This is a genomic window from Pantoea sp. ARC270 (assembly GCF_003236725.1).
Lineage (GTDB): Bacteria > Pseudomonadota > Gammaproteobacteria > Enterobacterales > Enterobacteriaceae > Pantoea > Pantoea anthophila.
Genome location: NZ_PUGA01000026.1, coordinates 1 through 56,830 on the forward strand (window position 1 = coordinate 1; position 56,830 = coordinate 56,830).

Sequence of the window (56,830 nt, forward strand, 5' to 3'; positions counted from 1 at the left end):
GACAGGCAGCTTGCCGACGCTCTGGGTCGCATCCACATGAAACAGAATCTCACGTTCGCGGCAGAGTTCACCAAAAGCGGCGATATCCTGAACCACGCCGGTTTCATTATTGACGTGCATCAGGGTGACCAGAATGGTGTCGTCGCGCAGCGCCGCCCGCAGCTGGTCAGGGGAGATAATGCCGTCAGTGCCTGGCGTAAGCCAGGTGACCTCAAAGCCTTCACGTTCCAGCTGCTGACAGCTGTCGAGTACCGCTTTGTGTTCGGTCCGGCTGGTGATGATATGTTTGCCGCGCGCCTGATGGGCGTGGGCCGCACCTTTGATTGCGAGGTTGTCAGATTCGGTGGCGCCTGAGGTAAAGACGATTTCACGCGGATCGGCATTGACCAGTTCGGCGATCTGATTACGCGCAACATCGACCGCTTCTTCAGACTGCCAGCCAAAACGGTGCGATCGCGAGGCCGGGTTACCGAACGTGCCATCCAGCGTCAGAAACTGCATCATTTTGCTGGCCACACGCGGATCGGCCGGCGTGGTGGCGGCGTAATCCAGGTAAATCGGTAATTTCATTGCGCTACAGCTCCGTATAAAAAATCATACGTCTTTATAGCAGATTCGGCCCTGACCGCGTTAGCAGTAAGGGCCGCAACAGGGGGGATTACGAGGCGCGCTGATTGATGTTGATTTCCTGAGTACGCGGGCTCTGGAAGCGGCGATTATCAATCGCATTCTGCCGGTCGGCGACATCCAGGATCTCCTGATTGTTCACCAGCTCAGCCAGCGTGATGTTATTCAGGAAGTCACTGATGCGCACGCTCAGGTCGCGCCACAGTACGTGGGTCAGGCAACGTTCGCCACCCTGGCAGCCCTCTTTCCCCTGGCACTTCGTTGCATCAACAGACTCATCCACGGCGGTGATCACTTCACCGACAGAGATGGTATTGGACGCTTTGCCCAGCAGATAACCGCCGCCCGGTCCCCGGACGCTGGAGACCAGATCGTTTTTACGCAGCCGCGAGAATAACTGCTCCAGATAGGAGAGCGAAATGCCCTGACGCTCTGAAATATCAGCCAGCGGGACCGGGCCTTCATGGGAGTGAAGGGCAACGTCCAGCATTGCGGTAACGGCATAACGTCCTTTGGATGTCAGTCTCATAGCATACGACCTCAATAGCGTCCGGTTATCGGAGGATTAGCAACAGATGCTCTGAAGTCTGACATTCCCGAGTAAATTGGTCAACTATTTAACCTGGTAAAACACTCAACTATTTAACCTGGTAATTCAGTCAACTATTAACCTATTATTTTTTATCGCTTTTTGGCTTTTCAAAGGAGGAAAGCATGCCGCGCAGAATGTTGAGTTCATCGCGTTCCGGACGCGCGCGGGTATAAAGACGGCGCAGTTTGCTCATCACCTGACCAGGATTGGCTTCACGGATAAAGCCGCTGTTCAGCATCATCTGTTCCATATGCTGATAGAAGCGCTCCAAGTCGTCGACCAGCGGATAAGGCGATTCTTCATACTTCGGTGCCGGGCTGGCCTGCTCCTGCGACTGTAACCATGCCATGCGCACTTCATAGGCGATAATCTGCACCGCCATCGCCAGATTCAGCGAGCTGTACTCCGGATTAGCCTGAATCGCGACGTGATAATGACACTTCTGCAACTCTTCGTTGGTCAGGCCGACGCGCTCACGCCCAAAGACCAGCGCGACCGGTGCCTGCTGGCCCTCTTCCACACTTTTCACGCCGCACTCACGCGCATCCAGCATTGGCCATGGCAGTGAGCGGGAACGGGCGCTGGTGCCCACGACCAGGCTGCAGCCGGCGATCGCCTCATCCAGCGAGTCGACGATTTTCGCGTCGCCGATAACGTCGCTGGCACCCGCCGCGAGTGAGATGGCCTGTGAGTCGGGCTTGACCAGCGGATTCACCAGATAGAGGTTGGTTAAGCCCATGGTTTTCATGGCGCGCGCAACGGAGCCCATGTTACCGGTGTGAGAGGTCTCAACCAGAACGATACGAATATTTTGCAGCATGATTAGGGATACTCAGAAACGGGTCAGTAAAATCAGTGGGGAGAATCCTAACATAAAGCAGGACATTTACCGAACACACTGCTATACTCCGCGCCGTTTTCCCCGTTCTTTAACATCCAGCGAGAGATACCGATGCATCCAATGCTCAACATTGCCGTGCGCGCAGCGCGCAAGGCCGGAAATTTAATTGCCAAATATTATGAAACCCCGGACGCCGTCGAAGCCAGCCAGAAAGGCAGCAACGACTTCGTAACCAATGTTGACCGTGAAGCAGAACGCCTGATTATCGAAATCATTCGTAAATCTTACCCGAAACACACCATCATCACCGAAGAAAGCGGTGAGCTGGCGGGCGAAGATCAGGACGTTCAATGGGTTATCGATCCGCTGGATGGCACCTCAAACTTCATCAAACGTCTGCCCCATTTCGCTGTCTCTATCGCTGTGCGCATTAAAGGCCGCACTGAAGTCGCGGTCGTTTACGATCCGATGCGCAATGAGCTCTTCACCTCTTCACGCGGTCAGGGCGCCCAGCTGAACGGCTATCGTCTGCGCGGCAGCATTGCCCGCGATCTGGATGGCACCGTGCTGGCAACCGGCTTCCCGTTCAAGATGAAGCAGCATGCACCGGCTTACATGAACATCCTGACCAAACTCTTTACGCAGTGCGCCGATTTCCGCCGCACCGGTTCAGCTGCGCTGGATCTGGCCTACGTGGCCGCCGGTCGCGTGGACGGTTACTTTGAAATCGGCCTGAAGCCGTGGGACTTTGCGGCGGGTGAACTGCTGGTTCGTGAAGCGGGCGGTCTGGTGACAGACTTCACCGGTAACCATGGCTATATGCACTCCGGTAATATCGTTGCCGGTAATCCGCGCGTGGTGAAAGCGATGCTCTCCTCCATGCGTGATGAGCTGAGCGAAGCGTTAAAGCGCTAAGTCTCAGACAGAAAAAAGGCGGCTTCTCAGCCGCCTTTTTTATTGCCTGTTACAGGGGATTAGCGACGTTCGTGCGCCAGCACCTGACGAGGCTGAGTGCGACGACCCACCATACCCATCACACCCGCCAGCACGGCTTCGATGATCAGCAGAATCAGGGCATACCAGCTCGCTTTTGCAGTGGCGGCGGCCGCTTTTTCGCCGGCTTCACGCGCTTTCTGCTCAGCCTGCTGTTTCAGTTCCTGATACTTCTGAACGGCCTGCTGATAGCTCTGCTCGGTTTTGGCAACGATCTGATCCACTTCCTCATCGCTTTTACCGGTACGCGCCTTGATAATATTTTTCAGCGCATCACGGTCAGCGGCCTGCAGCGTATCGGAATGACGATCCATCACACCTTTTAACCAGTTAGCCAGATCGGTATCGGCCGTCTGCGGATGGTTTGCGGTATTGTTCGCCTGATTCTCTGCATTCTGCGCTTCGTTATTCGCATCCTGTTTTAAATTCTCTGGCTGTAATTCCGGCTTACCGGTCTGACGCAGCGTGGTTTCCAGTTCGCTCTGCAGGTTATCCAGATTAATATTATTTTCCTGCAGCTTCTCTTTTGCCATTTGCGTTACCGAAGGTGCCGCTGCGGAAATACCATTACCCAGCGCCTGGAAGCCGGAGCCTACAATATTCATCGCGCCGCCTAATACACTGGAAGCCAGCGTAACTGCCAGGTAAATAGTGAAAATTGTGCTAAGGCCAAACATCAGTAAACCGTGCATGGCGCCTTCGCGCTGCGCCAGACGTCCTGCCACATAGCTACCCGCCGCAATGGCAACCAGCATCTCAATCGCCGTCCAGACCAGTGCGCCCGTACCAAGGCCATCCAGAGGATTCTGTTCTTTCATCGGATCAATGGTGGTGGCACCGATCGCCGTTCCCAGCAGCGTCAGAATGATGTGAACGATAAGCGCGCAGATAACACCGGCAAATACGGCGCTCCAGGAAATACGCTTTAACGGTAATCCTGCGGGCCCGGTCGCCAGCGTTTCGGTATAACCATTATTAATACGGGTATCAGCCATGAAATATACTCCTCGCAAAAAAGAAAGCTGCTTTGATCTTTTATCATCCCGACGGCGACGTGCCGATTTGGTATTAACAGCGTAGACAGGAAATAGTCACTTCTCCACTAAAGCGGCGTGAGAAAATAATAAAGATGTGAATTTAAAGCGGATTAGCGAAGAGAAGAACGCAGCGGCTATTTTATTCCCGCTGCGTTTTTAATTCAGAAAGGGCGGATACCACCGCCCAGCGTCAGCTGGGCTGATTGCCACAGGGCGAGACCCGCGACGATTAAAATCAGACTGCCGGTCAGGGTCAGCAGCGGGATAAGCAGCCGCGCGCTGCCCGCCGTTTCGCGGGGCTGCGCCAGCCGTTGCGCCACCGAGCGCGCCTGCTGAACCAGCACGCCTATGGCGGAAATGGTGAGGGCCGTGCCGAGCGCCATCACCGCAGCCGAGAGCACGCCCCAGCCATAAACGCCGATCACTTTGGCAAACAGCAGCATCATGATCGCGCCGGAACAGGGGCGTAATCCCATCGACACCACGACCAGCAGCTGAGTTTTCAGGCTGACACTTCCCTGCATCTGCTGCGGTGTTGGCAGGTGCGCATGTCCGCATCCACACTGCGCATCATGCTGATGATGGGGCTGGAAGGCGCGAAACAGCGGCGCAGGCCGGGGACGCAAAGCCCGCCACAGGGCACGCAGCGCCCGATAGCCCATCAGCACACCCAGACCGATCACCAGCAGATAGCTGCCCTTCTCCAGCCAGAAACTGCTGAGGTGCAGCTGCCGCGACGAGGTTTGCAGTATGACCAGCATCACCGTCACCAGCCCGATAGCCACCGAGCCCTGCAACAGTGAGGCGAGCAGCGTCAGCCTGATACTAATTTTCACTCTGGCAGGATGGGTCGCCAGAAAGGTGGCGATCACCACTTTTCCGTGGCCCGGCCCCAGCGCATGCAGCACGCCATACAGCAGGCTGAAAATCACCAGCGACAGACCCGCCTGATGGGGTTGCTCAGCCACCTGCTGCAACAGTTGCGTCATCTGCCGGTGCAGATCTTTCTGCCACAACACGCTCTGCAGCAGAATCTGTGACCAGTAGATCCAGACCAGCAGTCCGCCGCTCAGCAGCAGCGCCGCCATCAGCCAGAGTGGCCAGAGCCGCGATCCCCGCCCCGGTGTGGACATTACTGACATGTCAGCCCCACCGTCTGAGCAAACTGGCGGCCCAGATCCATCTCCTCTGCGGGGGCATCGGCTTTATCCAGCGACAGCGCATACTGCTTCAGCGAATCATTGGGTTTCGGCGTCGTCAGGGTAAAGCGGCAGCGCCCCTGCAGTGCAGGCGGCAGCGTTAAGGCGCCGGGATTGTCATAGAACATATCGACGAAGTAAGTGGGATCGAAGGTCAGGATCTCAAAGTGCTGTCCGGTCAGCGTCGGCGGCTCCGCCAGCGGCAGAATAAATTCGAGCACCGCCTTGTGGCCATTGCGTGACAGATTATATTCCGTTGGCAGATTCAAAAACTTTACCCGCTGTTTGTTATGCCAGACTTCAGAAAAGTAGTGCTGGCCAAGAACGTTCGCCATCACGCCCGCCGCCAGCTTTTTCCACACCACGCTGCCCGGTCTGGCGTCGCCTGCATCATAAAGCAGATCGGCGGAGGTGATTTCATCCATGGTCCAGGTCATCTTTAAACCGGTAAAGGTGTCACCCTGTGCCACCAGCGCAGTTTTCATGTCGATGAAACTGTGAGGATGAGCCACAACAGCCGGACTTAGTGCCATCAGTAAGGTCAGAAGTGCGCGTTTCATAATGTTATAAAGTAACGTTCCCGATGAAAAGAATCTATAAGTAACAAAATTTTGTGACCCGCCTTAAACCTCCGGCAAATAAACTGCGCAAAGCGCACAGGCGCTGACGCGGTTGACTATTCTTAGCTCAAAATAGCCTGCTGGAAATCTGATTGATGAGTTCTGCTACCCCTTTGGCACCACTCTTCACCCGTTCACAGCGTCAGTGCCACCTTTTATTGCTGCTGTTTCTGCCATCATCCGCGCTCACACTTGAGAAAGTCTGCCAGCTTAATGGCGTCGATCCTGCCGTTGCCCGACAGGATATCGCGGATGTCGGTCATGAGATACAGCGATATCACCAGCTGGAATTGCACCAGATGGTGGACGGCAGTTTTCGTCTTCATGGCACAGAGCTGAATCGGCGACTCTGTCTGCTGCACAACCTGCGGCGCAGTCTGCGTCTGTCGCAGGAGTTTGTCTGCGCGCATTTTGCCGCCCCGCTGCGCCAGCGCCTGAAGGTGATGAAGATTGAGAAAGCGCTGTGGGATGAGACCAACCTGCAGGCACTGATCCAGCACTGCGGCCTGCGCCTGAAGCGGGATTTCAGCGAGCGCGACCGCCTTTTTCTGCAGATTTTTATGAAATATGGCTTATGCGAGCGCCAGCCGGTGCTGTTCAGTGAGGCGCAGCGTCACTGGCTGCTGCATAAGGCAGAGCGGCAGGCCGCCGAGGATGTGATCCACCACTGGCGCAAACGCTGCCACCTGGCCCCGCCGATCAGTGAAGCGGATTTCTGGACGCTGCTCTTCAGCCAGATCCATACGCCGCTGACCCATGCCATTCATCATCCTGCCGAGCAGCAGTTAATGACGGCGACGCAGCAGTTGATCAATGACTTCGAACAGTGCGCCGGTGTTACCTTTGCTGACCGCGACGGGTTGCTGAACCAGCTCTACCCGCATCTGGCCCAGGCGCTGGAGCGCACCCACTTCCAGATCGGTATCGACAACAGCGTCGCGCTGGATGTCAGCCGCCTCTATCCCCGTCTGCTGCGCACCACGCAGCAGGCCCTACAGCCGTTTGAACAGCACTACAGCGTCGCTTTTACGCCGGAAGAGGTGAGTTTAATGACCATTATCTTCGGTGCCTGGCTGATGCAGGAGAGTGCGTTGCAGGAGAAGCAGGTGCTGATTCTGACGGGGGATGATACGCAGCTGGAGCAGGATGTGGAGCAGCAGATCCGCGAGATCACGCTGCTGCCGATCAATATTACCTATCAGGATATCAGACAGTTTCAGCAGGAGGGCGCACCGCGTGATGTGGATATCATCATCTCGCCCTACCCTACTTCGCTGCCTCTCTTCTCGCCGCCGCTGGTGCACGCCGAACTGCCGCTGACGTTACACCATCAGCAGCGTATTCGTTATTTACTGGAGTCGTAGCCGGGACGAAGGAACAGGGCGGGCAGCGCCACCAGCGCCATGACCCAGAAAAGGTGGCCCTGCAGATGGGTAAATAGCACGCCACAGATCATGGTCATTACCGCAATCCCGCCGCCCATTGCCAGGGCGGAGTAGAGCGACTGCAGGCGGATCACTTCGGCTCCCTGCCGCGCCGCAATAAAGCGCATCGCCGCCAGATGACAGACGGTGAAGCTGCCACAGTGGAGGATCTGCGCCACTATCAGCAGCGGCAGTGCGGTAGTGGCTCCCATCAGGCTCCAGCGGATTAGCGCGCAGATGCCTGAAAGCAGCAGCAGATCCCGGGCGCTCCAGCGACGGAACAGGCGGTTGCTCAGGGCAAAGACCACGACTTCCGCCACCACGCCCAGCGACCAGAGATAGCCCACCGTCGAGGCGGAGTAGCCGCTCTCCTGCCACCAGATAGCACTGAAACCGTAATAGGCGGCGTGCGCCCCCTGCAGCAGCGTCACGCAGAGCATGAACCGCCAGACGGCATTCTCACGCAGCAGCGCCCGCCACGCCTGCCAGCCCCCACCTGCGGCACCCTGACGCTCATCGCCCTGTGGCTGCGTGACGGGGGTCAGCATCATACCGGCCAGCATACTGACCGCGCCCAGCGACAGCAGCAGCAGAATCGCCTGGGAGGTCCAGGCGCTGACCAGCACACCGGTTAACGCCGAGCTGAGCACAAAGGCCAGCGATCCCCACAGTCGCACCGGTCCATAAGCCAGACCAATCTGCCGTGTCCAGGTGGCGGCCAGCGCATCGCTGAGCGGCACCAGCGGGGAGAAAAAGAGGTTGAAGCCAATCATCACCGCCATCAGCCACATCCACTGCTCACCCACCCAGAATCCGATGATGAACAGGCAGGTCATCAGGGCCAGCAGCCGCAGCGCCGTAATCAGCCGGGCAGGATTTCTGACCTGAGACGCGATAAGCAGGCTGCCGACAAAGCGCGCCACCATGCCACAGCCCAGCAGCAGGCCGATTTTTTCTGCATCCAGGCCGGTGCCTTTCAGCCACACGCCCCAGAATGGCAGGTAGATGCCGTAACAGAAGAAGTAAGTGAAGTAGCCCAGTCCGAGCCATCTGGCGGAGCCGATTGCCATATTCCCTCCAGCAGGTTTGCTGCCTTGCAGCACAGGTGGGCGCTACTCTGGCAGAGCGCCACCGGACAGGCAATAAAAAAGGATGGCAGATGCCATCCTTTTTGTGGTGTCTTACAACAGGTTAGCGATTAAGCGTAGACCGGCAGACGACCGCAGATTTCCAGCACTTTCTGCTTAGTGCGCTCAATGGTCGCTTCGTCATTGACGTTGTCCAGCACGTCCGCGATCCAGCCAGCCAGTTCACGCACGTCTGCTTCTTTAAAGCCACGACGCGTGACGGCCGGGGTACCGATACGGATACCCGAGGTGACAAACGGGCTCTTCGGATCGTTTGGCACGCTGTTTTTGTTGACGGTGATGTTGGCACGGCCCAGTGCGGCATCCGCTTCTTTACCGGTCATGTTTTTGCTCACCAGATCGATCAGGAACAGATGGTTATGGGTTCCGCCAGAGACGATGTCGTAACCGCGCTCAATCAGCACCTCTACCATCGCTTTGGCGTTTTTTGCCACCTGCTGCTGGTAGGTTTTGAACTCCGGCTCCATCGCCTCTTTGAAGGCTACCGCTTTACCGGCGATAACGTGCATCAGAGGACCACCCTGACCGCCCGGGAAGACCGCAGAGTTCAGCTTTTTGTAGAAATCTTCGTCGCCGTTCTTCGCCAGAATGATGCCGCCACGCGGACCCGCCAGGGTTTTGTGGGTGGTGGAGGTGACGATGTGCGCATGCGGAACCGGGCTCGGATAGACCTCAGCCGCGACCAGACCGGCAACGTGCGCCATGTCGACGAACAGCCAGGCACCAACGCTGTCGGCGATTTCACGCATTTTTGCCCAGTCGCAGACGCCGGAGTAGGCAGAGAAGCCACCCACGATCATTTTTGGCTTGTGGGTCTGCGCCAGTTCAGCCAGCTCGTCATAGTCGATTTTACCGGTTTCATCGATACCGTAAGCAACCACGTTATAGAGTTTGCCGGAGAGGTTAACCGGTGAGCCGTGAGTCAGGTGTCCACCGTGCGCCAGGTTCATCCCAAGGATGGTGTCGCCCGGCTGCAGCAGCGCGGTGTAGACGGCGAAGTTTGCCTGTGAACCGGAGTGAGGCTGCACGTTAGCGTAGTCGGCACCAAACAGCGCTTTTGCGCGATCGATCGCCAGCTGCTCAACGATATCAACGTATTCACAACCGCCGTAGTAGCGTTTACCCGGATAGCCTTCAGCGTATTTGTTGGTGAGCTGAGAACCCTGCGCCTGCATAACACGCGGGCTGGTGTAGTTTTCAGAAGCAATCAGTTCAATGTGCTCTTCCTGACGCACTTTCTCCTGCTCCATCGCCTGCCACAACTCGGCATCATAATCGGCAATGTTCATATCACGCTTTAACATCCGGATCTCCTGACTCAGCTAACTTTCTGACGGTATTTGCCCCCTCTGGGAGCGAAGGCCAACAGTGTAAACCGTTTTAACAGGTGAAGGTAGGGTGAACCGCCTCTTTTTACGCAAACGATTGGCTGGCGGGTGGCACTGCTTTTTTACACCTTTTCTCCCCTCTCCGGCCCGCCGAATCCGCGTCTGATAACAGGCGCTTTTTTCCGGATGCACGGAAAAGTTGCCACCGGCAGCCGGTGAAAACTGACCGGCGGGTTTACAGCAGAAGCGAGACGGTATTAAGATGCATTTAAAATGCATCTTTAAAATGAGGTCACTGATATGCTTGATGCACAGACAATCGCCGCTGTTAAATCGACCCTCCCTGCCGTCGCCGCCTGCGGTCCGAAGCTGACCGCGCACTTTTACGAACGCATGCTGACCCGCCACCCGGAGCTGAAAAACGTTTTCAACATGAACAATCAGCGCAACGGTGCTCAGCGCGAAGCCCTGTTTAACGCCCTCTGCGCCTATGGCGCGAATCTGGAGAATCTGGCCGTACTGCTGCCCGCCGTAGAGAAGATTGCGCAGAAGCATACCAGCCTGAATATTCAGCCTGCGCAGTACGCTATCGTCGGGGAGAATCTGCTGGCAACGCTGCGCGAGCTGCTGAATCCGGGTGAAGAGGCGCTGGCCGCGTGGGGACGAGCCTATGGCGTGCTGGCGGATCTGTTCATCCAGCGTGAGGAGGAGATTTATCAGGCGACAGAGAACCAGCGCGGTGGCTGGCGCGGCACCCGTGCGTTTCGCATCAGCGTGATTGAACAGCAGAGTGAGGTGATCAAAAGCTTTACCCTGACGCCGGTTGGCGGGGGGCCGGTAGCGGCCTTTAAACCGGGTCAGTATCTGACCGTTCATCTGCAGCCCGCCTGTTTCGACCATCGTCAGATCCGTCAGTATTCGCTTACTCACCTCAGCAACGGCAGAGATTACCGTATCGCGGTGAAACGTGAAGCCGCGGGCAGCGTCTCCGGCTGGCTGCATCAGCATGCCTGCGAAGGTGATGTGCTGCAGCTGACTGCGCCGCACGGGGATTTCTTCCTTGAGGTCACCCCTGCTACGCCGGTGGCGCTGATCTCCGCGGGCGTGGGTCAGACGCCGATGCTGGCGATGCTGCATGCGCTGGCCGCCGGTCATCATCGCGCGCCGGTCAGCTGGCTGCACGCGGCAGAGAACGGCAGACAGCATGCGTTCCGCAATGAAGTGGCCGCGACAGGCGCACAGCTGGCCGATTTCACCCGCCGGGTCTGGTATCGCGAACCCGCAGCTGAGGATGCCGGGCGCTATGATGCTCAGGGCGTGATGGATATCACCGCCCTCTCTGCACGGCTGGCCTCACCCGCCACCCACTTCTATCTCTGTGGTCCGCTGGCTTTTATGGAGCACGTGGTGGCGCAGCTGCGGGATGCCGGCGTGGCAGACACACGCATTCATTACGAACTGTTTGGCCCGCATAAAGGCATGTAATGAGCGTAAAAAAGCCCGCAGCGCGGGCTTAATCTGTTGAACGATGCAGGGTAATGCTGGCAGCAGCGGATATACGCAAGGCGCAGGAGGGCATCAGATTGCCTCTTCATCCTCTTCGCCGGTACGGATTCGCACCACGCGCGCAACGTCAAAGACAAAGATTTTACCGTCACCGATTTTGCCGGTCTGCGCCGTGCGCATAATGGTCTCGACGCAGGTATCAACGATATCGTCGCCCACCACCATCTCGATCTTCACTTTCGGCAAAAAGTCGACCATATACTCTGCGCCGCGATACAGCTCGGTGTGCCCTTTCTGGCGACCAAAGCCTTTAACCTCACTCACGGTCATCCCGGTGATGCCCACTTCCGCTAAGGCTTCACGAACATCATCGAGCTTGAATGGTTTGATAATCGCATCAATCTTTTTCATGTCAGACCCTTTTTCACTCCCTCCATGGTCAGAGGGTTTATCAAGTATAAATGTTGCTGGCGCTGTCGGGCGCTAATATCCGGGATTCTTCAGGTTGCCGCAAGCGCTGTCAGCGCCGGGAGCATGCCCGGCCACGATCCGGGCCTCAGCAGGCAACCTGCCGCTCGCCCGTCTCAGCCTGCCCTACTCTTTGAAATCACTGGCATCCAGCTCATGACGGGAGAGCAGCTTATAGAACTCCGTACGGTTGCGTCCAGCCAGTCGCGCGGCATTGGTCACGTTGCCCTTCGTCATCTGCAGCAGCTTACGCAGATAGTTCAGCTCAAACTGATTGCGCGCCTCGGCAAAGGTGGGCAGCGCACTGTTTTCTCCGCTTAACGCCTGCTCCACCAGCGCATCGCTGATGACCGGCGATGAGCTCAGCGCCACGCACTGCTCAATCACGTTAACCAGCTGACGCACGTTGCCAGGCCAGCTGGCGGCCATCAGACGCTTCATCGCATCGACTGAAAAACTGCGCACCTGCGGTTTATGGCGTTCCGCAGCCTGACGCAGCAGATGATTAGCCAGCAGCGGAATATCTTCGGTGCGCTCATGTAGCGCCGGAATTTTCAGATTCACCACATTGAGACGATAGAAGAGATCCTCACGAAACTCCTTTTTCTCCATCGCCTTAGGCAGATCGCGGTGGGTGGCGGAGATAATGCGCACGTCGATCTCGCTGTCGTGATCGCTGCCCAGCGGCCTGACCTTACGCTCCTGCAACACCCGCAGCAGCTTGACCTGCAAGGGTTGCGGCATGTCTCCAATCTCATCCAGGAAAAGCGTGCCGCCGCCCGCGGTTTTGAACAGTCCTTCGCGGGCGCTGACCGCGCCGGTGAAGGCACCTTTGGCGTGACCGAACAGCTCTGACTCCAGCAGCTGCTCCGGCAGCGCGCCGCAGTTAATGGCGACAAACGGCTTGCCGTTGCGCGGGCTGGCGGCGTGGATCGCCTGCGCCAGCATCTCTTTACCGGTGCCGCTCTGCCCGTTGATCAGCACGCTGACGTCCGATTGCGCCACCATATGGGCCTGCTCCAGCAGCCTTAACATCAGCGGGCTGCGGGTCACAATCGCCTCCCGCCAGCGGTCATCACTGACCGGCGCCTGCTGGGCCAGCGCCTCATCAATCGCTTTATAGAGCGCATCGCGGTCGACCGGCTTGGTCAGGAAGCTGAACACCCCCTGCTGCGTAGCGGAAACCGCATCCGGGATCGACCCATGTGCGGTCAGGATAATCACCGGCAGACCGGTATGGCGTTTCTGAATCTCGCTAAACAGCGCCAGGCCATCCATTTCATCCATGCGCAGATCGCTGATCACCAGCTCAATCTTCTCTTTCTGCAGCAGGCGCAGCGCCTCTGGTCCACTGGCTGCGGTGGTGACCTGATAGCCTTCGCTGCTCAGACGCATGCCCAGCAGCTTCAGCAGACTGGGATCGTCATCCACCAGCAGCAGTTTTGCCGCTTGTCTGACCATTATTGCTCCTCATCCTGTGGCAGCGCGGTGCCGTGGCCGTTTTCAGAGACATCCGGGGCTTTGCGCGAGGAGAGCTGACGCTCAATGTCCGTCAGCCGCTCCAGCTTATGCTGGGTATCGCTGAGCTGCTGCTGCTGTTTAACCATCTGCTGGCGGAGCGTCTCCTGCTGGAGGTCGCTGCTCTGTTGCAGATGCGCATAGCGGGTGCGCGCTTCGCTCAGGTCAAGCTGCGCGGTCTGGTTACTGCGCCACAGCTGAATCAGCGGGCGCACGGACGGCGGAAAATCACTGTTGTAGCGATCCAGGGTTGCCACATAGTCACGGCGCTCTACGGGGGTCACGTTGCCATTGGCCATCAGCACGCCCTGCTTGAACGCGCGCGACCAGCTCTCTGCCGGCCAGCGGTGGGCTTCGGCTCTCGCTTCGGCGGGAGAGAGGCGTTCCGCGCAGTCAATCGCCCGCATCCAGTAGAGGGGATTGCTCAGCGCCGCGCTCTTCTCTATCGGCCACAGATCGTTACAGCGGGTCGCCAGGTAGTCAGCGACCGTCACCTCCGGCTCCGCCACCTGATGACCAGACGGCAGAGAGGAGGTGGCCGGTGCGGTGGTGCATCCGCTGAGCAGCAGCGTCGCCAGCGTGCTCAGCAGCAAAGCGGGTAAATATTTCATCAGTCAGACGTTCCCGGCTGTGGTGTTCAGTTCAATTCGAAAACAGACATCCGCCTGTTCGCAGGCAACCAGCGTCAGGTCGCCCTGCATCCGGCGCAGGCAATCTTTGGCAATGCTCAGACCCAGCCCGCTGCCCTTGACCGGCCCTTTACGCTGCTGGCTGCCCTGATAGAACGGCTCAAAAATCATGGCCTGCTCTTCCGGCGGGATCGGCGTGCCGCTGTTGGCGACATCAATCCAGATCCGATCCCCCTGCTGCTGACTGCGCAGCCAGATGGTACCGGATTCGCTGCCGTAGTTCACGGCGTTCGAGTAGAGGTTATCGATGACCCGCACCAGAAGCGTGGGTTCAGCAAGACAGTGGCTGACTTTAAGGTCGACCACCGTCTGCATCATTCTGGCATGGGCCGAGAGTGCATGCGCGTTCACCACCGACCCGACCGCATCCACCACGCTGACCGGCTCCAGCCGAATCGGGCCATCGGCCAGTTTGCGGTTGTAATCAAGCAGCTGTTCAATCAGGCGCTGCAGATGGCGACTGCTGCCGTCGAGGATAGCGACCACCTCTTTCTGATCGGCATTCAGCGAGCCAGCCACCTCATCCGCCAGCAGTTCAGTGCCTTCGCGCAGGCTGGCCAGCGGCGTTTTCAGTTCATGAGAGATATGGCGCAGAAATTCATGGCGCTGCGTTTCCAGCCAGGCCAGCCGTTCGCTCAGCCAGACGATGCGCTGTCCCAGCGACCGCAGCTCACGCGGGCCACGAAACTTCACGCTGTTCCCCAGCTCCCGCCCTTCTCCCAGCCGGTTGATCATCCGCTCGATACGCTTGACCGGTCCGATAATCATGCCGGTGAACAGCGTCATCAGCGCGAGGCTGATGATAAACAGAATCAGCGCCTGCCAGCCGAAAAACTGGCCGCGATCGGCAATTTCGCGCTGCAGCTGTAAGCCGCGCGCAAACACCACTTCACGCGTGTCCTGTACCATCTGCGCGTTGGTGGCTGAAAAGCGATCCAGCGCCTCTGCGGCAACCGGCACCGGATTGCCATTATCACATTTCAGTGGCGTCAGCAGCGGCAGGGTGGCCTGCAGCGTCTGAAAGACGGGCAGTTCCGGCAGGCTGGCGCTGTGCGAACTCAGCATCTGACTGTAGCGGGTGTGCTGGGTCTGATAGAGGCGGGCCAGTGAGGCATCGTCCAGCACGCAATACTGACGATAACTTCGCTCCAGCTCCACCGCCGTGCGCGCCATCGCCTCACTGCGGCGAACATCGGTAAACGTATTGCGGTTGGTGTCAGCGGCCTGCTCGCTTAGCGCAGAGAGACTTTCCCACGCCTGCCAGGCCAGCACCAGTAAAGGCAGCAACACCAGCACGAAAGCCATCAGCACCAGCTGACGCAGAGAACGGGGAAATAAACGCCATTTTTTCACGCGGCCGCTTCCTTAAAAGAGTGCTGACAGGATGCTAGCGGACTCTGCTGACGGAAGAAAGAGGAAGAAAAGAAAACGGCAGGCTCAGTGGCCTGCCGTGGACACGACGCGCAATGCCTCGTGTAAGAATGGGTGGAGCCTTACTCAACGTTACGTCCGGTGTTTGATAACGCAAGCGATTATCGGTCAGTTGGACGGCAGGCTCCGTTTGGTGCGTCATTCGGGCTTTATGAGCTCTTTTCCGCCAGGCGGGGCAATCATAAACAGGTGAATGAGCAGCTGCAGGATTATAGCAAGTTCCGTGCCAGAAAATAAATGATTATATTTTTCAGCATATTGCCTGCCCTGGCCCGCCTCCCCGTGCGAAAAGTCTGATGATGACAGGGGCGGAGTGTCGTCCGAAAGCGACACAAAATCACATCTGTTAAGCAATCTAATAAAATCAGCAAGATAGATGTCGCCAGAAGGCGACATTGTCCTTACCGCTCTGTCGCCTTTTGCCAACAGAGGGCAAAAAAAGAGGAGGCCCGGAGGCCTCCTCTTTATTGCAGCGGATAAGATTAACCCAGCTGTCTGCGCGCGTTGCGGAAAATACGCATCCACGGGCTGTCTTCGCCCCACTCTGCCGGATGCCAGGAGTTGCTGACGGTACGGAATACGCGCTCCGGATGCGGCATCATGATGGTGACGCGACCACTTTCATTCGTCACGGCCGTGATGCCGTTTGGCGAGCCGTTCGGGTTAGCCGGATAGGTTTCGGTCACCTTGCCGAAGTTATCCACGAAGCGCAGCGCCACCAGACCTTTCGATTCCAGCGCGGCCAGATGCGCCGCATCACGCACCTCAACGAAGCCTTCACCGTGGGAAACCGCGATAGGCATGTGCGAGCCGGCCATGCCGTCCAGCAGCAGTGACGGACTGGCGGCCACTTCGACCAGGCTGAAGCGGGCTTCGAAGCGCTCAGACTGGTTACGCACAAAGCGCGGCCAGAGATCGCTGCCCGGGATCAGCTCACGCAGATTCGACATCATCTGGCATCCGTTACAGACGCCCAGCGCCAGGGTCTGCGGACGGTGGAAGAAGGTTTCGAACTCATCACGCACGCGCGGGTTGAACAGAATCGATTTCGCCCAGCCCTCGCCCGCGCCCAGCACGTCACCGTAGGAGAAGCCACCACAGGCAACCAGCGCCTGGAACTCTTCCAGACCGCGACGACCGGCCAGCAGGTCGCTCATGTGCACATCAATGGCGGTGAATCCGGCCCGGTCGAAAGCCGCAGCCATTTCCACATGGGAGTTGACCCCCTGCTCACGCAGCACGGCGACCCGTGGACGCGCACCCGTGGCGATCATCGGTGCCGCCACATCTTCCTGCGGATCGAAGGTCAGATTAACGTTCAGGCCTGGGTCGCTGTCGTTTTTCTTCGCCTCATGCTCCTGATCGGCACACGCCGGGTTGTCACGCAGGCGCTGCATCTGCCAGGTGGTCTCTGCCCACCAGGTCCGCAGCGTGGTCCGGCTTTCGCTGTAGACGGCACTCTCACCGGCACGGATCACGAAGCGATCGCCCGGTTGCGCGCTGCCCAGCAGATGCGTTGAGGCGGCAAGGCCGTGATCGGCAAGGATCTGCTCCACCGCAGCACGATCGGCGGCGTTAATCTGGATCACGGCGCCCAGCTCTTCGGTAAACAGTGCGGCCAGCGCATCGTTACCCAGCGCGGCGATGTCAACGTCGATGCCGCAGTGACCGGCAAAGGCCATCTCGGCCAGGGTCACCAGCAGGCCCCCGTCTGAGCGGTCGTGGTAGGCCAGCAGTTTCTGCTCAGCCACCAGCGCCTGAATGGCGTTAAAGAAGCCTGCCAGCTGTGAGGCATCGCGCACGTCCGCAGGCTTGTCGCCAAGCTGACGATAGACCTGAGACAGCGCGGTTGCGCCGAGGGTATTTGCCCCATTGCCAAGATCGATCAGCAGCAGCAGGTTATCCCGGTCGGCCTGCAACTGCGGCGTAACGGTGCGGCGCACATCTTCGACCCGGGCAAACGCGGTAATTACCAGCGACAGCGGAGAGGTCATCTCACGCTGTTCGGTGCCTTCCTGCCAGCGGGTTTTCATCGACATCGAATCTTTACCGACCGGGATAGTGATCCCCAGTGCCGGACAGAGCTCTTCGCCGACCGCTTTCACCGCCGCATATAAACCGGCATCTTCACCCGGATGACCGGCTGCAGACATCCAGTTTGCGGAAAGCTTCACGCGCTTCAGCGAGCCAATCTGGGTTGCCGCCAGGTTGGTCAGCGCTTCACCCACGGCCAGGCGGCCCGAGGCGGCGAAGTCGAGCAGTGCAACCGGCGAACGTTCGCCGAGGGCAAAGGCTTCACCGTGATAGCTGTCGAGGCTGGCGGTGGTCACGGCACAGTTGGCGACCGGGATTTGCCACGGGCCGACCATCTGATCGCGCGCCACCATGCCGGTCACGCTGCGGTCACCGATGGTGATCAGGAAGGTTTTTTCCGCCACGGCTGGCAGATGCAGGACACGGTTGACCGCATCAACCAGGGTAATGCCGTCACGCTGCAGCGCGTTGCCCTGCGCCTGCTGCGTTACCACATCCCGCGTCATCTTCGGCGTTTTACCGAGCAGAACGTCAAGCGGCATGTCGATCGGCTTATTATTGAAATGCGAATCTTCCAGGCTCAGGTGCAGCTCTTCGGTCGCTTCACCAATCACCGCAAACGGGGCGCGTTCGCGCTGGCAGATCGCTTCAAACTGCGCCAGCTGATCCGGAGCCACGGCCATCACATAACGTTCCTGTGATTCGTTGCACCACACTTCCAGCGGGCTCATGCCCGGCTCATCGCTCAGGATGTCACGCAGATTAAAGCGGCCGCCGCGTCCGCCGTCGCTGACCAGCTCTGGCATCGCATTGGAGAGGCCACCCGCGCCCACGTCGTGGATAAACAGAATCGGGTTCTCATCGCCCAGCTGCCAGCAGCGGTCGATCACTTCCTGGCAACGGCGCTCCATCTCCGGGTTATCGCGCTGAACGGAGGCGAAGTCGAGGTCTGCATCAGACTGGCCCGAGGCCATTGATGACGCGGCACCGCCGCCCAGACCGATGTTCATGGCCGGGCCGCCCAGCACCACCAGTTTGGCACCAACGCTGATTTCGCCTTTCTGCACATGGTCGGCACGGATATTACCGATGCCGCCTGCCAGCATAATCGGCTTGTGATAGCCGCGCAGTTCGGTGCCGTTGTGGCTGGTGACCTGCTCTTCGTAGGTACGGAAGTAGCCATTCAGAGCCGGACGACCAAATTCGTTGTTAAACGCCGCCCCGCCCAGAGGGCCGTCGGTCATGATCTCCAGCGCGCTGACGATGCGAGCCGGTTTACCGAAGTCCTCTTCCCACGGCTGCTCAAAGCCCGGGATGCGCAGGTTAGAAACGGAGAAGCCGACCAGGCCCGCCTTCGGCTTGGAGCCGCGTCCGGTTGCGCCTTCATCACGGATTTCGCCACCGGAACCGGTCGCGGCGCCTGGCCACGGTGAGATGGCCGTCGGGTGGTTGTGTGTTTCCACCTTCATCAGGATGTGTGCCGCTTCCTGATGCCAGCGATATTCGCTCTCTCCGGCGTCAGCGAAGAAGCGGCCCACTTCGGAACCTTCCATTACGGCGGCGTTATCTTTATACGCAGAGAGCACGTAGTCCGGCGTCTGCTCCATCGTGTTTTTGATCATCTTAAACAGCGACTTTGGCTGTTTTTCGCCGTCGATAATCCAGTCGGCGTTGAAGATCTTGTGACGGCAGTGCTCAGAGTTCGCCTGAGCAAACATATAGAGTTCGATATCGTTGGGGTTGCGCCCCAGCGCGGTAAAGGCCGTCACCAGGTAGTCGATTTCATCATCCGCCAGCGCCAGACCCAGCGTGGTGTTCGCCTGAACCAGCGCCTGACGGCCCTCACCCAGCAGATCGACACTCTTCACCGGCTGCGGCGTATGGTGCGCGAATAATTGCTCAGCCTGCGCCAGATCGCTGAAGACCGTTTCCATCATCCGGTCATGCAGCAGTGTGCTCAGCGCCTGCCACTGCGTTTCGGTCAGCTGCGGGGCCTGCACATAAAAGGCCAGGCCGCGTTCGAGGCGGCGAACCTGAGGCAGGCCGCAGTTGTGGGCGATGTCGGTGGCTTTGGATGACCAGGGCGAAATCGTACCGGGACGCGGGGTCACCAGCAGCAGACGGCCCTGCGGGGCATGTTCAGCAAGAGAGGGACCATATTTCAGCAGGCGCTGCAGACGGCTCTGTTCGTCTGCGCTTAACGGCGTGCTGACATCAGCAAAATGGATGTACTCGGCGTAAATATCACTCACCGGCAGATGAGCGTCCTGAAAGCGGGTCAGCAGTTTGTTTACACGAAATGCCGACAGGGCGGGCGAACCACGCAGAATTTCCATTACATAAGTCTCTCGTCAGGGCGCCGGGCGACGCTTGATTGGGCGCAACAGGGAAAACGGGGCGTATTATAGAGAAAGCGCCTTCGCGACGAAACCGTTTGCGCACAATTTTTGGCGACACGGATTTGCCTGAAATTTGCGCAAAAGCTGCTATAAAAGTTGCTCAGCGTCATTTTGTTGCGCAAAATGCCCCTCGCTCTGGGAGTTCAAAGAAGACAAATACTGCCTTTAAAAGACAGAGGCCTTAGAGCCAGCGAGAGATAACTATTTGAAACGCCTAAAATTTAATTATCTGTTTATCGGTCTGGTTGCCGTGCTGTTAGCGTTAGCGCTGTGGCCATCCATTCCCTGGTATGGGGGTGGGCAGGATGCGATTTCACAGATTAAATCACGGGGAGTGCTGCGCGTCAGCACCATCAATTCCCCCCTGACTTACTACACCGTCAATCAATCTCCGGCCGGTATGGATTATGAGCTGGCAAAACGTTTTGCTGATTATCTGGGCGTAAAGCTCAAGGTCACGGTGCGCCCTAACCTGAGCGATCTGTTCGATGACCTGGATGATGGCAAAGCTGATTTGCTGGCCGCTGGCCTGAATTACAATAGCGAACGCCTGACCCGTTATCAGACCGGGCCGGGTTACTACAACGTATCGCAGCAGCTGGTCTACCGCGTGGATAAGCCTCGCCCCAAAAACCTCGGTGACTTAAAGGGGCGGTTAACGGTCGCGTCCGGATCGGCTTACCTCTCCACGCTGAAGAGTGCCCGTTCCAATCAGTTCCCCGATCTGGACTGGGCCATCTCCACCGACCAGAGCCCGAAAGCCCTGCTGGAAGCGGTGGCAGACGGCAAGCTCGACTACACCATTGGTGACTCCGTCACCATCGCCCTGCTGCAGCGTATCTATCCGCAGCTGGCGGTGGCGTTCGACGTGACTGATGAGGAGCCGGTCACCTGGTATGTGCGGCACAGCGACGATGACAGCCTGAATGCCGCGATGCTCGACTTCTTTAATGGCATGGGTGAAGAAGGCGCGATGGCGCGACTGGAGGAGAAGTATCTCGGCCACGTCGGCACCTTCGATTATGTCGATACCCGCACCTTCCTGCGCGCGATCGACAACACGCTGCCCGACATTAAGCCGCTGTTTGAGAAGTACGCCACCAGCATTGACTGGCGGCTGCTGGCGGCGATCTCCTATCAGGAGTCACACTGGAATCCTCAGGCCACCTCCCCTACCGGCGTGCGCGGCATGATGATGCTGACGCGCAATACCGCAGAGAGCCTGGATGTGGGCGACCGCACCGACCCTGAACAGAGCATTCGCGGTGGCAGTCAGTATCTGCAGGATATGATGTCGAAAGTGCCACAGACCATCCCGGAAGATGAGCGCATCTGGTTTGCGCTGGCCGCCTACAACATGGGCTACGCTCATATGCTGGATGTGCGGAAACTCACGGCCCGCCAGGGTGGCAATCCGGACAGCTGGGCGGATGTGAAGCTGAGGTTACCGATGCTGAGCCAGAAACGCTACTACACCCAGACGACTTACGGCTATGCGCGCGGGCATGAGGCCTATAACTATGTGGAGAACATCCGCAAGTATCAGATCAGTCTGGTGGGCTATCTGCAGGAGCAGGAGAAGCGCCTGGCACGCCAGGCGGCGGAGGCAGCAGCCGAGGCCGAACTGGCCAAAGGCTATCCGGCGGTGGAGCCGAAGATCGCCATGAACTAACTCTGGCGTTGCGCCTGACGCAACGCTTTTTTCTCTTCGCGACGCATACGAAAGAAGTCGCTCAGCATCGCAGCACACTCCTCCGCCAGCACGCCGCTCGCTAACTCAACCTGATGGTTCATGCCGGGGTGCCCCAGCACATCCAGCAGCGAACCCGCCGCCCCGCTTTTCAGATCGTGCGCGCCATAGACCAGACGGGTGATCCGGCTGTGCACCATCGCCCCGGCGCACATGACGCAGGGTTCCAGCGTCACATAGAGGGTGGTTTCCAGCAGACGGTAATTTTCCAGCACCTTGCCGCCCTGACGCAGAGCCATGATCTCCGCATGAGCGGTGGGATCGTGCTGGCCGATGGGCCGGTTCCAGCCTTCGCCGATCACCCGGTCATTCTGCACCAGCACCGCCCCCACCGGCACTTCGCCCTGCTCCCAGGCCCGGCGTGCCAGGCTGAGCGCATGGCGCATCCAGTATTCATCTTGTTGTTTCATGCAGACCACTCCGGGCGACAGAAAAGCGGCGCATTATAACGGGTGCCAAAACTTATTCCAGCTGTTGCAGCTCACCTGCCGGTGTCACGCGCCAGCGATGCTGGCAGAAAAACAGCAGCGGGTTATCCTGTTTGCTGTCGCTGTAGCCGCTGTAGAGCTGTAACGGCGTGCCGATTTTCTCTTCGAGCTGGGCGACTTTTTCATGGCCGAGGCAGCGCATGGCCAGCACCCGTCCCCCCCATCCGCGCCGCATCTGACTGGCAATCAGCTTCACGCGCGGCAGAAAGGCGGAGTCATAGTAGACCTGCTCCACCAGCGACTGAGGCGATCCGGTGATCAGCCAGACATCGGCGTCATCACTGCCGAGGTAGTCGGTCAGGCGCTGCTGCACCACCGGAAAGGCGGTAACCCGCTGGCGAAACCACCGGGCAAACTCCGCCTCAAGACGCAGCAATGTCTGCTCTGAACGGCCAAAGGTAATCGACCAGAGCAGCAGGCTCATGGGCCAGCGGGCCGCCCGGCCTTTAAACAGCAGGCCGATCCCCACCACCGGCAGGAGGGGCACCACCAGCACCAGATTAAGCGGTCGCCGGCGCAGCAGATAGCGCATAAAGGTGCCGAACATGTCCTGCTGGTGCAAAGTGCCATCCAGGTCGAAAAATACGATGCGACGTTGTGTTCCCCTGGTCAAACAACTCTCCTTCGGGTCTGGTTCCGGAATAATAAAGAGTAGTGTAGCCATCATCAGGCGTAACGGCGATGAGTGTCATTTTTAATTCCGATGACTACAATGCCTGATGAATAGTTTATTCTTCTCCGATTATCCCCTGAATGATGAGGATTGGGCATGAGTTCACTGCTGCGCATTCGCCAGCTTTATCCACGTCTGGCACTGAACGAGCGCCGGCTGGCCGATTTTTTACTGTCGCAACCTGACAGGGCACGTCATCTCAGCTCGCAGAAGCTGGCAGAGGAGTCCGGCGTCAGCCAGTCGAGCGTGGTGAAGTTTGCGCAGAAGCTGGGATACAAAGGATTTCCGGCGCTGAAGCTGGCGCTGAGTGAGTCGCTGGCGGACAAGGATGCCATCACGGTGCATAACCATATTCTCAGCGACGACCCGCTCAAAATGGTGGGTGAAAAACTGCTGACCGAAAAGCTGTCGGCGATCCGCGCTACGCTGGATATCAACAGCGAAGAGAAGCTCAACGATGTGCTGCAGCTGCTGAAGAATGCCCGGCGTATTCTGCTGGTGGGGATTGGGGCGTCAGGTCTGGTGGCAAAAGACTTCTCCTGGAAGCTGATGAAGATCGGGATCAATGCCGTGGCGGAGCAGGATATGCACGCCCTGCTGGCCAGCGTCCAGGCGATGGGGCCGGGCGATGTGCTGCTCGCCATCTCCTATACCGGTGAACGGCGCGAGATCAATCTGGCCGCGCAGGAGGCCGCTGAGGTGGGTGCGGATGTGGTCGCCTTTACCGGCTTTACCCCGAATACGCTGCAGCAGAGCGCCAGTTACTGCCTCTATACGGTGGCGGAAGAGCAGAGTACCCGCAGCGCGGCGATCTCCTCGACGACGGCTCAGCTGGCCCTGACCGATCTGCTGTTTATGGCGCTGGTGCAAAACGATCCGGAGCGCGCCTCCAGCCACATTCGCCACAGCGAGGCGCTGGTGAAAAAGCTGGTCTGATCAGCGGGAGCGCGTATAATACCCGCGCTTTTTCTGTTGTTATCAGGTGGGAAACATGGCGTTATTGATTACGTCCAGATGCATTAACTGCGATATGTGCGAACCGGAGTGCCCGAATCAGGCGATCTCACTGGGCGAGGCGATCTATGAGATAGATGTCAGCCGCTGCACCGAATGTGTCGGCCATTATGAGGCGCCAACCTGTCAGCAGGTCTGCCCTATCGATAACACCATCATCGTTAACCCACAGCACACCGAATCACGCGATGCGCTGTGGGAAAAGTTTGTGCTGCTGCACGGCTAGTTTTCGATAATCACCGTGGCGCAGGCGTAGTGCCGTTCATCTGCCAGCGTCACGTGTACCCGGCTGACGCCCAGCTGCTGTGCCACTTCCGCCGCGTGCTGGAAGAAGCGTAATCCCGGTTTTCCCAGCGCATCGTTGTAAACTTCAAACTGATTAAACGCCAGGCCACCGCGAATGCCGGTACCAAAGGCCTTGGCCGCCGCCTCTTTCACCGCAAATCGCTTGGCGAGAAAACGCACCGGCTGCTGATGGGCCTGATACTGCTGCCATTCGGCTTCGCTCAGCACCCGACGCGCCAGACGATCGCCGGAGCGCTCAATCACCCCGGCAATGCGTTCAATCTCAACGATGTCCGTGCCCAGTCCCAGAATAGCCATCAGCGACGGGCTTCACGCAGCAGCTGCTTCATCTCTCTGACCGCTTCCGGCAGGCCACTCATCACCGCACGACCGATAATGGCATGGCCGATATTCAGCTCATGCATCTCCGGCAGTGCCGCAATGGGCAGGACGTTGTGGTAGGTCAGGCCGTGACCGGCATTCACCTTCAGCCCCAGGCTGGCGGCAAAGGTCGCGGCGTGGCGGATGCGGGCCAGTTCCGCCTCGCGCGCCAGCCCTTCCGGTGCTTCGGCGTAGGCACCGGTGTGAATTTCGATATAGGGCGCACCGCTGGCAACGGCGGCTTCGATCTGACGGTGGTCGGCATCAATAAACAGCGACACCAGAATGCCCGCATCACTCAGCAGTCGCACCGCTGCAGTGATCTTCTCCTGCTGCCCTGCCACATCCAGGCCGCCTTCAGTGGTGACCTCCTGACGCTTTTCCGGCACCAGGCAGCAGAAATGGGGCTGAATATCGCAGGCGATACCGATCATCTCATCGGTCACCGCCATCTCCAGATTCATACGGGTCTGGATGGTGTCGCGCAGAATACGCACGTCGCGGTCAGTGATGTGGCGGCGATCTTCCCGCAGATGCACCGTGATGCCATCTGCGCCCGCCTGCTCAGCAATAAACGCCGCCTGCACCGGATCGGGATAATTTGTCCCACGGGCGTTTCGCACCGTGGCAATGTGATCGATATTGACGCCTAACAGCAACTCAGCCATGACTATCCTCACTTCTTTTCCATCGGGGTGTTGAGTGTACCGCGCCCATGTCAGCAGGCGGTACGACCAGCGCTATTCATCTGTCTGTTCGGGCTTCTTCTTCGGGATAAACTGGCGAAACAGCTCCTGACTCTTCAGCGGCTTGCCGCCCAGATAGGGCTTCAGGGCGATGCGGGTAAAACGCTTCGCGGCGCGCAGGCTCTCCGCATCGGGAAAGTCGCGTTCATAGAGGGCACGCAGTTCGCGGCCGGTAAAGCTGCGCTGATTGAGCACCAGGCTGGCGATAAAGCCGCGCTCTTCGCGGTAGCTGTAGGTCATGTTATCCGTGATCGGCTCGCCGCTGCCCGCGCAATGCAGGAAATCGACGCCATAGCCCAGGTGACCGAGCAGCGCCAGCTCAAAACGGCGCAGGGCCGGTTCGGGCTGGCCGTGCGTTGAGGCTAGCGCCTGCAGACAGTGAAGGTAGTCGAAGAAGAGTTCCTGGAAAGGCGATTCCTGCTGCAGCACGCGAGAGACCAGCTCATTCACATAGAGACCGCAGTAGAGGGTGATGCCGCTGAGCGGCAGTGCCAGCGACACCGCTTCGGCGTTGCGCAGGGTTTTGACTTCACCCCGCCCGCTCCAGCGAACCAGCAGGGGGGTAAAAGGCTGTAACGCGCCCTTCAGCTGTGAGCGCCGGGAACGTGCGCCCTTGGCCAGAACCCGCACCCGCCCTTCATTTTCACTGAACAGGTCGAGCAGCAGGCTGGTTTCGCTGAAGGGGCGACTATGCAGCACAAAAGCGCGTTGCCAGCCTTCCATCAGATCAGAGATCGTCTGTATAACCCAGGCTGCGCAGAGCACGTTCGTCATCTGCCCAGCCGGATTTCACTTTCACCCACAGTTCGAGATGCACTTTCGCTTCGAACATCTCTTCCATGTCCCTGCGCGCTTCGGTGCCGATGGTTTTGATTTTGGCCCCTTTGTTGCCAATCACCATCTTCTTCTGCCCTTCGCGCTCGACCAGAATCAGACCGTTAATGTCGTAACCGCCCCGCTCGTTGCTCACGAAGCGTTCAATCTCCACCGTGACGGAATAAGGCAGTTCAGCGCCCAGGAAGCGCATCAGTTTTTCACGGATGATTTCAGATGCCATAAAGCGCTGTGAGCGGTCAGTGATGTAATCTTCCGGGAAGTGGTGATCGGCCTGCGGCAGATGCTTGCGGGTGATCGCCGCAATGGTATCGACGTTTTTGCCGCTTTCGGCAGAGATTGGCACGATGTCGAGGAAGTTCATCTGCTGGCTCAGGAACTGCAGATGCGGCAGCAGCACGCTCTTGTCCTGGATATTGTCAACCTTGTTGATCGCCAGGACGACCGGCACTTTGCCGTCACGCAGCTTGCCTAACACCATCTCATCGTCAGGCGTCCAGCGGGTGCCTTCCACCACGAAGATCACCAGCTCCACGTCGCCAATAGAGCTGCTGGCGGCGCGGTTCATCAGGCGGTTAATCGCGCGCTTCTCTTCCATGTGCAGACCTGGGGTATCGACGTAGATCGCCTGATATTCGCCCTCGGTGTGAATGCCCATGATGCGGTGGCGCGTGGTTTGCGGCTTACGCGAGGTGATCGACACCTTCTGCCCCAGCAGCTGGTTCAGTAAGGTGGATTTACCGACGTTAGGTCGGCCAACAATCGCGACAAAGCCGCAATAGGTAACGTTTTCGCTCATTCGAATCCTGAGTTATTCAGCGCCTGTTGTGGCGCCGAAAGAGTGCAATGTGTCTTAGCGCATCCGGCGTCCGCAGACGCCGGTATGCCGGAGTGCTATTCGAGGCCCAGCTTGATCAGCGCCTGCTCAGCGGCAGCCTGCTCAGCTTTACGACGGCTGGAGCCGACGCCGACAACCGGCTCGGCCATGCCACTCACCTGACAGTGAATGGTGAATTCCTGGTCGTGGGCTTCGCCACGCACCTGCACCACCAGATAGCTGGGCAGCGGCAGGTGTCGTCCCTGCAGATACTCCTGCAGGCGGGTTTTGGGATCTTTCTGTTTATCGCCCGGACTGATCTCATCAAGGCGTGTCCGGTACCAGTCGAGGATCAGCTGCTCTACCCGTTCGATACTGCTGTCGAGGAAGATGCCGCCAATCAGCGCTTCGACCGTATCGGCCAGAATCGATTCGCGGCGGAAGCCGCCGCTTTTCAGCTCGCCCGGCCCTAAGCGCAGGCATTCACCGAGGTCAAATTCGCGCGCCATTTCAGCCAGCGTATTGCCGCGCACCAGCGTGGCGCGCATGCGGCTCATGTCACCTTCATCAACCCGCGGGAAGCGATGATAAAGGGCATTCGCAATCACATAGCTAAGAATAGAATCGCCAAGAAATTCCAGGCGTTCGTTGTGCTTACTGCTGGCGCTGCGGTGTGTCAGGGCCTGCTGTAACAGTTCCGAATGAGTAAAAGTGTAGCCCAGTTTGCGCTGAAGCTTATTAATCAGGATGGGGTTCATGCGATTCCAGTTCTTTGTTGCGTCTGTGACTCTGCATACCAAACGGGGCTGGCTTTCCAGCACGTTCCGTTTGGTGTGCAGTGGCCTCCCAAAGGAGGCCACCCGTTTTGCCTGTTAATCAGACAATTTTATCAGTGAATACCGCCGATACGACTGAATCGTACGCCGGTTGGCCACTGGCCTTCCTGTTTCTCAAAGCTCATCCAGATAGCGACCGCTTTACCGACCAGGTTACGCTCCGGGACAAAGCCCCAGTAGCGGCTGTCGGCGCTGTTATCACGGTTGTCGCCCATCATGAAGTATTGCCCTTTCGGCACCACCCAGGTCGCCTGCGGCTGGCCCGGCTGCTGATAATACATGCCTGCCTGACTCTGCGCTTCGTTTACCAGCAGAATGTCATGCGTTACGCTTCCGATGGTCTCTTTACGGGTGCCCAGGCGCAGTCCGCCGCGCAGGGTATCGCCCTGCGGCACCTGATAAAAACCGTTACCGGTTTCGTTGCCATCAAAGCCGCTGAAGGTCTGGATAAACTTGCTTGGCTCAACGCTGGTGTAGGTCACCGGCAGCGCAGAGTCACAGGCTTTGCCCTCATCGCAGGCCGGTTTCACCGTCAGCGTCTTACTGTAAGGATCATAGATGACTTTATCGCCCGGCAGGCCAATCACGCGCTTAATGTAGTCCAGGCTCGGATCTTTCGGGTATTTAAAGACCGCGATATCGCCGCGCTTCGGCTGACCGGTTGGGATCAGCGTGGTCTGGGTGATCGGGTCTTTAATCCCGTAGGCAAACTTCTCCACCAGGATAAAGTCACCGATCAGCAGGGTTGGCATCATCGAGCCAGACGGGATCTGGAACGGTTCGTAGATAAACGAACGCACGATGAACACCACGGCCAGCACCGGGAAAACAGAGGCGGTGGTCTCCACCCAGCCAGGCTGTGAAGAGACCTTCGCCAGCGTTTTGCTGTCGAGTGCATTGCCGGTCTGCGCCTGCGCCGCGGCCTGCTTTGCACGGCGCTCCGGCGCCCATTTGAAACGATCAATTACCCAGACGATGCCAGTAATCAGCGTCGCTATCGCCAGAACCAGGGCGAACATATTAGCCATTGGAAATCCTTATTTGCTGTCCTTACCGACATGCAGAATGGCGAGGAACGCTTCCTGTGGCAGCTCAACGTTGCCAACCTGCTTCATTCGCTTCTTACCATCTTTCTGCTTCTGCAACAGTTTCTTCTTACGGCTGACGTCACCGCCATAACATTTGGCGAGCACGTTTTTACGCAGCTGTTTAACCGTTGAACGTGCGATGATGTGGTTACCAATGGCGGCCTGAATAGCAATATCAAACTGCTGACGCGGGATGAGATCTTTCATCTTCTCAACCAGTTCACGGCCGCGATAAGGGGCGTTGTCGCGGTGCGTGATCAGCGCCAGCGCATCCACGCGCTCTGAGTTGATCAGAACGTCAACGCGCACCATGTCAGAGGCCTGGAAACGCTTGAAGTTGTAATCCAGCGAGGCATAACCGCGTGAGGTCGACTTCAGACGGTCGAAGAAGTCGAGCACCACTTCTGCCATCGGAATTTCGTAGGTCAGCGCGACCTGGTTGCCGTGGTAAACCATGTTGGTCTGCACGCCACGCTTCTCAATACAGAGCGTAATGACGTTGCCCAGATACTCCTGCGGCAGCAGCATGTGACATTCCGCAATCGGTTCACGCAGCTCTTCAATGTTGTTCAGTGGCGGCAGCTTAGAGGGGCTGTCGACATAGACCGTATCACCGCTTGTGGTCACGACTTCATACACAACCGTCGGCGCGGTGGTGATCAGGTCGAGATCGTATTCACGCTCCAGACGCTCCTGAATGATCTCCATGTGCAGCAGACCCAGGAAGCCACAGCGGAAACCAAAGCCCAGCGCCGTTGAGCTTTCTGGCTCATAGAACAGCGAGGCGTCGTTCAGGCTGAGCTTGCCGAGCGCGTCACGGAAGGCTTCATAGTCATCGGAGCTGATCGGGAACAGACCGGCGTAAACCTGCGGCTTCACTTTTTTGAAGCCAGGCAGCGCTTTGTCAGCCGGGTTGCGGGCGGTGGTCAGGGTATCGCCCACCGGCGCGCCGAGGATATCTTTGATGGCGCAGACCAGCCAGCCCACTTCACCGCAGTTCAGTTCGGTACGGTCGACCTGTTTCGGGGTAAAGATGCCCAGACGATCCGCATTGTAGGTCTGGCCGGTGCTCAGGACTTTAATCTTGTCGCCTTTGCGCATGGTGCCGTTTTTCACACGCACCAGTGAGACCACGCCCAGGTAGTTATCAAACCAGGAGTCGATAATCAGTGCCTGCAGTGGCGCTTCCGGATCGCCTTCCGGCGGCGGAATATCGCGCACTAAACGTTCCAGCACGTCAGGCACGCCAACGCCGGTTTTGGCAGAACAGCGCACCGCATCGGCGGCATCAATGCCGACGATATCTTCAATCTCCTGCGCCGCGCGCTCAGGGTCGGCAGCCGGCAGGTCGATTTTGTTCAGAACCGGCACTACTTCCAGATCCATCTCAATCGCGGTGTAGCAGTTCGCCAGTGTCTGCGCTTCAACACCCTGACCGGCATCCACCACCAGCAGTGCCCCTTCACAGGCAGCCAGTGAGCGGGACACTTCATAGGAGAAGTCTACGTGGCCCGGGGTATCGATGAAATTGAGCTGGTAAGTTTCGCCGTCTTTCGCATGGTAGTCGAGTGTGACGCTCTGTGCTTTGATGGTGATGCCACGCTCACGCTCCAGATCCATAGAGTCAAGAACCTGCGCAGCCATTTCGCGGTCTGTGAGGCCACCGCAGATCTGAATAAGGCGGTCAGAGAGCGTGGATTTACCATGGTCGATATGAGCGATGATGGAGAAATTTCTTATGTGCTTCATTTATAGGGATATCTTCGCTTAAAATTCAGTTGAAAACCTGAGCACAGACACATTCAGGAAGATCGCTCTTTACCCACAATCCTGTCAGCCTCATTAATGACGACGCATATTACACTGTTAACGCCGCGCATAAAAGAATGGAACGAGGTGGAAGCGAAACAGATATCTGCGCAGGGCAGAACGGACAAAGGCCGCGGAGTGCGCGGCCTGGACGTGCATTACGCTTCGCTTTCGACACGCAGCGCATCGGGAGGTAAAGCGATGTTGAGGATCACCGGCTGAAAGGCTTCGCGATCGCCAAATTTCAGTGAAACGCCTTTGGCGATAATAAAGCCGCCAACGCCGCCCAGCAGCGCACCGCAGGCCGCCGCCAGATCGCTGCTGAACAGCGACTGAAACAGACCCGACACCAGAAAGAGGCCCAGCAGCGGCGTCATGTAGACCAGCAGCGCCGAACCGAGCAGGCTGCTCTCTCTGATGCCCAGTTCGATCCGCTGCCCCGGCTGCAGTGGCTCGCTGCTGGCGATCTGCATCACGTGAGCATTTTTCGGGCCGAGTTTATTCAGCATATGACTGCCACAGCCTTTGCGCGCCTGGCAGCTGTTGCAGGAGGTTTTTGCTTCAGTGTGCAGCGTGGCGATGCCATCCTGCCATGCCACCACGGTGGCCCATTCTCTCATCATTTCTGTGATCCCAGGTCGATGCTGTCCGCAATACGTTTAGCGGTTGAAGGCGGTATCTCGCCAATCACCGCAATCTCGTAATTATTGCGCACAACAGTCTGAACCGTACGACGCCCAGTGCGCAATGTCTGGGTAAGGCTGGTTTTATCCGCCGGCGTCACGTTGATCGCAAAACTGAACAGGCCGTCGCTGTAGAGCTTCGATTCCATATTTTTGTTCAGCGCCGGCAGCGAACGGCGATTCTGCGACACCAGTGACATCCCGGCAGGGATCCAGCCTGGCTGCCAGGTGAGCGTGACCGCATCCCCTTTCGGCACCGACAGCGACGGCGGCAGATTGGCTTTCTCCAGCCCCTGCATCAGGTTACGCACCCCCTCATCCACCGCAAAACTGATCACGCGGAACTGCTCCAGCGTTTCACCATCACGGTCAAGCAGGTCAATGCGCAGCGGCAGTTTGGTGTCGACATCCAGCCAGACCACATAGCTGTAGCGGGTCCCATCCCGTGAAACGATACGCAGTACATCACACATCTGATCGGCAATGCGCGAGCGTCCCACGGTAATAAAATCGTAGGCGCTGGCCAGCTTGCTGAAGTCAGCAAAAATCACAGACGGCAGTGCGTCAATGATGTGATTGCCGGGAAGCGAAAAGGGATCGAGGCCAGGTTCGAAGTAACTGATATCGTTGCCGCGCTGGATCACTTCCCGACGCGGCCCGTCCATCTGCAGCAGCTGAGCGAATATCCGGTTATCAATCACAGCATGACGATAGCGCAGCGATTCGATGCCGATGCGGGAGACGTTGATATAGGCGAATTCGTAGTTGAGGTTCTGGCTTGCCTGTTCCATCTGCTGCAATAGCGCCCCGGACGCCGAAGTTTGCGCCGGGGAGACAGATGACCACAACAGGCTGCCTGCCAGCAGGCTAACAGCATACCAATGCGGCTTCATTACTGCTGCTGCTGTCCTAAAGATTGGTTTCCGGGAACATCCACCTGTGCCTGTTTAGGGGCATCGGTTTCGAATTGCAGCTGATCAGCGTGCAGACGACGCTGCAGTTCATAATCCTGCAGCATCGCATTGACGCGACGACGTTGATCCTGAACCTGCTGATTAGAACTGTTGGTGTCAAACGCATCAGACGGCACGCCCAGGCTGACCGGCGACGCTTTACCCATCATCGGCAGCGTATTGAACACCGGCGAGTCAGAGGTCTGAGTCGCGCTGCCCTCAGGCTGATTGTAGTGCTGAACACCCACGATGACGGCCAGTGACACACAGGCTGCCACACCCACCTGCGTCAGCTGAGCTGCCCACGGACGCGCTTTTTTCCAGAACGGCATTTTTTCCCAGCGGGAAGGTTCTGGCTGAGCTTCAGGAATCAGCGTTGTGACAGAACGCAGCGGTTCTTTTTCGATAGCAGCAGCGACGCGCGCAGAGATATCGAAATGCAGGTGCTCACTCACGTCACCGCGCATGGTATCGCGGATGAGGTGATAGCTTGCCCAGCTTTTCTGCAGTTCTGCGTCCTTCGATAAGGCGGAAAACAGCTCGTTATCTAAGGTCTCACCATCCATTAAAGCGGAAAGTTTTTCTTTCTGCATGCCTATGTACCCTTCCAGTAGCCGTTATCACTGACGTTGGATAAGCGGTTGAACTTTGTTATCAATAGCCTCTCGCGCACGAAAGATACGTGATCGAACAGTGCCTACCGGGCAATCCATAATGACGGCGATCTCTTCATAGCTCAGGCCGTCCAGTTCCCTGAGGGTGATTGCCATACGCAAGTCCTCGGGTAGCGCCTCGATGGTACGAAAGACAATTTGTTTCAATTCGTCAGACAACATTAAGTTCTCAGGGTTCGAAATTTCTTTTAATGCACCCGCACTTTCGAAATTTTCTGCGTCAATCGCATCCACGTCGCTGGATGGCGGACGACGCCCCTGAGCAACCAGGTAATTTTTCGCTGTATTGACCGCAATGCGGTACAGCCAGGTATAAAAGGCGCTATCGCCACGGAATGAATCCAGTGCGCGATACGCTTTGATAAATGATTCCTGTACGACATCAGGCACATCGCCTGAAGGTACATAGCGTGAAACCAGGCTCGCCACTTTGTGCTGGTAACGAATCACCAGTAAGTTGAAAGCTTTTTGATCTCCCTTCTGAACCCGCTCGACAAGAACCTGATCCGTTAACTGCTCGCTCATCCGAGGTAATGTCTCCCCAAACTTTTCTTACGCATAAAGTAACTGCCAGCACATCTCATTGGTTCTGAGCAAGCATGCGCTTAGAGTTGTGATGTGGTGCGAAGTTCACTTCCCGACCTGATATTTGCCGCTCCGGAATTGATTACACAGGTTGTTCGTTTTCGTTCAGTGTAAGGAGCGCAAATCGCAGGCAGAGTAACCTATGACAACAGCTTTTTCATCATTAAATCCTCCGCCGATAATAAGTTTGGTATAGAAAACAGAGCTCAAATTGTACTGTTTATAACTTAATGATTATCGGTGATTTTTCTGAATTCACACCGTGGATCTGCGAACTTTTGTTTAAAATACTTCACAGTGACCGGCTCAGGGCTTATGCTCAGGGCAATCTTTGTTTAGTAAATTAAACATCATGACAAATGCGAATCCGGATTATCAGTGTGATGTATTGATTGTGGGCAGCGGTGCGGCGGGCCTCTCTTTAGCGCTGCGCCTGGCGAAACAGTATCAGGTCACGGTGCTCAGCAAAGCGCAGGTCAATGAAGGCTCTACGCTTTATGCTCAGGGCGGCATTGCGGCGGTGTTCGATGAGACCGACAGTATTGAAGCGCATATAGAAGATACGCTGATTGCCGGCGCCGGACTGTGCGACCGGGAGGCGGTCTCGTTTATCGCCAGCAATGCGCGGCACTGTGTGCAGTGGCTGATCGACAATGGCGTTGCCTTTGATCTCGATCCGCAGGCCTCAGGCGAGATGCGCTATCACCTGACGCGCGAAGGCGGACACAGCCATCGCCGCATTCTGCACAGTGCCGATGCCACCGGTCATGCGGTTGAAACCACGCTGGTAAGCCAGGCGCTCAGCCACCCGAACATCCGCATTCTGGAGCGCACCAACGCGGTCGATCTGATTCTCTCCGATAAAATCGGCCAGCCTGGCCCGCGCCGGGTGGTGGGTGCCTGGATCTGGAACCGTAACCGCGAGCAGGTGGAAACCTGTCAGGCGCGGGCGGTGGTGCTGGCGACCGGCGGCGCCGCCAAAGTGTATCAGTACACCACGAATCCTGACGTCGCCTCCGGTGACGGGATTGCGATGGCCTGGCGTGCGGGCTGCCGGGTCGCCAATCTCGAATTTAATCAGTTTCATCCCACCTGCCTGTTTCATCCCCAGGCGCAGAACTTCCTGCTGACTGAAGCCCTGCGCGGAGAAGGCGCCTGGCTGGTGCGTCCCGATGGCAGTCGTTTCATGCCCGATTTTGATGAGCGCGCCGAGCTGGCTCCGCGCGATATCGTCGCACGCGCCATCGATCATGAGATGAAGCGGCTGGGCGTGGACTGCATGTATCTGGATATCAGCCACCAGCCGGAAGAGTTTGTGCGCGCCCACTTCCCGATGATTTATGAAAAGCTGCTGACCTTTGGCTTCGACCTGACCCGGGAACCGATCCCGATCGTGCCTGCCGCCCACTATACCTGTGGCGGCGTGATGGTGGATCAGCATGGGCAGAGTGACGTCAGCGGCCTGTATGCCATCGGCGAGGTGAGCTACACCGGCCTGCATGGTGCGAACCGCATGGCCTCTAACTCGCTGCTGGAGTGCCTGGTCTATGGCTGGTCAGCCGCCGAAGCGCTGATCCAGAGCCTGCCAGACATAGAGGCTGTGACCACCCTGCCCGCCTGGGATGAGAGCCAGGTCGATGATGCCGATGAGCGCGTCGTCATCCAGCACAACTGGCATGAGCTGCGGCTCTTCATGTGGGATTATGTCGGCATTGTGCGTACGACGCGGCGACTGGAGCGGGCTTTGCGCCGCATCACCCTGCTTCAGCAGGAGATCGATGAGTATTACCGTCACTTCCGCCTCTCCAATCATCTCCTGGAGCTGCGGAATCTGGTTCAGGTGGCGGATCTGATGGTGCGCTGTGCGCTGGAGCGAAAAGAGAGTCGCGGACTGCACTATATTCGCGACTACCCGAACCTGCTGCCTGAGGCGCGACCGACAATTCTGACGCCGCCCGGCTACATAAAGAGATAGAACGCCCGCGTCAGGCTGCACCACTCATCCGAATAGTGGGTGTCTGCTGCGCGGATAGCGAGCCGCTCCAGCAGGGTTTCGCCTGGCTGCGGCGAAAAGCCCAGCACTACCCGGTGCGGCGGACGATGGGCATACTCCGCCACATCCAGGCGCGAACGCAGATGCCAGCCATCCGCCTCTGCCAGCGCGATAAAATCCTGGCCGATGGCGGCAGGCAGCACCACGCAGAACATCCCCTCCTCCTCAATCAGTAACGCCGCGCTGCGCAGTAACGTCTGATGGTCGAGCGAGGCTGTGGCGCGGGCGCTGTCCCGCGCTGGCGTAGAACAGGCCACGCCAGGCGCAAAGTAAGGGGGATTGCTGACGATGAGGGAGTAACGCGCGGTGGACTCCTCTGCCCAGCGGGCGATGTCGTGCTGATGCACCCGGATTCGTTCAGGCCACGGCGACTGCTGCACATTCTCCTGCGCCTGCTGCGCGGCCTCAGGCTCTAATTCAACCGCATCGATCAGCACCTGCGACGGTGTACGCTGCGCCAGCATCAGGGCAATCAGCCCGCTGCCGCTGCCGATATCCAGAATGCGCCTGACCCCGGCCACCGGTGCCCAGGCCCCGAGCAGAATGGCATCGGTTCCCACTTTCATCGCACAGCGATCGTGCGCGACAAAAAATTGTTTAAAGGTAAAACCGTTCTTGTTTAACTGTGGCCGTTCACGCGGCTTATCCTGCATCATTGTTCACTACCATCGTTTTTTCCTGCCGTCCGGCAGCGCATGAGTGTAACGTGGCAACAGAGGGAATTCACGCGGCAGACAACCCCAGGCGCAGCGGAAACGGATTAACAGATGAAGATTCAGTCTGATCTGTCTATAATCAGCGCCCCAAACTGAGGTAGACCATGACAGTAACCACATTTTCCGAACTCGAACTCGACGAAAGCCTGCTACAAGCGTTGCAGGAAAAAGGCTTCACGCGTCCAACAGTGATTCAGGCTGCTGCAATTCCGCCCGCGCTGGAGGGCCGCGACGTTCTGGGTTCGGCACCTACCGGGACCGGGAAAACCGCCGCCTATCTGTTACCGGCGCTGCAGCACCTGCTTGATTTTCCGCGCAAGAAATCTGGCCCGCCACGCATCCTGATTGTGACCCCGACCCGCGAACTGGCGATGCAGGTCGCCGAACACGCGCGTGAACTGGCGAAACATACCCATCTGGATATCGCGACCATCACGGGCGGCGTGGCCTACATGAACCACGCCGAAGTGTTCAGCGAAAACCAGGATATCGTGGTCGCGACCACCGGTCGCCTGCTGCAGTATATTAAAGAAGAGAACTTCGACTGCCGCGCTGTGGAAACGCTGGTGCTGGATGAAGCGGACCGTATGCTGGATATGGGCTTCGCCCAGGATATCGAAACCATCGCGGCTGAAACGCGCTGGCGCAAACAGACCCTGCTCTTCTCCGCCACGCTGGAAGGCGACAACATCCGCGATTTCGCCGAACGTCTGCTGAACGATCCGGTTGAGCTGGAAGCGGATCCGAGCCGTCGCGAGCGCAAAAAGATCCAGCAGTGGTACTACCGCGCTGACGATCTTGAGCACAAAACCAAACTACTGATCCATCTACTGAAGCAGCCGGAAGTGACACGCAGCATCGTGTTCGTGCGCAAGCGTGAGCGTCTGCATGAGCTGGTGAGCTGGCTGCACGAAGCGGGGATTCGCACCAGCTATCTGGAAGGCGAAATGGTGCAGGCGAAGCGTAACGAAGCGATCAAACGTCTGAGTGAAGGACGGGTGAACGTGCTGGTTGCCACCGACGTTGCGGCGCGCGGCATCGACGTTGAAGATGTCAGCCACGTCTTCAACTATGACATGACGCGCACCGCCGATACCTATCTGCACCGTATTGGCCGTACCGGTCGCGCCGGTCGTAAAGGCATCGCCATCTCGCTGGTCGAAGCGCACGATTACGTCCTGCTGGGTAAAATCACCCGCTACGTTAATGAGCCGATTAAAGCGCGCGTCATTGACGAACTGCGTCCGGTGACCCGCGCTCCAAGTGCGAAAACCACCGGCAAACCGTCGAAAAAGGTGCTGGCTAAGCGCGCAGAGAAGAAAGCGAGCGAAACTGAAAAACCCCGCGTGAAAAAACGCCATCGTGACGCCAAAAATATCGGCAAACGCCGTAAGGCAAGCGGCACCGCGTCCGCTAACGAGAATGCGGAATAAAACAGCGCTTAAACAAAAAAATCGCCTCTGATGAGGCGATTTTTTTTAGCTGACAGCTGTTAACAGCCTTTTCACACCATTTTACCTGCCTGATCGCGTTGCTGGCGATACTCACTGACCGGCTCGCTGTACATGACTCTCTATCTTGCTGATGATGCTGATAAAATATGCTGTGTGCGCTTTGCGTTTATTTTCAGCGTCCAATCACTCAGGCCACTTAAAGACTTTCGGTAAAAGTACGGGCAATCACGTCACGCTGCTGTTCAGGAGTCAGTGAGTTGAAGCGCACGGCATAGCCCGACACGCGGATGGTCAGCTGCGGGTAGTTTTCCGGGTGCTTCACCGCATCTTCCAGCGTTTCACGACGCAGCACGTTGACGTTCAGATGCTGACCGCCTTCAACACGCACCTGCGGTTTGATTTCTACCGGAACTTCACGATAAGCAAATTCGCCCAGCTCGCTGATAGCCACAACCTGGTCTTCTTCATAACCCCCGGCGGCACACAGGCAACGCGCCTGGGCTTTCTCTTCGTCCAGCAGCCAGAAGGAGTTCAGCAGGTTGGCATGGTTGGATTGAGTGATCTGGATTCCTGTGATCATCTTTGCATCTCCCGAATAATAGGTGAATAAATCAAATTTAAGGCTCCGGTATACCACCCATCCTTTCGACCGGCCTTGACCTGCATCAATCTTCACCCGGCGCTCCGTGGCCATTCAGGCTAACCCGTTGATCTGAAAATGCATTGCTTCTTAACTTTATTTGTATTTTTCAAATTTATTTTACCTTCAGCTGGGCGGCAGGAACGGCTAAGCTTACGGCACTAACGGAAAGGGAGTTGAACATGGCTGAAAAGCTGACCTGGCACGACGTGCTGGCTGAAGAGAAACAGAAACCCTATTTTGTCGAGACGCTGAAGCTGGTCGCCGATGAACGCGCTGCGGGGGTCACCGTCTATCCGCCGCAGAAAGATGTCTTTAATGCCTTTCGCCTGACGGAACTGGGCGACGTCAATGTCGTCATCCTCGGTCAGGACCCCTATCATGGCCCTCACCAGGCACACGGCCTGGCCTTCTCTGTGCTGCCAGGTGTTCAGGTGCCGCCATCCCTGCAAAATATCTATAAAGAGTTGCAGCAGGATATTCCGGGCTTTGAGAAACCCAGTCACGGCTTCCTGGAGAGCTGGGCGAAACAGGGTGTGATGCTGCTGAACACCGTTTTAACGGTCGAGGCGGGCAAAGCGCACTCCCATGCGCGATTCGGCTGGGAGACGTTTACCGATAATGTGATTGCAGCGATCAATCAGCATCGTGAAGGGGTGATTTTTCTGCTGTGGGGATCGCATGCCCAGAAGAAAGGCAGCATCATCGATCGCCAGCGCCATCATGTATTGCAGGCGCCGCACCCTTCGCCGCTCTCTGCGCATCGCGGCTTTTTCGGCAGCCACCATTTCTCAAAAACCAACGAACTGCTCAGCGCGGCCGGCAAAAAACCGGTGGACTGGACGCCGGTATTACCGGACTGACGCCAGAATGCACACGGCCGCGTCAGTGCGCGGCCGTGTAGCGGGATTCCGGTGCTGAATCAGCCTTTGGCTTTGGCAACGGCAACCATCGCCGGACGCAGCAGGCGACCATTCAGCGTATAACCACGCTGCATCACCAGCATGACATGGTTAGGCTCGAACTCTTCCGACTCCATCATCGACATCGCCTGATGCACTTCCGGGTTAAACGGCACGCCGGTTTCGCCGACCACTTCAACACCGAATTTACGCACGGCACCCAGCAGACCTTTCAGAGTCAGTTCAACCCCTTCGATCATAGGTGCCAGCTGTGAATCTTCTTTGTTCGCCACTTCCAGCGCGCGCTCAAGGCTGTCGATAACCGGCAGCAGTTCGTTGGCAAATTTCTCCAGCGCAAATTTGTGCGCCTTCTCAACGTCCATTTCCGCACGACGACGAATGTTTTCGACTTCAGCCTGCGCACGCAGCTGAGCATCACGCACGCCGGTCTGAGACTGCGCTAATTCAGCTTCGAGCTGAGCGATACGCTCATCACGCGGATCCACCTCTGCCGCTGTCTCCGCTTCCTGAGGTTGCTGCTGATCCTGCTGAATTTCGTCTGAGACTTGCTCGTTTGGGGTGTTCTGTTCTTTACTACTCATGAATTTCTCCGCGTTTTGCACATTCATTTCGCTGGTTGGCTTATTATGGGGATTGAAATAGCGGTTTCAAGGGAACCTGTCACATTGCCTTGCCGTTTTGGCTTATAAGGAACACCGACCAGATGAACAAACACTTTAACTGCATTGGTATTGTGGGTCATCCACGCCATCCCACCGCGCTAACCACGCATGAGATGCTCTGGCGCTGGCTGACAGCCAAAGGTTATCAAGTGATCGTCGAGCAACAGATTGCGCAGGAGCTGTCGCTTCACGATGTGCAGACCGGCACGCTGGCGGAGATTGGTCAGCAGGCCGATTTAGCGGTGGTGGTAGGCGGTGATGGCAACATGCTGGGGGCTGCACGGGTGCTGGCCCGTTACGACATCAAGGTGATTGGCATTAACCGCGGTAACCTGGGCTTTCTTACCGACCTCGACCCCGACAATGCGCAGCAGCAGCTGGATGAGGTGCTGCAGGGCAACTATTTTGTCGAGAGCCGCTTTCTGCTGGAAGCGCAGGTGTGCAAATCGGCCTGTTCGCCGCGCATCGGCACCGCCATCAACGAGGTGGTACTCCATCCCGGCAAAGTCGCGCACATGATCGAATTTGAGGTTTACATCGATGAGGTGTTCGCCTTTTCGCAGCGCTCTGACGGACTGATTATCTCCACCCCTACCGGCTCGACCGCCTACTCGCTCTCTGCGGGGGGCCCGATTCTGACACCGTCGCTGGAAGCGATCGTGCTGGTGCCAATGTTCCCGCATACGCTCTCGGCGCGGCCGCTGGTCATCAACAGCAGCAGCACCATCCGACTGCGCTTTTCGTCCCGCCGCAGCGACCTGGAAATCAGCTGCGACAGTCAGATCGCCCTGCCGATTCAGGAAGGCGAGGATGTTCTGATCCGGCGCAGCAATCATCACCTCAACCTGATTCACCCTAAAAACTACAGCTATTTCAATACGCTGAGCTCTAAGCTGGGCTGGTCAAAAAAATTGTTCTGAAAAGGGGTGCAGCCTCTTTACTGGATAAAAAACCAGTTTATACTGTATGAAAAACCATATGTGTTTATTCGTACAGGTGAACCTATGCTGGCCCAACTGACCATCAGTAATTTCGCTATCGTTCGTGAGCTCGACATTGATTTCCACCGCGGCATGACAGCCATCACGGGTGAAACCGGTGCCGGTAAGTCCATCGCGATTGATGCGCTGGGATTATGTCTTGGCGGTCGTGCTGACGCCGACATGGTGCGTCAGGGAGCCAGCCGGGCTGACCTGTGTGCCCGTTTCCAGCTTAAGGCCTCCCCTTCAGCCCAGCGCTGGCTGCTGGATAATCAGCTGGATGATGGCAACGAGTGTCTGCTGCGCCGGGTAATCAGCGCCGATGGCCGTTCGCGCGGCTTTATCAACGGCACTGCGGTCCCGCTCTCTCAGCTGCGCGACCTTGGTCAGCTGCTGATTCAGATCCACGGTCAGCATGCCCATCAGCTTCTGCTTAAACCCGATCACCAGAAACATCTGCTGGATGCCTATGTCGGTCATGATGATCTGCTGCAGCGCATGCGTGCCAGCTATCAGACCTGGCATCAGAGCTGCCGCACCCTGGCGCTGCATCAGCAGCAGGCGCAGGAGCGCGAAGCGCGCCGTGAACTGTTGCAGTATCAGCTTAAAGAGCTGAACGACTTTGCCCCGCAGCCGGGTGAATATGAGCAGATCGACGAAGAGTACAAGCGTCTGGCGAACAGCGGCCAGCTGCTGTCAACCAGCCAGCAGGCGCTGCAGATGCTCTCCGACAGTGATGACACCAATCTCAACAGCCTGCTCTACAGCGCCCGTGAGCTGATTTCTGAGCTGACCTCGCTGGATGAGAAGCTGAACGGCGTGCATAACCTGCTGGAAGAGGCGGCTATCCATATGAGCGAAGCGAGCGATGAGCTGCGTCACTACTGTGACAGCCTCGATCTGGACCCTAATCGCCTGTACGAACTGGAAAAACGAATTTCACGCCAAATTGCCCTGGCGCGTAAGCATCACGTCACGCCAGAAGCGCTGCCTGAACTGCATCGGCAGCTGCTGGATGAAGCGGAGCTGCTGTCACAGCACGAAAGCGATCAGGAGAGCCTGCAATCGCTGGTCGGTGAACACTATCAGGCGGCCCTTAAGAGCGCCGAAGAGCTTCATCAGCAGCGCAGCCACTTTGCAGATGAGCTGCAGCAGCTGATTACCCAGAGTATGCATCTGCTCTCAATGCCGCACGGCCAGTTTAAAATCGCCCTGACCTTTAACCCGGATCAGCTGACGGCTGATGGCGCAAGCCGCGTCGACTTCCAGGTCACCACTAACCCTGGTCAGCCGCTCCAGCCGCTGGGTAAAGTGGCCTCAGGCGGTGAGTTGTCACGTATCGCGCTGGCGATTCAGGTGATCACCGCGAAGAAAATGGAAACGCCGGCAATGATTTTCGATGAGGTTGATGTCGGCATCAGCGGCCCGACCGCCGCTGTCGTAGGTAAACTGCTGCGTCAGCTGGGTGAATCGACGCAGGTTATGTGTGTCACGCACCTGCCGCAGGTGGCCGGTTGCGGTCATCAGCACTTCTTTGTGAGCAAAGAGACCGACGGCGCAATGACTGAAACCCACATGCAGCCGCTGGACAAGCGGGCGCGCCTGCAGGAACTGGCACGACTGCTGGGCGGCAGCGAGGTCACCCGCAACACCCTGGCGAATGCAAAAGAACTTTTAGCCGCATAGCAGCGCACTTTTTTAACCTGACGGGGTCATATGCTTGCTCTGCAGAGGTTTCCAACAGCGAAAAGGTTTATTATCATCGGCACTTATGTCGCCAGAGTAATAAAGCCTGCCGCAGGCAGAGTTCAGATTTTGATGGCAATAAAATCGCCTGTTGAGGCGTTTGGCCCCGGAAAAGGAATGTATAGATGCGCTGTAAAACGCTGACTGCCGCGGCAGTGGTAATGTTGATGATGACCGCCGGATGTTCCACTTTAGAGCGCGTGGTCTACCGTCCTGATATCAACCAGGGCAACTATCTGGTTGCCAACGATGTGGCCAAGATCCATACCGGTATGACACAGCAGCAGGTGGCTTACACACTCGGCACGCCGATGATGAAAGACCCGTTTGGCAGCAACGTCTGGTATTACATCTTCCGTCAGGAACCCGGCCATGAGCGCGTCAAACAGCAGACGCTGACCCTGACCTTTGATGGCAACGGTGTGCTGACCAACATCGACAATAAGCCGAATCTCTCTCAGAACAGCGATTAATCACACGGCAGAGAGTCTGAAAAACAGGCAGCAAAAAGGCGCACCGAGCGCCTTTTTTTATGTCCGTTATCTGTAAAGCCAGACAGAACTTATTTTTTGCTCACCGCAGCCCGCTCTGCACGCTGGCGACGAAGCTCTTTAGGATCGGCAATCAGCGGACGATAAACCTCGATACGATCGCCCTCATTCACCTCGTCATCCAGCTTCACCGGCCGACTGTAGACGCCGACCTTGTTGCTGGCGAGGTCAATTTCGCGACGCAGCTCCAGTAACCCTGATTTTACGATGGCCTGTTCTACCGTGCTGCCCTGCTCCACTTTGACATAGAGCTGATACTGCTTTTCAGGCAACGCATAGACCACCTCAACGGTGATGTCAGGCACTGTAGACCTCTTTGGCGCGCTGGGTGAAAGCCTGCACCATGCTGTTGGCAAGCTCTTTGAAGATGCGTCCAAAGGCCATCTCTACCAGCATATTGGTGAATTCAAACTCCAGGCTTAATTCGACTTTGCAGGCGTCATCGCCCAGCGAGACGAACTTCCATCCGCCGGTCAGCTTACGGAACGGGCCGTCAACCAGCTGCATATGGATGCTCTGGTTATCCGTCAGGGTGTTACGGGTGGTAAAGGTTTTGCTGATACCCGCTTTCGAGACATCCACAGACGCCGTCATCTGATTCTCTGACGCATCCAGCACGCGGCTTCCGGTGCAACCCGGCAGGAATTGCGGATAGGCATCCACATCATTTACAAGTTTGTACATCTGCCCGGCACTAAACGGGACCAGTGCCGAACGACTAATCTGAGCCATAATGGTTCCTGTTCATCAAGAAACCGCTGAATAATAGCATTTTCAGCGATCAAACAAAAATGTCCCTGGTAAAGGGTGTGCTAGAATATCCCGTTTCCTGCTGCCCCGCTGGACTGGGGATGCGATAACCGACTAAGTGATGTAAAATACGCCTCATTATGACAAAGAAAAAAGCACACAAACCCGGTTCGGCCACTGTTGCCATGAACAAACGCGCCCGCCACGAATACTTCATCGAAGAGGAGTATGAAGCGGGATTATCGTTACAGGGATGGGAAGTTAAATCACTTCGTGCCGGTAAAGCCAACATCAGCGACAGCTATATTCTGCTGCGCGATGGCGAAGCGTTCCTGTTCGGTTCAACCTTTCAACCCTTAGCGGTTGCGTCCAGCCATGTGGTCTGTGACCCGACCCGTAACCGTAAGCTCCTGCTGAAGCAACGCGAACTCGACTCCCTCTATGGGCGCGTTAACCGCGAAGGTTACACCCTCGTGGCGCTGTCGCTTTACTGGAAGAACGCCTGGTGCAAACTGAAGATTGGTGTGGCACGAGGTAAGAAAGAGCACGACAAGCGCGACGACATCAAAGATCGTGAATGGAAATTAGACAAAGCCCGTATCATGAAGAATTCAGCGCGCTAAGCACTGGATTTTATGCTGTTTAATTGCTAATATTTGAAGTTCTGGGGCTGATTCTGGATTCGACGGGATTGTGAAGCCTTAGGAGCATGCCGAGGGGCGGTTTGCCTCGTAAAAAGCCGCAAAAAAATAGTCGCAAACGACGAAAACTACGCTTTAGCAGCTTAATAACCTGCTCTGAGCCCTCTCTCCCTAGCTTCCGCTCTTAAGACGGGGATCAAGAGAGGTCAAACCCAAAAGAGATCGCGTGGATGCCCTGCCTGGGGTTGAAGCGTTAAATCCAATCAGGCTAGTCTGTCAGTGGCGTGTCTGTTCGCAGCTGACCGGCGAATGTAAAAACTGACTAAGCATGTAGTGCCGACGGTGTAGTAATTTCGGACGCGGGTTCAACTCCCGCCAGCTCCACCAAAATTCTTCAAAGATGGTTCCAGTGCCATCCGCAGAAGTCCTGAAAGCCCGCATGGCACAAGCCCTGCGGGCTTTTTTGTGTCTGTAACCTTCCGAGACGATCCGCCTGAATCCAGTGATAATTGGTATACGTATTGGTATACGGTAAGATGTATCCTAAAAACGTATACCAATTTTCGTAGGAAAGCCCGTATGGCAAGGACAACACGCCCTTTAACCAACACTGAAGTGCTTCGCTCAAAAGCCACTGACAAAGATATAACCCTGCATGATGGCGACGGGCTTTTTATGGTTGTAAAAACCACTGGCAAGAAGCTCTGGCGTTTTCGCTACCAGCGGCCAGCAACAAAGCAGCGCACCATGATGGGCCTCGGTGCCTTCCCTGCCCTATCGCTGGCCGATGCCAGGCGTCTGCGTGCTGATTACCTCTGCTTACTCGCTAATGGTATTGACCCACAGACCCAGGCTGAAAAAGTCACAGAACAGCAGCAGATCGCCTTAGACAGTATTTTTTCAACTGTAGCCTTTAACTGGTTTACCTTGAAGCAAGCCAGCGTTACCCCGGATTACGCGAAGGATATCTGGCGTTCTCTTGAGAAAGATGTTTTCCCTGCCATTGGCGAGATTCCCGTGCAGGAAATCAAAGCCCGTAAGCTTGTAGAAGCACTTGAGCCGATTAAGGCCCGTGGTGCTCTTGAAACAGTACGCCGCTTGGTACAGCGTATTAACGAGATTATGATTTATGCTGTAAACACGGGTTTGATTGATGCAAATCCTGCTTCTGGGATCGGTATGGCTTTTGAAAAGCCTAAAAAGCAGAATATGCCAACACTGCGACCGGAAGAATTGCCGAAGCTTATGCGTTCTTTACAAATGTCTAACCTATCCGTTCCAACTCGGTGCCTAATTGAATGGCAGCTTTTAACCCTTGTGCGTCCTTCGGAGGCATCTGGTACACGATGGTTAGAGATCGATCTCAATGCTAAGCTTTGGATAATTCCAGCCGAACGTATGAAAGCTAAGCGCGAACACGTTGTTCCGTTATCAGCTCAAGCATTAGAAATTTTAAATATGATGATGCCCATGAGTGCTCATCGCGAACATGTATTTCCAAGCAGAAATGATCCTAAGCAATCGATGAACAGCCAAACTGCTAACGCAGCTTTGAAAAGGATAGGTTATGGCGGTAAGCTAGTAGCACATGGACTTCGTTCAATTGCTAGTACAGCCCTTAATGAACTGGAATTCAACTCCGACGTAATAGAAGCTGCGTTAGCTCATACTGAAAAAAATGAAGTAAGAAGGGCATACAACAGATCTACATACTTAGAGCAGAGAAAATTACTAATGAATACTTGGGGTAAAATAGTTAAGCCTTAATTAATTTTTTGAATTTTAATTAATTACTAATAACTTAACTTCGACTAAATCCCATAAGGAAAAAAAATGAATTTTTCAATCTGGACTCCATATCAAGCATTTTATATTCATAGTATGCTTTTCAACTGTCAATCTGCCATTATCTCAATTGATAAGCTTCATCATGCATTTGAAGAATGCAATCCAGTAAATAGCATTCACACATTATCGGCACATGAAATTTTAAATGAATTGCAAAACATCGTGCTTCAAGGTGCATCCTTGTCTAGATACTTTTGGCCAGTCCGTAAAGGATATTCTAATAGAGGGGAATTCCTTCGAAAAGCACTTAATGTTAATGAAAAAAGCCCTTTAAAAAGTAGAGAACTAAGAAATGCTATTGAGCATTTTGATGAAAGGCTCGATGAATATATTTCCACTGAAATAACTGGCATTATTCTTCCCGAGTTCGTTGGTAATAGACCTCAAAATGATGGAATTCCTGGACATTTCTTTCGCGCCTACTTTTTAGATTATGATGTTTTCAAGTTACTAGATACAGAATATGAAATGAATAGCTTAGTGTCTGAAATAATAAGATTAAACGAAATACTTACATCCCTTAATAACAATGGTGGCGTTTTTAAATATTCAACGTAAAAGCCTCAATGTCTCTCAATACTTATTTATAACTCAACCCAAAAATAGGTGGTTGTGATTTAGAAAAACCACAACCATATCATACTAAGACTAAGTTGACTTGACGTCTAGATGTTCTCCGCAGTAACCAATTACAACTTTGCTATGTTCTTTATCAATATAGAAGTGAACTCTTATCGTTTCACTTTTTGATCTAGCTGTGCCTATCCCAACATGTTGAAACATTTTGATTTTCTCTCCATTATATTCAAACTCTCGCATTTTTGATAAAACACTCGACTTCTCAACCGTTTCAGATTCATTTGCTGAATAAGCATCACCTAAAATATTTTTTGCAGTATTATCACCATTTTCTAAATATTCTTTTAAATATGAGGTGCAGAGTTTGTAAAGAAGGAAGATTAACCTATGCCCATGTTTAAATTTTGAGGATTCTCTTGCTGAAGAGTATGCAGTTTTTAATATAAAAACATTGCTAGGGATAAGTTTTTCAATAACATTCAAAACCGCTTCTGGGCTTAGGCGGTTACTGATCAAACTTATCAGGCCATCAATATCAATATCATTATTTTCATTATTAATTAAACTTTTTGAATCTTTAAGCCCAAATTTTAACCTATCATTATCTGATGCTAACTTTATATTTTCATTGGATAAATCACTAATATTCACCTCAAGCTCATCGATTTGCTTTAGATACTCTAGTTCCACTCCTTCAGCAGCCTCTTTAAACGATTCCAATTCAGTCAACGCTTCTTCGAGCAACTCTTCATACTGCTGACCTCCTTTCAGAACATTTAACCTTTCCCTAAAGGAAATATTATCATCACGCTGTCTCTTTGCTCGGACATTTGCTGGAGATAAATGTGACTTTTTCTTAAACCCATTAAAAGAATGTGTAATTATAGATAGAATATGATTGTTAACAAATATGCCTTTCTTATTCATCTCATCAATTTGCTTTGGCAAAATTAATTTCGTCCCAATATACCCAGAGGGATTAATTGGATAAATTATATTTATCGCCCCCCCCCATGATGAATAAGTTCTTCCTAAAAGGCGCTCCATTTCCCATGAATCTATTTTGCCACTTGTAGCGACAACTTGAGCCAAGCCGATAAGCTGCTCTTGAAGTTTTTCAGGTACTACAGGAAACCCCTTTTCACCCTCACTCAAAAAAACAAGTGGGTAGGTTCTATTATCCCTTGAAATCTCATGCATCAAATACTGGAAGTCACCGTATTGACTTTGTATATATTCTACTTTCAGACCAATAACATCATGATCAAATTCACAGTTTTTCTTCAAATAAGAAATGAGTGAAGGCCTTGTGGCTATTGGTTTCGAATCCACAAGTGTGCTTACATCACTAATTTCAAGTAATACCGAAACAAAAGTGTTTTCACCTTCTCTTTTAACACCAATTTCAGTTATCCACTGTCTTCCGGAAACATCTTTATCTGGATGTGTGTACATAACAGAATACAACTTAGGCTCAAATCTATCTGCAGTATAAGTTCTAACGTATGATCTCTCTACGTTCCATTCTCGACGCGATAGCAAATCTTCTGGTGAGATCTTAATTCTGGCAACTCTATTAAGCCAACCACAAATTGACCTAACTACACCAAAAAAACCATTTTCGCCAACACAATTAAAGGTATTAACATAAACTAACATAGGATTCCTCTATTAACATTTATTTTTAATTTATTATCAATGAGATAAGAAAAAACGTTCATTAGGATTTTTCTTATCACTTAATATACATAAATTTTTCTGTAACGAAAGCTGATTGCGCGCGCTCGTAGCCCCGCCACGCCTGCCCGCTTTATGCAGCGTTTTTCATGCACCTGCATGATTAGACCTGAGCCGCGCCGCTGCTGGCCTTTCCTGCCGTTCCGAGATACCGGAGATTCATGCGTTTTCATGCAGCATAGACATGCACTCACGCAGCGGACGTAAAAAAGCCCGGCACGGGCCGGGCTTCGGTGAGTTTCTGTGTCTGTGGCTCAGAAAAGTTTACGCTTGCGACGGTCGGTTCTGGCTCCCCGAAAAGGATGCGCACCGCTCACGCTCAGCACGTCATCACGGAACATCAGCGGCTGATTTACGCTCGTCCATCGCTTAATGAGGTTCTGAACATATACGCGGTACAGCGTGTCGGCATCGTTCGCGCCTTCGATAACGCCCGGTGCATGCGTTGAGCCATTCCGTTCAAACTGGCTGTACTTCATCCTGAGCAGGCTGCCCAGCTCTGCGCCGTGAATGATAAAGAAGTCATCAATCAGCGTATCAATGCGCTCATCCGTAATGCCCTCATGACAAAATACGTAAGCGTTAGCCTTGCGCCCGGTCACGTCTGCCAGCACCGGCAGCTGCTTTTCCTTTTCGGCAATCAGCCCGGCAAGGTCTGATGCCGTTTCCTGCTGCTCCAGATACTCCGCGCGCAGCGTCTTCATCTCCGGCGTGACGGTTCCGCCATTCTGTCCCAGCAGCTCACGGAAGCGTGCCCGGTTGTCCCGGCTTGCCTGCTCCATTTCGGCCTTACGCTGGCGCAGCCCGCTGAGATTTTCAGTGGTGGTCTTTTCAGTCTGTCTTGCCTCCAGCCAGGCCAGCATCTTTGTATTGAGGTCTTCAATACGCAACCGCCACTCAGAGGACAACCCCTTTACCAGCTCGGTGGTGTGGCTGATAACGTCGGCCTCGGGTAACCGGAGAAGCCATCCGGCTTCCTTAAGTGGGCGCTGTGCTCTGGCCTGCGCCGTACCGATACGGTTACCGGCGGCCTGAATCTGTTCGTCGGTCATCTGCTGCTGTGTCATGCTGTTTTTCCTCTCTATCAGGGCTGTGCGTGGCGGTCTTTGCGGGCGCTGGCTGAACCATAGCGGCCCAGCGTCTGCGGCTGGCGAACCGGCACATCATTCTGCCGTTCCGGCTCTACTAATGCGGGCCTGTGGGGCTTCATGATGATTTTCTCGACGCTCTCCAGCGCGGTGAAGGTGCAGGAGCAGTCGAGGTTCTGGCACTGGTACCAGGTACGCTTTACGGAGGGCGCTTCATAAGCGCTGGTGCGGGTGTGGGCTACCTGACCACATTCGGGACATTTCAGGGCCATCTCGTTTCCTGTCGGCTGGTTTCAGTAAGTCAATTGTGCCGGGTCTGGCACAGCGGCTTCTACCGAAGGGCGTTGTATGACGGACCAGACAAAAGCATTACTTCTGGCGAGCCAGGAAAAGGTCTCACTGAAGCCTGTTATCAGCTTTCAGTTTTATATAAATCCTTCACTATTCTTCACCAGAGATAAAAAAATAGTAAATACAGTAAGTTAATAGGTGAAGAGTGAAAAGTAATCCTTCACCTTCTGTTCACCATCGTTCATCAGCAGGTTTTTGGCCTTATTAATTCTTTAGAACGATTGGTTTTAAAGGCTTCCTTATATTGGATCTAAAATTATTGGATAAAACCTTATCAGTACTTTTTGGTGCAGTCTGGTACTATTCACGTACACGCATTTTTTGTGTGGTTTTTGTGCGTACGGTCAGACAGATTTCTGATGTTGTCACCGGCAAAAATATTCGCAAAATAAAGAGCTACCCGATGCCGTACACACCTGTGCGGCGCATAACGGATACAAAAGAGGTAGCTCATGCACACGACTTCAAACGCTCATTCATCGGCCCCGGCGGCCCCTGCCATGCCGGTATCATTCCCGGTCCAGGAGCGCTTTATGCGCCTGCCGGAAGTGATCCACGTCTGCGGCCTGTCCCGCTCAACCATTTATGACCTCATCAGCCGCAGTGCTTTTCCGGCGCAGGTTTCGCTTGGCGGCAAAAACGTCGCGTGGCTTGCCAGCGAGGTCAGCGCCTGGATGAATGCACGCATCGCCGCACGCGGTCAGGAACGTGCAGCATGATCTTCACCAATTGTTGAGATTTTCCGCCATGCTGCATTTTCCTGTGTTCCCCGGCTTGTGCGCCGGGGCCATTCCCTGGTACAGTCTTTCTGCTGTCGCAAAATCGGCAGCCGGGATTGGCGTCCTGAATACAACGTTGGCGACACCAGACGCGCCTCGCGTCTTTTTTTGTGTCTGTGCCCTGATGCACCCATTTTTCGGGCGACGGTTCTGTATCTGTCGTACCTACCGCGTAATGGTGGCTCAGGCGGGGGCTTCTCACGAAGCGCCGGTTTCCAATGTTGCCGGTTACGCCAACCCCGTCTGGGCTACCACCAGTGAAATTGGCGTTTCCGGTGGTGGCTGTAAGCTACTAACATTGGAGACTGCCCTCATGGCTACGGTCCTTAATTCCCCCTACCCCCAGTTTGTTTTCGTCTTTGCCGCCGTGCGCCGTACCGAGCGCCAGCAGCGTATCCACATGCTCCGCACTATTGCCTCTGACGAACGCGCCGCCCGCCTGACGCTGGCCCGCGATTACGTACTGTCCCTTGCCGCCCGCCTGCCGGTCCGGGAGGTGCTCGCATGACTCACGCCACCATTTCCCACGCCGACCTGTTACGCCTTGAGCACCTTCGCAACGCCGGGCGCTTTATCAGTGACATGACCCTGCTTCAGGAGTGCCACGAGCAGCCACCGGCCACACAGCAGGCGCAGCTGAACTCGCTGATTTTCCTCATCACCGAGCAGCTGGACGGAGTGGTAAGCCGCTGTCAGGACGGCTGGATGAACGGGGAGGTTAAGCCATGAGCACACGTACCCATTCCCCCGAACTGCGGTCCGCGCTGTCCCGCCGCGCGGTGGCCTGCGCTTGGCTGACCGTCTGCCGCGAACAGAAGCGCTATCCCGGCCTGACGCTGGCGCGTCTGGAGCACGCCATTGAAACCGAGTTAGAGGGCTTCTACCTGCGCCAGCACGGACGCCAGCGCGGTCAGGAAATTGCCTGCGCGCTGCTCGACGACCTGCTGGCCGCCGGGCCGCTCAAGTCGGCCCCGTGCCTGAGCTTTCTGGGACAGGTGGTGATGGATGAACTCTGCGGGCGTCTCAAAGACGCGCCGGTGCTGCACTGAGGGAGAAAAGAACAATGAAAATGACCGTATCAGACGCGGCAAAAGCCGCGCGGGGCCAGTGGCCCCGCATCCTGCCCGCCCTGGGCGTGAAGGTGGTAAAGAACCGCCATACCTCCTGCCCGGTGTGCGGCGGAACCGACCGCTTCCGCTTTGACGACCAGGAGGGACGCGGCACGTGGATTTGTAATCAGTGCGGTGCCGGTGACGGCATGGACCTGGTGAAAAAGGCCCTATCACTGAGCCTGACCGAAGCCGCTGCGCGCGTTAACGGCCTGACCGGCTGCCTGCCACCGGTGGACAACACGCCTGCCGCCAGCGCGTGCGGAGATAACGAAGCCGCCCGTGCCGCAGCCGTTAAGCAGGCCCGGCAGATGGTCAGCACCGCGCAGCAGGCAACCGGCAACGCTTACCTGTCCCGCAAGGGCTGGCCGGAGCAGTCCTGCCTGACGCTGGCGAAGCCGCAGAAAGTCGCGCTCACTGCCTACCGTGCTGGTGATGTTATCGTTCCCCTGCACGATACGGGCGGCCAGCTGGTGAACGTGCAGCTGATTAACGCCGCGGGCGAAAAGCGCACGCTGAAGGGCGGCCAGGTAAAAGGCGCATGCCACGTTCTCAGCACCGGCAAACCGGCAGCGCGCATCTGGCTGACGGAGGGCTACGCCACCGGCCTGACGGTGCATAACCTGACCGGGGATGAGGTGTGGGTTGCCCTGTCGTCCGTTAACCTCCTTTCTCTGGCTGGCCTTGCCCGTGAAAAGCACGCCACGCTGCCGCTGCTGATTGCCGCCGACCGCGACCTGAACGGCGACGGCCAGGCGAAGGCTAAGCAGGCCGCCGAAGCCAGCCGCGCAGCCGTGGCCCTGCCGCCGGTGTTCGGTGACTGGAATGACGCCTTCATGCAGCACGGTGAGGAAAGCACCCGGCGGGCGCTGGCCGAAGCTGCCACGCCGCCCGCCGCAAGTCCGTTCGACGTGATGAGCGAGGCGGAGTTTTCAGCCATGAGCGCCAGTGAAAAGGCGGAGCGCGTGGCTGAGCACTACCGCAGCGCGCTGGCCGTGGACGCCAGCGGGGAAATTCTGTCCCGCTACCGTTCCGGCGCGTGGAAGGTGATTTCCGGGAAGCAGTTTGAGCGTGACGTGGCAAAGCTGTTCCAGCGCCTGCGCGCGCCGTTTTCGGCGGGCAAGATTTCAGGCGTGGTGGACACGCTGAAGCTGATGCTGCCGCAGCAGGCCGACCCGGCACGCCGCCTGATTGGCTTTCGTAACGGCGTACTGGACACCCGCACCGGCGGCTTCAGCCCGCACAGTAAAGACTTCTGGCTGCGCACTGTCAGCGAGGTGGACTACACGAAGCCCGTTCAGGGCGAAACGCTGGCGGACCATGCGCCGCACTTCTGGCAGTGGCTCGACCGCGCCGCCGGACGTGACCCGGCCAAACGCGACATCATTCTGGCCGCACTGTTTATGGTGCTGGCGAACCGCTACGACTGGCAGCTATTTCTGGAGGTCACCGGTCCCGGCGGCAGCGGCAAGAGCATCATGGCGGAAATCGCCACCATGCTGGCCGGAACGGACAACACCACTTCAGCAACCATTGAAACGCTGGAGTCGTCGCGCGAACGTGCGGCGGTGATTGGCTACTCGCTGATTATCCTGCCCGACCAGGAAAAGTGGAGCGGTGACGGCGCGGGCATCAAGGCAATCACTGGCGGCGATGCGGTTTCCGTTGACCCGAAGTATCGCGACGCCTATTCAACCCACATACCGGCGGTGATTCTGGCGGTGAACAACAACCCGATGCGCTTCACCGATCGCAGCGGAGGCGTGTCGCGCCGCCGGGTAATCCTGCACTTCCCGGAAATCATCCCGGCAGGCGAGCGCGATCCGCAGCTGAAGGAAAAAATCAGCGGTGAGCTGGCCGTTATTGTGCGCCAACTGATGCAGCAATTCAGCCAGCCACAGCAGGCCCGGTCGCTGCTTCAGTCTCAGCAGAACTCCGACGAGGCGATGCGCATCAAGCGCGATGCAGATCCGATGGTGGATTTCTGCGGCTACCTGTTCACTACACCGGAGCCAAGCGCGCTGTATATGGGTAACGCCAGCATCAGGCCGCTTCAGCCCAGGCGTTACCTCTACCATGCCTATCTGGCCTATATGGAGGCTAACGGCTATAAGAATCCGCTCAGCATGAAGATGTTTGGCCTGTCGCTGGAGAGCATCATGCGGGAGTATGGACATCACTACCTGAAGCGGCGCACGAAGTTGGGGATGCAAACCAATCTAGACCTCACGGAGGAGAGCAGCAGCGACTGGCTGCCGAAGTGCGATAATCCCACCGCGATGTGACTAACCAGAACCGGCGAAAGCCGGTTTTTTTACGCCTATGCTTCACCAGTGATGTATACTAACACTCACCCTACACCCACCCATTACCAGCTAAACAATTGTTTAATATGAAAAAACAACCGAGGTGAATAGTGTGAAGAATTATCTTTAAAATCTTTTCTGAAGTTGATCTCTTTAATAACTCTTCAAAAGCAATGCGATATCACTTTTTACATCATTAACTTCAGATGTTGTTAAGGCTGAGTTTGCAGTATCAATTACCCTCGCTAAGGAGCAGGCAATATGACCGGCAATGCGCCAGAAACATACATTGCAGGCATGTTTGCATACGTGCCAATCATAATAATCACATTGCGAAAGTGATTTACGAGTATTCATAATCACATAATCTAGAGTATGATTCACGAACATAGGACCTTTCAGTTAATAGAGGGTGGGCTACTTAGCTATTTATGCACTCCGAAAAATGCAATAAAATCAAACAACTATGCTAAATTTCGAGCAACCACAATTAGCTTATTTACCTTGAGAAATCATGTATGAAGAAACAATATGATAAAAAAGAAAGATACCTAACAAACCTTATTAAACTCATACTTATTTTTACAATTTTACTTTCTGGAACAGGCATATCCACTTTAATTGGAGGTTGGCTTGGTAGTGACAAGTGGGTGCTCGGTCTGTTAGGTGCGTTCGGTGCGTTTTGCGCTTTAATCATGAAAGATATAGCAAGTGCGAGAATTGACTTAAGAAAAACCAGATCTGGTATAAGCGTTAATAATAAAAAAACCAAAATTAGGTTAAACGTTTTTAAAATAGCCATTTTTGTTCTAGCCAGTTTTTTACTCAAGAAAATAGAAAAGGAAGATCTAAAACCCAGAAGGAAAAGCAAAGCTGAAACAGTAACCGAGCTATACCTCATTCATAAATCCTCGAAATTAATCATGGCAAAAAACATTGCTATCTGCGGGATAATACTTAATGCAGCCATGTATTACTTTATCGACCTTACTTTTGCAACAACTGGCCTTTTTTTTGCGATAGTGGCATTGTTACAAATCAAAGAAGAGTTGCTGATTTATCGCATAAATAAAGGGTACTTTGGTTCCACAACTCGTGAGGCCATGATGCTTATCAGGTTCATAGACAATCATAATGATGATTCTGATATGAATTCTGGTGGACGAAGAATGCCAGTTTTCAAGGATATTACCCAAGAAATAAATGAGAAGCAGGGTATTTATGAGGGCAGTCGATGAACATGGATAAGTTAACCAGCCGGGCGTTTCTTGGCTTAGATATACTTACAACAAAATATGAGATAAGAACGTCACTTGGTGCCATTGTAGGGATAATCTTGGTTGCGATTTGCAATGTCTTTGAAAAGAACATTGAAGAAAACTTTGGTTTTAATTTTTCTTTCATTGGATATACAGGCATTTTCTTTTTAGGTATTTTATTTCTTCATATACCTACCTACATCAATTCATTTAGGGGTAAAGCAATTGATGAGGGCTATGAAAGCATTCTGCGAACTATAGATTCTGCTAACGAGTTGAGTGAGATAGAAAAGAGGGACTTAAAACGTAAGTTGATTTTAAAAAAAATAGACTCTTTATCTGAGCACGAACTTAAAAAGAAAGCTGAAGAAGCAGAGTGAGTTACTAGAGATTTAGCATTCACTTTAGTTATCAGATTTGGCAGCGTGAATGGCTTAAGCTATGAAAAATGGCAGTGCGCTTTTCATCCGCTGGATAAACCAGCATGGCGTTCGATGCCAAAGGCCTATCAAATGTTGACATTTGGAATGTTCCCCTACACTTTCTATAATACGATTAGTGGGTGCTATTGGTATACGCTTAGGTATACGATTAAAACTTGAATTCAAATAAAATTATATATAACAATTATTTGCGATACTTACTCAGACTCCGCCAGCCCACCAAAATTCTTTCGCGGCGATACCAGAATCGTCCGTTGAAGTCCTGAAAGCCCGCACGGTGAAAGCCTTGCGGGCTTTTTTGTGTCTGTGGCCTGCTGGTGCCCTCCTCGATAGTCGCGACGATTTGCCATTCCTGATGCTGACTCTTTTAATTTTTTATGGAGTGTTATTGAGTTCTACTGCAATGATTTATTCATTTCTAACCAGTATGCTGCCATCAGCAGATGGCTTTTCCTCCATAGATTAAGCGTGATATATTATTATCAAATTTTAATGCGTATGATGCGGGCGGCATAAATGATCACTATTGAGCATGCAGTTGATTTAGCTAGACCTTGGGCAATGAAGCTATTCGAAGAAAAAATACTCCCTTTTCTATTTAATAGAGGCGCTGACTTTTATAAGAAAGAAAAGAATATTTTTAAGCTAAAAAATCAGATGTCTGACTATTTAGCAAAAACAAAAGCGCAATGCTCATTAATTAACTCGCTGGCTTTCCCAAACATTCTAAAAAAGGTTAATGATA

At 55.3% G+C, this 56,830-nt stretch carries 57 protein-coding genes and 1 other RNA gene (1 of these 58 cut by a window edge); 24 read left to right on the forward strand and 34 right to left on the reverse strand.

What is annotated here, in order from left to right:
• The 3 genes from CKF42_RS12525 to trmJ all read right to left on the reverse strand — a co-directional run.
• Positions 1-570, reverse strand: a 570-nt coding sequence (locus tag CKF42_RS12525; protein WP_146239937.1) for an aminotransferase class V-fold PLP-dependent enzyme, incomplete at its 3' end; no start/stop codon positions are given.
• Between the two features lie 88 nt (positions 571-658).
• The gene (iscR, locus tag CKF42_RS12530; protein WP_009088710.1) at positions 659-1,156 is read right to left on the reverse strand and encodes a Fe-S cluster assembly transcriptional regulator IscR; all 498 of its coding nucleotides are present in this window, start codon (positions 1,154-1,156) and stop codon (positions 659-661) included.
• A gap of 145 nt (positions 1,157-1,301) precedes the next feature.
• On the reverse strand, positions 1,302-2,039 hold the full coding sequence (gene trmJ / locus CKF42_RS12535; protein WP_009088708.1) for a tRNA (cytosine(32)/uridine(32)-2'-O)-methyltransferase TrmJ: 738 nt from the start codon (positions 2,037-2,039) through the stop codon (positions 1,302-1,304).
• A 132-nt stretch (positions 2,040-2,171) separates the two neighbouring features.
• Here trmJ and suhB point away from each other — a divergent pair, with 132 nt between their 5' ends.
• A complete protein-coding gene (gene suhB, locus CKF42_RS12540) occupies positions 2,172-2,975 on the forward strand; it encodes an inositol-1-monophosphatase (RefSeq protein WP_009088706.1) in 804 nt (267 codons plus the stop codon).
• A 59-nt stretch (positions 2,976-3,034) separates the two neighbouring features.
• On the opposite strand, the gene CKF42_RS12545 is transcribed toward suhB, so the two are convergent.
• The 3 genes from CKF42_RS12545 to CKF42_RS12555 form a co-directional block, all read right to left on the reverse strand.
• A complete protein-coding gene (locus tag CKF42_RS12545; RefSeq protein WP_046102373.1) occupies positions 3,035-4,048 on the reverse strand; it encodes a TIGR04086 family membrane protein in 1,014 nt (337 codons plus the stop codon).
• 203 nt (positions 4,049-4,251) lie between these two features.
• Positions 4,252-5,232: a nickel/cobalt transporter gene (locus tag CKF42_RS12550; protein WP_058957397.1), complete on the reverse strand. Its 981-nt coding sequence runs from the start codon at positions 5,230-5,232 to the stop codon at positions 4,252-4,254.
• Entirely contained in the window at positions 5,223-5,849 is a 627-nt protein-coding gene (locus CKF42_RS12555; protein WP_009088701.1) for a DUF1007 family protein, read from the reverse strand. Before CKF42_RS12555 ends, CKF42_RS12550 begins: the two co-directional genes overlap by 10 nt.
• Before the next feature lie 155 nt (positions 5,850-6,004).
• Between CKF42_RS12555 and csiE the strand changes: the two genes are divergently transcribed.
• Positions 6,005-7,273 (forward strand): stationary phase inducible protein CsiE, encoded by a 1,269-nt coding sequence (csiE, locus tag CKF42_RS12560; RefSeq protein WP_111208322.1) that lies wholly within the window; start codon positions 6,005-6,007, stop codon positions 7,271-7,273.
• Here the strand turns inward: csiE and CKF42_RS12565 are convergent.
• The gene (locus CKF42_RS12565) at positions 7,255-8,403 is read right to left on the reverse strand and encodes a 3-phenylpropionate MFS transporter (RefSeq protein ID WP_058957396.1); all 1,149 of its coding nucleotides are present in this window, start codon (positions 8,401-8,403) and stop codon (positions 7,255-7,257) included. The two genes, csiE and CKF42_RS12565, sit on opposite strands and share 19 nt — an antisense overlap.
• A gap of 128 nt (positions 8,404-8,531) precedes the next feature.
• Positions 8,532-9,785: a serine hydroxymethyltransferase gene (gene glyA, locus CKF42_RS12570; protein WP_009088694.1), complete on the reverse strand. Its 1,254-nt coding sequence runs from the start codon at positions 9,783-9,785 to the stop codon at positions 8,532-8,534.
• A 324-nt stretch (positions 9,786-10,109) separates the two neighbouring features.
• Between glyA and hmpA the strand changes: the two genes are divergently transcribed.
• Complete coding sequence (gene hmpA / locus CKF42_RS12575; RefSeq protein WP_111208323.1) at positions 10,110-11,294, forward strand: NO-inducible flavohemoprotein; 1,185 nt, start codon at positions 10,110-10,112, stop codon at positions 11,292-11,294.
• A 93-nt stretch (positions 11,295-11,387) separates the two neighbouring features.
• On the opposite strand, the gene glnB is transcribed toward hmpA, so the two are convergent.
• The 5 genes from glnB to purL all read right to left on the reverse strand — a co-directional run bounded on the left by glnB (position 11,388) and on the right by purL (position 19,791).
• On the reverse strand, positions 11,388-11,726 hold the full coding sequence (glnB, locus tag CKF42_RS12580) for a nitrogen regulatory protein P-II (RefSeq protein ID WP_003848647.1): 339 nt from the start codon (positions 11,724-11,726) through the stop codon (positions 11,388-11,390).
• A 183-nt stretch (positions 11,727-11,909) separates the two neighbouring features.
• A complete protein-coding gene (glrR, locus tag CKF42_RS12585; protein WP_111208324.1) occupies positions 11,910-13,244 on the reverse strand; it encodes a two-component system response regulator GlrR in 1,335 nt (444 codons plus the stop codon).
• The gene (qseG, locus tag CKF42_RS12590; RefSeq protein ID WP_009088688.1) at positions 13,244-13,912 is read right to left on the reverse strand and encodes a two-component system QseEF-associated lipoprotein QseG; all 669 of its coding nucleotides are present in this window, start codon (positions 13,910-13,912) and stop codon (positions 13,244-13,246) included. The genes glrR and qseG overlap by 1 nt, the downstream gene beginning before the upstream one ends.
• Positions 13,913-13,915: 3 nt before the next feature.
• On the reverse strand, positions 13,916-15,343 hold the full coding sequence (locus CKF42_RS12595; RefSeq protein ID WP_009088686.1) for a HAMP domain-containing sensor histidine kinase: 1,428 nt from the start codon (positions 15,341-15,343) through the stop codon (positions 13,916-13,918).
• Positions 15,344-15,903: 560 nt separating this feature from the next.
• The gene (gene purL / locus CKF42_RS12605; RefSeq protein ID WP_111208326.1) at positions 15,904-19,791 is read right to left on the reverse strand and encodes a phosphoribosylformylglycinamidine synthase; all 3,888 of its coding nucleotides are present in this window, start codon (positions 19,789-19,791) and stop codon (positions 15,904-15,906) included.
• A 268-nt stretch (positions 19,792-20,059) separates the two neighbouring features.
• Here purL and mltF point away from each other — a divergent pair, with 268 nt between their 5' ends.
• The gene (gene mltF, locus CKF42_RS12610) at positions 20,060-21,526 is read left to right on the forward strand and encodes a membrane-bound lytic murein transglycosylase MltF (protein WP_046102379.1); all 1,467 of its coding nucleotides are present in this window, start codon (positions 20,060-20,062) and stop codon (positions 21,524-21,526) included.
• Here the strand turns inward: mltF and tadA are convergent.
• On the reverse strand, positions 21,523-22,014 hold the full coding sequence (gene tadA, locus CKF42_RS12615; protein ID WP_009088680.1) for a tRNA adenosine(34) deaminase TadA: 492 nt from the start codon (positions 22,012-22,014) through the stop codon (positions 21,523-21,525). The two genes, mltF and tadA, sit on opposite strands and share 4 nt — an antisense overlap.
• 52 nt (positions 22,015-22,066) lie before the next feature.
• Positions 22,067-22,705 carry a phosphatidylglycerophosphatase C gene (gene yfhb, locus CKF42_RS12620; protein ID WP_058958395.1) on the reverse strand — a complete coding sequence of 213 codons (639 nt, stop codon included), beginning with the start codon at positions 22,703-22,705 and terminating at the stop codon, positions 22,067-22,069.
• Positions 22,706-22,861: 156 nt separating this feature from the next.
• On the opposite strand from yfhb, the gene CKF42_RS12625 reads away from it, so the two are divergent.
• Both CKF42_RS12625 and CKF42_RS12630 read left to right on the forward strand, forming a co-directional pair.
• Positions 22,862-23,701: a MurR/RpiR family transcriptional regulator gene (locus tag CKF42_RS12625; protein ID WP_009088675.1), complete on the forward strand. Its 840-nt coding sequence runs from the start codon at positions 22,862-22,864 to the stop codon at positions 23,699-23,701.
• Positions 23,702-23,756: 55 nt separating this feature from the next.
• Positions 23,757-24,005: a YfhL family 4Fe-4S dicluster ferredoxin gene (locus CKF42_RS12630; protein ID WP_009088672.1), complete on the forward strand. Its 249-nt coding sequence runs from the start codon at positions 23,757-23,759 to the stop codon at positions 24,003-24,005.
• Here the strand turns inward: CKF42_RS12630 and acpS are convergent.
• The 11 genes from acpS to rpoE all read right to left on the reverse strand — a co-directional run bounded on the left by acpS (position 24,002) and on the right by rpoE (position 33,410).
• Positions 24,002-24,382 carry a holo-ACP synthase gene (acpS, locus tag CKF42_RS12635; RefSeq protein WP_009088670.1) on the reverse strand — a complete coding sequence of 127 codons (381 nt, stop codon included), beginning with the start codon at positions 24,380-24,382 and terminating at the stop codon, positions 24,002-24,004. The two genes, CKF42_RS12630 and acpS, sit on opposite strands and share 4 nt — an antisense overlap.
• A complete protein-coding gene (gene pdxJ, locus CKF42_RS12640; protein ID WP_009088667.1) occupies positions 24,382-25,113 on the reverse strand; it encodes a pyridoxine 5'-phosphate synthase in 732 nt (243 codons plus the stop codon). The genes acpS and pdxJ overlap by 1 nt, the downstream gene beginning before the upstream one ends.
• A gap of 72 nt (positions 25,114-25,185) precedes the next feature.
• A complete protein-coding gene (gene recO, locus CKF42_RS12645; protein ID WP_111208354.1) occupies positions 25,186-25,914 on the reverse strand; it encodes a DNA repair protein RecO in 729 nt (242 codons plus the stop codon).
• Positions 25,915-25,918: 4 nt separating this feature from the next.
• Positions 25,919-26,824 (reverse strand): GTPase Era, encoded by a 906-nt coding sequence (gene era / locus CKF42_RS12650; RefSeq protein ID WP_009088664.1) that lies wholly within the window; start codon positions 26,822-26,824, stop codon positions 25,919-25,921.
• 95 nt (positions 26,825-26,919) lie between these two features.
• Positions 26,920-27,600, reverse strand: coding sequence for a ribonuclease III (gene rnc / locus CKF42_RS12655; protein WP_009088661.1), 681 nt, complete (start codon positions 27,598-27,600; stop codon positions 26,920-26,922).
• 131 nt (positions 27,601-27,731) lie between these two features.
• Positions 27,732-28,706 carry a signal peptidase I gene (gene lepB, locus CKF42_RS12665; protein WP_009088659.1) on the reverse strand — a complete coding sequence of 325 codons (975 nt, stop codon included), beginning with the start codon at positions 28,704-28,706 and terminating at the stop codon, positions 27,732-27,734.
• A gap of 9 nt (positions 28,707-28,715) precedes the next feature.
• Positions 28,716-30,515, reverse strand: coding sequence for a translation elongation factor 4 (lepA, locus tag CKF42_RS12670; protein ID WP_111208328.1), 1,800 nt, complete (start codon positions 30,513-30,515; stop codon positions 28,716-28,718).
• A gap of 218 nt (positions 30,516-30,733) precedes the next feature.
• On the reverse strand, positions 30,734-31,198 hold the full coding sequence (rseC, locus tag CKF42_RS12675) for a SoxR-reducing system protein RseC (RefSeq protein WP_111208329.1): 465 nt from the start codon (positions 31,196-31,198) through the stop codon (positions 30,734-30,736).
• Positions 31,195-32,151 carry a sigma-E factor regulatory protein RseB gene (rseB, locus tag CKF42_RS12680; RefSeq protein ID WP_009088656.1) on the reverse strand — a complete coding sequence of 319 codons (957 nt, stop codon included), beginning with the start codon at positions 32,149-32,151 and terminating at the stop codon, positions 31,195-31,197. Before rseB ends, rseC begins: the two co-directional genes overlap by 4 nt.
• The gene (rseA, locus tag CKF42_RS12685; RefSeq protein WP_009088654.1) at positions 32,151-32,804 is read right to left on the reverse strand and encodes an anti-sigma-E factor RseA; all 654 of its coding nucleotides are present in this window, start codon (positions 32,802-32,804) and stop codon (positions 32,151-32,153) included. The genes rseB and rseA overlap by 1 nt, the downstream gene beginning before the upstream one ends.
• 27 nt (positions 32,805-32,831) lie before the next feature.
• On the reverse strand, positions 32,832-33,410 hold the full coding sequence (gene rpoE, locus CKF42_RS12690) for an RNA polymerase sigma factor RpoE (protein ID WP_009088652.1): 579 nt from the start codon (positions 33,408-33,410) through the stop codon (positions 32,832-32,834).
• 412 nt (positions 33,411-33,822) lie between these two features.
• Between rpoE and nadB the strand changes: the two genes are divergently transcribed.
• Positions 33,823-35,445, forward strand: coding sequence for an L-aspartate oxidase (gene nadB / locus CKF42_RS12695; RefSeq protein ID WP_111208330.1), 1,623 nt, complete (start codon positions 33,823-33,825; stop codon positions 35,443-35,445).
• Here nadB and CKF42_RS12700 read toward each other — a convergent pair.
• The gene (locus tag CKF42_RS12700) at positions 35,430-36,179 is read right to left on the reverse strand and encodes a tRNA1(Val) (adenine(37)-N6)-methyltransferase (protein WP_111208331.1); all 750 of its coding nucleotides are present in this window, start codon (positions 36,177-36,179) and stop codon (positions 35,430-35,432) included. The two genes, nadB and CKF42_RS12700, sit on opposite strands and share 16 nt — an antisense overlap.
• A gap of 164 nt (positions 36,180-36,343) precedes the next feature.
• Here CKF42_RS12700 and srmB point away from each other — a divergent pair, with 164 nt between their 5' ends.
• Positions 36,344-37,672: an ATP-dependent RNA helicase SrmB gene (gene srmB / locus CKF42_RS12705; RefSeq protein ID WP_111208332.1), complete on the forward strand. Its 1,329-nt coding sequence runs from the start codon at positions 36,344-36,346 to the stop codon at positions 37,670-37,672.
• 217 nt (positions 37,673-37,889) lie between these two features.
• On the opposite strand, the gene grcA is transcribed toward srmB, so the two are convergent.
• Complete coding sequence (gene grcA, locus CKF42_RS12710; RefSeq protein ID WP_009088643.1) at positions 37,890-38,273, reverse strand: autonomous glycyl radical cofactor GrcA; 384 nt, start codon at positions 38,271-38,273, stop codon at positions 37,890-37,892.
• Between the two features lie 242 nt (positions 38,274-38,515).
• Between grcA and ung the strand changes: the two genes are divergently transcribed.
• A complete protein-coding gene (ung, locus tag CKF42_RS12715; RefSeq protein WP_111208333.1) occupies positions 38,516-39,196 on the forward strand; it encodes a uracil-DNA glycosylase in 681 nt (226 codons plus the stop codon).
• A 59-nt stretch (positions 39,197-39,255) separates the two neighbouring features.
• On the opposite strand, the gene grpE is transcribed toward ung, so the two are convergent.
• On the reverse strand, positions 39,256-39,837 hold the full coding sequence (grpE, locus tag CKF42_RS12720) for a nucleotide exchange factor GrpE (RefSeq protein WP_009088632.1): 582 nt from the start codon (positions 39,835-39,837) through the stop codon (positions 39,256-39,258).
• Between the two features lie 122 nt (positions 39,838-39,959).
• Between grpE and nadK the strand changes: the two genes are divergently transcribed.
• The 3 genes from nadK to bamE all read left to right on the forward strand — a co-directional run bounded on the left by nadK (position 39,960) and on the right by bamE (position 43,117).
• A complete protein-coding gene (gene nadK / locus CKF42_RS12730) occupies positions 39,960-40,838 on the forward strand; it encodes an NAD(+) kinase (protein WP_009088631.1) in 879 nt (292 codons plus the stop codon).
• 84 nt (positions 40,839-40,922) lie between these two features.
• Positions 40,923-42,584, forward strand: a complete 1,662-nt coding sequence (gene recN, locus CKF42_RS12735; RefSeq protein ID WP_111208334.1) for a DNA repair protein RecN — start codon at positions 40,923-40,925, stop codon at positions 42,582-42,584.
• Positions 42,585-42,769: 185 nt separating this feature from the next.
• Positions 42,770-43,117 (forward strand): outer membrane protein assembly factor BamE, encoded by a 348-nt coding sequence (gene bamE, locus CKF42_RS12740; RefSeq protein ID WP_009088629.1) that lies wholly within the window; start codon positions 42,770-42,772, stop codon positions 43,115-43,117.
• Positions 43,118-43,206: 89 nt separating this feature from the next.
• Here bamE and CKF42_RS12745 read toward each other — a convergent pair whose 3' ends face one another.
• The gene (locus tag CKF42_RS12745) at positions 43,207-43,500 is read right to left on the reverse strand and encodes an RnfH family protein (protein WP_009088628.1); all 294 of its coding nucleotides are present in this window, start codon (positions 43,498-43,500) and stop codon (positions 43,207-43,209) included.
• Entirely contained in the window at positions 43,493-43,927 is a 435-nt protein-coding gene (locus tag CKF42_RS12750) for a type II toxin-antitoxin system RatA family toxin (protein WP_009088627.1), read from the reverse strand. Before CKF42_RS12750 ends, CKF42_RS12745 begins: the two co-directional genes overlap by 8 nt.
• A gap of 158 nt (positions 43,928-44,085) precedes the next feature.
• Here CKF42_RS12750 and smpB point away from each other — a divergent pair, with 158 nt between their 5' ends.
• The 4 genes from smpB to CKF42_RS21075 all read left to right on the forward strand — a co-directional run bounded on the left by smpB (position 44,086) and on the right by CKF42_RS21075 (position 46,992).
• Positions 44,086-44,568 (forward strand): SsrA-binding protein SmpB, encoded by a 483-nt coding sequence (smpB, locus tag CKF42_RS12755; protein ID WP_009088626.1) that lies wholly within the window; start codon positions 44,086-44,088, stop codon positions 44,566-44,568.
• A gap of 43 nt (positions 44,569-44,611) precedes the next feature.
• Positions 44,612-44,973, forward strand: a transfer-messenger RNA (tmRNA) gene (gene ssrA / locus CKF42_RS12760).
• Positions 44,974-45,165: 192 nt separating this feature from the next.
• Entirely contained in the window at positions 45,166-46,353 is a 1,188-nt protein-coding gene (locus CKF42_RS12765) for an integrase domain-containing protein (protein ID WP_111208335.1), read from the forward strand.
• A 66-nt stretch (positions 46,354-46,419) separates the two neighbouring features.
• A complete protein-coding gene (locus CKF42_RS21075; protein ID WP_146239938.1) occupies positions 46,420-46,992 on the forward strand; it encodes a hypothetical protein in 573 nt (190 codons plus the stop codon).
• A 90-nt stretch (positions 46,993-47,082) separates the two neighbouring features.
• Here the strand turns inward: CKF42_RS21075 and CKF42_RS12770 are convergent, their stop codons facing one another.
• The 3 genes from CKF42_RS12770 to CKF42_RS12780 form a co-directional block, all read right to left on the reverse strand.
• The gene (locus CKF42_RS12770) at positions 47,083-48,672 is read right to left on the reverse strand and encodes a hypothetical protein (protein WP_146239939.1); all 1,590 of its coding nucleotides are present in this window, start codon (positions 48,670-48,672) and stop codon (positions 47,083-47,085) included.
• A gap of 332 nt (positions 48,673-49,004) precedes the next feature.
• On the reverse strand, positions 49,005-49,817 hold the full coding sequence (locus tag CKF42_RS12775; protein ID WP_111208337.1) for a hypothetical protein: 813 nt from the start codon (positions 49,815-49,817) through the stop codon (positions 49,005-49,007).
• A 17-nt stretch (positions 49,818-49,834) separates the two neighbouring features.
• Entirely contained in the window at positions 49,835-50,110 is a 276-nt protein-coding gene (locus CKF42_RS12780; RefSeq protein ID WP_111208338.1) for an ogr/Delta-like zinc finger family protein, read from the reverse strand.
• 531 nt (positions 50,111-50,641) lie between these two features.
• Between CKF42_RS12780 and CKF42_RS12785 the strand changes: the two genes are divergently transcribed.
• The 8 genes from CKF42_RS12785 to CKF42_RS12820 all read left to right on the forward strand — a co-directional run.
• Complete coding sequence (locus CKF42_RS12785; RefSeq protein WP_111208339.1) at positions 50,642-50,908, forward strand: AlpA family transcriptional regulator; 267 nt, start codon at positions 50,642-50,644, stop codon at positions 50,906-50,908.
• Between the two features lie 28 nt (positions 50,909-50,936).
• A complete protein-coding gene (locus tag CKF42_RS12790) occupies positions 50,937-51,476 on the forward strand; it encodes a host cell division inhibitor Icd-like protein (protein WP_111208356.1) in 540 nt (179 codons plus the stop codon).
• A complete protein-coding gene (locus CKF42_RS12795; RefSeq protein ID WP_111208340.1) occupies positions 51,473-51,697 on the forward strand; it encodes a hypothetical protein in 225 nt (74 codons plus the stop codon). Before CKF42_RS12790 ends, CKF42_RS12795 begins: the two co-directional genes overlap by 4 nt.
• The gene (locus CKF42_RS12800) at positions 51,694-52,017 is read left to right on the forward strand and encodes a DUF5375 domain-containing protein (RefSeq protein ID WP_111208341.1); all 324 of its coding nucleotides are present in this window, start codon (positions 51,694-51,696) and stop codon (positions 52,015-52,017) included. The genes CKF42_RS12795 and CKF42_RS12800 overlap by 4 nt, the downstream gene beginning before the upstream one ends.
• 14 nt (positions 52,018-52,031) lie before the next feature.
• Entirely contained in the window at positions 52,032-54,362 is a 2,331-nt protein-coding gene (locus CKF42_RS12805) for a phage/plasmid primase, P4 family (RefSeq protein WP_111208342.1), read from the forward strand.
• 539 nt (positions 54,363-54,901) lie between these two features.
• Entirely contained in the window at positions 54,902-55,621 is a 720-nt protein-coding gene (locus tag CKF42_RS12810; RefSeq protein ID WP_111208343.1) for a hypothetical protein, read from the forward strand.
• Between the two features lie 2 nt (positions 55,622-55,623).
• Entirely contained in the window at positions 55,624-56,022 is a 399-nt protein-coding gene (locus CKF42_RS12815; RefSeq protein ID WP_146239940.1) for a hypothetical protein, read from the forward strand.
• 579 nt (positions 56,023-56,601) lie between these two features.
• Positions 56,602-56,830: the beginning of an NACHT domain-containing NTPase gene (locus tag CKF42_RS12820; protein WP_046102389.1), read on the forward strand. Its footprint extends 1,724 nt past the window's final position; 229 of the gene's 1,953 nt are visible here — the first part of the coding sequence; its start codon is at positions 56,602-56,604; its stop codon lies beyond the right edge, outside the window.

Bases quoted from the DNA above. Each gene is read 5' to 3' on its own strand.
- iscR (WP_009088710.1), bottom strand. From the start codon at position 1,156: ATGAGACTGACATCCAAAGGACGTTATGCCGTTACCGCAATGCTGGAC.
- trmJ (WP_009088708.1), bottom strand. From the start codon at position 2,039: ATGCTGCAAAATATTCGTATCGTTCTGGTTGAGACCTCTCACACCGGT.
- suhB (WP_009088706.1), top strand. From the start codon at position 2,172: ATGCATCCAATGCTCAACATTGCCGTGCGCGCAGCGCGCAAGGCCGGA.
- CKF42_RS12545 (WP_046102373.1), bottom strand. From the start codon at position 4,048: ATGGCTGATACCCGTATTAATAATGGTTATACCGAAACGCTGGCGACC.
- CKF42_RS12550 (WP_058957397.1), bottom strand. From the start codon at position 5,232: ATGTCAGTAATGTCCACACCGGGGCGGGGATCGCGGCTCTGGCCACTC.
- CKF42_RS12555 (WP_009088701.1), bottom strand. From the start codon at position 5,849: ATGAAACGCGCACTTCTGACCTTACTGATGGCACTAAGTCCGGCTGTT.
- csiE (WP_111208322.1), top strand. From the start codon at position 6,005: ATGAGTTCTGCTACCCCTTTGGCACCACTCTTCACCCGTTCACAGCGT.
- CKF42_RS12565 (WP_058957396.1), bottom strand. From the start codon at position 8,403: ATGGCAATCGGCTCCGCCAGATGGCTCGGACTGGGCTACTTCACTTAC.
- glyA (WP_009088694.1), bottom strand. From the start codon at position 9,785: ATGTTAAAGCGTGATATGAACATTGCCGATTATGATGCCGAGTTGTGG.
- hmpA (WP_111208323.1), top strand. From the start codon at position 10,110: ATGCTTGATGCACAGACAATCGCCGCTGTTAAATCGACCCTCCCTGCC.
- glnB (WP_003848647.1), bottom strand. From the start codon at position 11,726: ATGAAAAAGATTGATGCGATTATCAAACCATTCAAGCTCGATGATGTT.
- glrR (WP_111208324.1), bottom strand. From the start codon at position 13,244: ATGGTCAGACAAGCGGCAAAACTGCTGCTGGTGGATGACGATCCCAGT.
- qseG (WP_009088688.1), bottom strand. From the start codon at position 13,912: ATGAAATATTTACCCGCTTTGCTGCTGAGCACGCTGGCGACGCTGCTG.
- purL (WP_111208326.1), bottom strand. From the start codon at position 19,791: ATGGAAATTCTGCGTGGTTCGCCCGCCCTGTCGGCATTTCGTGTAAAC.
- tadA (WP_009088680.1), bottom strand. From the start codon at position 22,014: ATGAAACAACAAGATGAATACTGGATGCGCCATGCGCTCAGCCTGGCA.
- CKF42_RS12625 (WP_009088675.1), top strand. From the start codon at position 22,862: ATGAGTTCACTGCTGCGCATTCGCCAGCTTTATCCACGTCTGGCACTG.
- CKF42_RS12630 (WP_009088672.1), top strand. From the start codon at position 23,757: ATGGCGTTATTGATTACGTCCAGATGCATTAACTGCGATATGTGCGAA.
- acpS (WP_009088670.1), bottom strand. From the start codon at position 24,382: ATGGCTATTCTGGGACTGGGCACGGACATCGTTGAGATTGAACGCATT.
- pdxJ (WP_009088667.1), bottom strand. From the start codon at position 25,113: ATGGCTGAGTTGCTGTTAGGCGTCAATATCGATCACATTGCCACGGTG.
- recO (WP_111208354.1), bottom strand. From the start codon at position 25,914: ATGGAAGGCTGGCAACGCGCTTTTGTGCTGCATAGTCGCCCCTTCAGC.
- era (WP_009088664.1), bottom strand. From the start codon at position 26,824: ATGAGCGAAAACGTTACCTATTGCGGCTTTGTCGCGATTGTTGGCCGA.
- rnc (WP_009088661.1), bottom strand. From the start codon at position 27,600: ATGAACCCCATCCTGATTAATAAGCTTCAGCGCAAACTGGGCTACACT.
- lepB (WP_009088659.1), bottom strand. From the start codon at position 28,706: ATGGCTAATATGTTCGCCCTGGTTCTGGCGATAGCGACGCTGATTACT.
- lepA (WP_111208328.1), bottom strand. From the start codon at position 30,515: ATGAAGCACATAAGAAATTTCTCCATCATCGCTCATATCGACCATGGT.
- rseC (WP_111208329.1), bottom strand. From the start codon at position 31,198: ATGATGAGAGAATGGGCCACCGTGGTGGCATGGCAGGATGGCATCGCC.
- rseB (WP_009088656.1), bottom strand. From the start codon at position 32,151: ATGAAGCCGCATTGGTATGCTGTTAGCCTGCTGGCAGGCAGCCTGTTG.
- rseA (WP_009088654.1), bottom strand. From the start codon at position 32,804: ATGCAGAAAGAAAAACTTTCCGCTTTAATGGATGGTGAGACCTTAGAT.
- rpoE (WP_009088652.1), bottom strand. From the start codon at position 33,410: ATGAGCGAGCAGTTAACGGATCAGGTTCTTGTCGAGCGGGTTCAGAAG.
- nadB (WP_111208330.1), top strand. From the start codon at position 33,823: ATGACAAATGCGAATCCGGATTATCAGTGTGATGTATTGATTGTGGGC.
- CKF42_RS12700 (WP_111208331.1), bottom strand. From the start codon at position 36,179: ATGATGCAGGATAAGCCGCGTGAACGGCCACAGTTAAACAAGAACGGT.
- srmB (WP_111208332.1), top strand. From the start codon at position 36,344: ATGACAGTAACCACATTTTCCGAACTCGAACTCGACGAAAGCCTGCTA.
- grcA (WP_009088643.1), bottom strand. From the start codon at position 38,273: ATGATCACAGGAATCCAGATCACTCAATCCAACCATGCCAACCTGCTG.
- ung (WP_111208333.1), top strand. From the start codon at position 38,516: ATGGCTGAAAAGCTGACCTGGCACGACGTGCTGGCTGAAGAGAAACAG.
- grpE (WP_009088632.1), bottom strand. From the start codon at position 39,837: ATGAGTAGTAAAGAACAGAACACCCCAAACGAGCAAGTCTCAGACGAA.
- nadK (WP_009088631.1), top strand. From the start codon at position 39,960: ATGAACAAACACTTTAACTGCATTGGTATTGTGGGTCATCCACGCCAT.
- recN (WP_111208334.1), top strand. From the start codon at position 40,923: ATGCTGGCCCAACTGACCATCAGTAATTTCGCTATCGTTCGTGAGCTC.
- bamE (WP_009088629.1), top strand. From the start codon at position 42,770: ATGCGCTGTAAAACGCTGACTGCCGCGGCAGTGGTAATGTTGATGATG.
- CKF42_RS12750 (WP_009088627.1), bottom strand. From the start codon at position 43,927: ATGGCTCAGATTAGTCGTTCGGCACTGGTCCCGTTTAGTGCCGGGCAG.
- smpB (WP_009088626.1), top strand. From the start codon at position 44,086: ATGACAAAGAAAAAAGCACACAAACCCGGTTCGGCCACTGTTGCCATG.
- CKF42_RS12765 (WP_111208335.1), top strand. From the start codon at position 45,166: ATGGCAAGGACAACACGCCCTTTAACCAACACTGAAGTGCTTCGCTCA.
- CKF42_RS21075 (WP_146239938.1), top strand. From the start codon at position 46,420: ATGAATTTTTCAATCTGGACTCCATATCAAGCATTTTATATTCATAGT.
- CKF42_RS12770 (WP_146239939.1), bottom strand. From the start codon at position 48,672: ATGTTAGTTTATGTTAATACCTTTAATTGTGTTGGCGAAAATGGTTTT.
- CKF42_RS12775 (WP_111208337.1), bottom strand. From the start codon at position 49,817: ATGACACAGCAGCAGATGACCGACGAACAGATTCAGGCCGCCGGTAAC.
- CKF42_RS12780 (WP_111208338.1), bottom strand. From the start codon at position 50,110: ATGGCCCTGAAATGTCCCGAATGTGGTCAGGTAGCCCACACCCGCACC.
- CKF42_RS12785 (WP_111208339.1), top strand. From the start codon at position 50,642: ATGCACACGACTTCAAACGCTCATTCATCGGCCCCGGCGGCCCCTGCC.
- CKF42_RS12790 (WP_111208356.1), top strand. From the start codon at position 50,937: ATGCTGCATTTTCCTGTGTTCCCCGGCTTGTGCGCCGGGGCCATTCCC.
- CKF42_RS12795 (WP_111208340.1), top strand. From the start codon at position 51,473: ATGACTCACGCCACCATTTCCCACGCCGACCTGTTACGCCTTGAGCAC.
- CKF42_RS12800 (WP_111208341.1), top strand. From the start codon at position 51,694: ATGAGCACACGTACCCATTCCCCCGAACTGCGGTCCGCGCTGTCCCGC.
- CKF42_RS12805 (WP_111208342.1), top strand. From the start codon at position 52,032: ATGAAAATGACCGTATCAGACGCGGCAAAAGCCGCGCGGGGCCAGTGG.
- CKF42_RS12810 (WP_111208343.1), top strand. From the start codon at position 54,902: ATGAAGAAACAATATGATAAAAAAGAAAGATACCTAACAAACCTTATT.
- CKF42_RS12815 (WP_146239940.1), top strand. From the start codon at position 55,624: ATGGATAAGTTAACCAGCCGGGCGTTTCTTGGCTTAGATATACTTACA.